We start from the raw sequence: 46,002 nt of genomic DNA, 5'->3' as shown, positions 1-46,002 counted from the left end.
CCGGAGAGCGTTCCGGCCGGCTGCTGCAGCTGCTCGCCCTGGAACAGGAACGCGCCCAGCAGGGTGCGCAGCTGCTGCTCCGGGGCGTCGGGGGCTTGCACGATCAGCTCCCGCAGGTCGAAGCGGGCGTCGTCGGTGACCAGGCAGATCCCGCGGCCCGCCGCGGCCAGCGCTTGGGCGAAGGCCGACGAGCCGGTCTCAGCGGAGCCGGTGAGGGTCAGGCCCGCGCGGGTGACGGCGTCGTCGAGGACCAGCCGGGCGGCATTGGCCCGGTTCATCAGGATCAGCGGCTCGGTGACCAGCTCGGCCAGGCTGATCGTGGTGCGCTCGGCCCACGGGTGGTCGGGAGGCACCTGCGCGGTGACCGGAGTGCGGCCCAGGAACGCCGATTCCAGCGGAGCCGGCGCGGGATTGGTCGAGATGCCGATGTCGGCGTCGCTGTGCAGCAGCGTGTCGAAGACCTTGCTCGGTTCCTCCTGGATGGCGTCGCGGAGCGCGGGTCCCGCCGTGTCACCGCCCGCCATGAACGGTGCCAGCAGGTACGCGACCGTGGCCGGAGGGGCGACCACGGTCAGCGCGGCCTCTTCACCCCGGCCCACGGCCGCCATGGTGTCGACGGCCTGCTCGGCGCGGCGCACCAAGTCCTGGGCAACGGGGCGGAAGCGCCGACCAGCGGCGTTGAGCGCCAGCGAACCGGCGCCGCGGGTGAACAGGGCGACGCCGAGGTCCTTCTCCAAGGCGGCGAGCTGGCGCGAGATGGACGGTTGAGCGATGTGCAATCGGCGTGCCGCTGCGGTGACCGACTCGGTTTCGGCGACGGCGAGGAAGTAGCGCAGCACCCGCAGTTCCACGGTGACCTCCCGGATGGCATGCCTGCGAGGCATGAGGATCGTAGGAATCAAGTATTAGACGGCATCGGTGGCCGAATTCAAACTGTTGGCTGTCCGTCCTGGTTCCTCCGGCGCAGATCCGGAGGAACCGCGTCCCCGGAGGCTCCATGACTGTTCCACGCCCCGCCGGGCTCGCCGGTGCGTCGGGCCAAGCCCGTCGCGCGGGCCTCGCCTCGTTCGTCGGCACCACCATCGAGTGGTACGACTTCTACATCTACGGGACGGCGTCCGCGTTGGTCTTCGGGAAGCTGTTCTTCCCGGACGCCTCACCCGCCGCCGGTGTTCTCGCCTCCTTCGCGACGTTCTGGGTCGGTTTCCTGGCCCGTCCGCTCGGCGGCATCGTGTTCGGCCACTTCGGCGACCGGATGGGCCGCAAGGGCACCTTGGTCACCACGCTGCTGATGATGGGCGCGGCCACGTTCCTCATCGGGGTGCTGCCCACCCACGCCCAGATCGGGGTGGCGGCACCGTTCCTGCTGGCACTGCTGCGCGCCGTCCAGGGCATCGCCGTGGGCGGCGAATGGGGCGGGGCGGTGCTGATGGCGTCCGAGAGCGCGCCGAAGGGGCGCGGGTCGCTGTTCGCGATGCTGGTGCAGCAGGGCTCCCCGGCGGGGGCGATCCTGGCGACCCTGGTCTTCCTGGCCGCCGGGACCATGGACGACGCGGCCTTCGCCGCGTGGGGCTGGCGGGTGCCGTTCCTGCTGTCCGGTGTGCTCGTCGTGGTCGGGCTCGTGATCCGCATGAAGGTCGCGGAGTCGAACGAGTTCGAGCAGGTCAGGGAAAGCGGTGAGGTGGTGAGGCTGCCGATCGCCGAAGTGCTGCGCACCGCCTGGCGGACCGTGCTGCTGGGCATCGGCGCCTCGATCATGGGCATCTCGTCCGCGTACTTCACCAACACCTTCGTGCTGTCCTGGACCACCAACGAGCTGCACATGAACCGGCAGACGATGCTCTACGTCCTGCTCGGGGTCTCCGTCGTGCAGTTCCTGTGGCAGCCGCTGGCGGCGCTGATCTCCGAGCGGGTCGGCGAGGCCCGGTTCATGGTGTGGTCGCTGCTGGCCAACGTCGTCCTCGCCGGGCCGATGTTCCTGCTGGTCAGCACGGCGCAACCGGTCCTGGTCCTGGTCGGCATCGCGCTCGCCACGATCGCCGGCTCCGGGTACTACGCCGTGCTGGCCGGATTCCTCGCCCGCGCGTTCACCTCCCGGGTCCGCTACACCGGCATCTCGCTGTCGTACCAGCTGTGCTCGACGCTCATCGGCGGTACGACGCCGTTCGCGGCCCAGGCGCTGCTGACCGCCGGCGGCTCGATCTGGCCGGTGGTCGGGTTCTACGCGGCCCTGCTGCTGATCACCACGGGCTGCGTCGCCGCGCTCGCCAGGGCCACCGCGCGGCGCACGAGCCGGGTTCAAGCTCCGGCAGCCCTCTGACGACTCCCGAACGACAAGGAGATGACGACCTTGCGCCTCGACGCGGTGTTCCACAATGGACGATTCAGCACCCTCGACCCGGCTCGCCCCGCGGCTCGCGCCGTGGGTGTGCTGGGCGGTCGAATCGTCGCGCTCGACGAGGAGCTGGACGGCTGCACCGGGGATGTGGTCGTCGATCTCGACGGCGCGCACGCGGTGCCCGGCTTCAACGATGCCCACCACCACCTCAGCCTCGTCGGCAAGGGGCTGCGCGAGCTGGACGTGTCCTACACCGCCGCGCCCAGCCTCGACGCGCTGTACCAGGCGGTGGCCGAGCGGGCGGCGACGCTGCCCGCCGATGCCTGGGTGCTGGGCGCGGGCTACGACCAGAACAAGATCGGCGCCCATCCGACGGCCGCGGAACTGGACCGGGTGGCTCAAGGCCGTCCGGTCTGGCTGATGCACACCTCGCACCACATGGCAGTGGCCAGCACCGAAGCGTTCGCCCGGGCGGGGTTCGCCGACCTCGCAGCACTGCCAGACGTGCCAGGCGGTCACGTCGTGCGCGACGCCGACGGGCGGGCTGAGGGGCTGCTGCAGGAAACCGCGATGCAGCTGGTCGAACGCGCACTCCGCCCGGAGCCGACCGAGGAGTGGACCGCGAACATCGCAGCCGGGGCGCAGGCCGCCCTCGCAGTCGGCCTGACCAGCGCGACCGAACCGGGCATCGGCGTCGTCGACGGCATCGGCAACGGGCCGGCAGACCTGGACGCCTACCTGCGGGCGCGCGAGCGCGGCCTGCTCGGGGTCCGGATGACGGTCATGCCCTACATCACCGCACTGCACGATTGCGGCGCGTTGGAGCCGGGCACCACCTGGTACGGCCTCGACCTCGGGATGCGCACCGGCTTCGGCGACGAGTGGCTGCGGATCGGGCCGACGAAGATCCTCTCGGACGGTTCGCTGATCGGCCGCTCCGCGGCGATGTGCTGCGACTACCACGATTCCCCCGGGAACAGCGGGTTGCTGCAGTACGAGGCCGAGCAGATCCGCCGGTACGTCGTCGAGGCGCACCGCTGCGGCTGGCAGGTCGCCACGCACGCCATCGGCGACGCCGCGTTGGACGTCGTCCTCGACTCCTACGCGGAGGCGCAGCGGCTGCACCCGCGCGCGGACGTGCGCCACCGGATCGAGCACGCGGCGGTCACCAGCGATGCGCAGGTCGCCCGCATCGCGGAGCTCGGCCTGATCCCGGTGCCGCAGGGCCGGTTCCTGTCGGAGATCGGTGACGGATTGCTGTCGGCCCTCGGCCCGGTTCGGGGGCAACTGGCCTACCGGATGCGCTCGTTCCTGGATGCGGGGGTGGAGCTCCCGGGTTCCACGGACGCCCCGGTCGTCGCCGGTGACCCGCTGCTGAGCATCCACGACATGGTCAACCGGCGGACCGCCTCGGGAGCGCCGATCGGTCCGCACGAAGCCGTGACGGTGCGAGAAGCGTTGCGCGCTTACACGATCGGCTCCGCCTACGCCGTCCACGAAGAGCGCATCAAGGGGACCTTGGCCCGCGGCATGCTCGCCGACTTCGTCGTCCTCAGCGACGACTTGCTGGGGGTGGCGCCGGAACGCATCGGGGAGCTGACCGTCGGCGCCACCGTCGTCGGCGGCCGGATCGGCCATGACGCGGGGGCGTTGAAAGTCTCCTGAGACTGAACCCCCGATCACTTCAGGTAGATACGCAAGGGCTACGTAGTACCACCGATGTTCGCGCATTCGGGACTAAAGACACTGGTGTCAATCCGACGAAGCAGATCCGTTCAAGGCGAGACCATGCATCTCCTGTCCCCTCCCGACCGAACCGAGCCGCGGCCCCGACGCTCGTCGCGTCCCTCCCGACCGAGCGCCGCGGAGGTACTGCGGTACGGAGAGCGCTACGCGGACCTCCGTGACCGGCACCTCGCGGACACCTTGATCCTCGAGGATGCGGTGGAGGAGCGCGAGGAGATTTCGGCTCACGAGCGCATCACCTGCCACGTTCACCGTCGCTGGACACATGAATGCATCGCTTCGCCGATGCACGTCATCCCCGTCACCGGGCACCGCTGGTGCCGCCGCTGCGAGGCCGAGGCGTCCGTCGCGGTCGACGAGTTGACCGGATCGGTGACCGTGGTGTGCACGCGGTGCCGCCAGGTCCTCGAGACCGCGGCGAACCGGCAGGTCGTCCGGACCTGCCGAGCCAGCCTGGCCGCTGCGCACGAAAGCCGCCGTGCTCGCGCGCAGGCGCAGAGCTCCGCCTCGGCAGCGGCCTGACCGGTCAGCAAGAGCCGGCACGAGCGACGGTCGCACCTGTCATTGATCATCGTTGAACGGCACGTCGACCGGACCTACCGCGCGAGACGTGACTTCCGCGCCGGACCAGGATGATCACTTGCCGTCGTGGTCGCACCGATCCGGTTCGGCACCGGAACGGGCGGCCGGCGGGTGGCGGTGGTCGTTGCCAGGTCGCAGCATCTTTGGACGTGTCCCGAAGGGCGCGGTCGGGAGCGGGAGGACCTGGGTGATGCAGGCGGATCTGGTGCTCGAGGGCGGCGGGGTCAAGGGGATCGGCACGATGGGTGCCGTCCTCGGGCTGATGGAGCGCGGCTACGCGTTTCCGCGGATCGCCGGTACCTCCGTCGGGGCGGTGGTGGCGGCGCTGGTGGCCGCCGGGGCCGACACCAGGCAGCTCCGCGGAGCCATGGGTCGGCTCGAACTGTCCCAGGTGCCGGACCGGATGCCGCCGCACGTGCCGCTGATCAGCGAAGCGCTCGCGCTGTTCACCCGGAACGGTGCCTACGAGGGCGATTACCTGAAGGATTGGTTGGACCGCGAGCTGCAGGCGCTCGGCGTCACCACGTTCGGCGATCTGCGCCGCGAGCCCGACGGTGACGACGGCAACCTGCACGACGACCAGCGCTACAAGCTGGTCGTGCTGGCCACGGACATCACCCGTGGTCGGCTGCTGCGGTTGCCGTGGGACTACCACCGGTTCCACCTCGATCCCGACCGGCAGTCCGTCGCCGACGCGGTGCGGATGTCGATGTCCATCCCGCTGTTCTTCGAGCCCCAGCAGCTCACCGATCCGGTCACCGGGGAGACCTCGGTGGTCGTCGATGGTGCGGTGCTGTCGAACTTCGCAGTCGAGATCTTCGACCGCACCGACGGGCGGCAGGCGCGCTGGCCCACCTACGGGGTCCGGATCATGCCCGACCTGCCCACGGGGATGGACCACGTCTTCCCCACGCTCGGGCTGCCGCTGCCGCCGCCGTTCGAACTGCTCAAGAAGGTCGTCGTCACGGCGTTCGTGGGCAACGACCAGACCCACCTCGACCGCCCCGACGTCCGCGACCGCACGATCACCATCGACACGGCGGAGGTGGGCATCACCGAGTTCGACGTGGACCCCGAGATGGTGCAGGCCTTGATCCACCACGGGAGGGAAGCGGTCGACGCCTTCTTCGCCGACCGGCCGGGTTGAACCCGCCAGCCGGTTCACGGCCTATTGCTACGGCGAGGCGCACCTGCGATCATCCATTTGGGTGGTCTCGCCGCGTGCATTTGGTGTATGCCGACCGGGGGTGTTCGGTGGCTCGCATCCCAGAGCGCTGGGGCAGCGGGCGGAGGGGACTGCCGTGAACCCAGCAAGCGCTGGCTCGTCGACTTTGGTGCGTCTTGGTCGCCGCTGCGGAAAGTCGGCGGCGCAACGCCACCATGACGGGAGGGCCCGTGATGACTACCGGCAGCGAGTCACCGATCTACGACACGTTGATCGGTGAGCTGTTGTGCGACCCCGAGAAGACGTGGAGCGTGCCGCCACCGCCCAGCTTTGCCGAACTCCTCGACGGCCAGTCGGCCGATGGTGCCCATTTCGATACCGCTGCCCCCGAATGGCCGGTCTCCGCTGAGTGAGTCGGCGCGCGGCGACCGCGTCGCTCCAACTGTTCTCGTGAAACCCGCCCGGCGATCATCGGGGCAGGGGCCAGCCGTCCTCGGCGCCGCGGATCGTGGCCGGGCAGTGCTTGCGCTGACGGCCGGAGCGGGTCGACCCCGGCTTCCCGCAGAGCAGTGCGAGGCCGAAGAACCAGCCCGCTCCCACCAGGGATACGAGCAGTGCCTGCGTGTACCAGTTCTCGCTCGTGGACTCGGTTGTGATTTCGCCGGTCCACACCAGACCGATCAGGCGGACGTTGCACCACATGGCAGAGCTGAACAGTGCGATGAATGCGATCCAGAGCGGAAGGCGTAGCAGCCAACCTCTCCGGTGTGATTGTGATTGTTCCATGTCGCGTGATCCTGGCACTGCTCCGACCGGCCACAAGTTGCTCGACCCTTTGAGGTGACGCTCGCCTGATCGACAGTTCAGCAGTGCAGGTCGTCAAGATCGCGCCCGGTTATGTGATTTTGTTGTGCAACAAGTCTTTTGAATTATGGCGTCCGAGAATTTTCTTGCGCAGTCAAGGATGTATCGGCCACGAGCGGGTTGAATCCGATCGTCTCAACAGGACAGTCAGCACGTACCGTCGTAAGGTCGCTTGCAGGATGTTCGCGATAACCCCGAACTGTCGCGAGCACCTCAGAGAGCGATCTCCGGCGGTTCCCCGGCTCCGGCTTCTCCGCTATCGAAGTTGATCCGCTCTCTAGCGGCGGTGGCGCGCGGCGTTTCTTTCCCTCGGATGACCGGGCGTCGCCGCCGCGCTCCGCCTCCTCGATTTGTCCGAGTTCGCCGGCCAACCGCTATCGGGGTACGGCGGGGCCTCCGCCATTCACGCGGTGCGTGAGCTGCGGCTCGGCCCCATAACTCCTGATGAGGCCGAGCCGCGAGATCGTGCATTGAACACTGTGGACACTTGCGCTTGTTGCTGTGCGGCTCGTGGGCTAGTGCCGATCAGCCGCAGCCTGCTGGTTGAATTCGGTCGCGGTTGGTGAGCCTGGCGTGGTGGCCATCTCCGGCAGCAGGAGTCCGAGTGCGCGGGCGGCGTTGGGCAGTCCGGCACCGGAGCGGGTGGGGTCCGCCGGGGCGACCAGTTGGCTGCTGGTGCAGATGGTGTGGAACAGGTATCCGACGCGTGCGGCGTTGCGGACCCGGAACCAGTCGCGGAAGCCGTCGTGGTGGGCCAGCACCAGTGCGGTGAGGCCGGTGATGTGCGCCGCTGCGATCGCGGTGCCGTCGCGGAGCGTGTAGCCGTCCGCAGGCGCGGCTACCGGGATCGCCACGCCCGGCGCGCACACGTCGACCTCGCGGCCGAAGCAGTTGAAGGCAGGAGAGAAGTAGCCGTCAGCGCTCGTGCGCCGGCCGCTGGCCTGCAGGTGGTGCTGGCTGTCGACGGGGAACTCGCCGACTTTGCCCAGGGCGGCGACGGTGAGCACCGAGGGCAGGGTGCCGGGGAAGGTGACCATTCCGCCGTTGTTGCCCGCGGGAGCGATGCAGGCGATGCCGGCGTTGCAGGCGTCGAGGACCTTGAGGGCGACCAGCTCGGAGGCGTGCGTGCTGCCCAGGCTGAGGTGCGCGATGTCGATCTCGTGATCGATGCAGTAGTCGAGCGCCTTGATCAGATGGCTGAACCGGCCGTTCGGGAAGATCTTGCACGCGTGCACTTCGGCGTCCAGGGCGATGCCGGAGATGCCCGTCGTGTCGTCGGTGCCGGTGATGATGCCGGCGCAGGCCGTGCCGTGACCGATCTCGTCTGCGGTCCAGGTGTCGGCGTCGTCCGCGGTGAAGTCGTGGCCGGCCACGATGCGGCCAGCCAGATCCGGGTGCTCGACGTCCACGCCGGAGTCCAGGATCGCGATCCGCACGCCGTCGGCGCGGTGGGTCGGGGGGACGAGGTCCAATCCGAGCGCTTCGTGGCCCCATCCGGTGATCTGGCGCTGGGGGAACTGCTCGAAGGTCTCCGACATCCTCTTGAGCACCACGACGTTCTCGTCCGCCGAAAGCGCCGGACGTTCGACCCGCCGGCTCCAGTGGTCCTGAGCCGATTGCACGCGCAGTTCGCGGACGGTCTCCAGCGTGTCGTCGGGTAGTTCGAGCACGACCCGACCGTCCGCGCCGGTGCGACCCCGCGCCGGCCAGGTGGCGCCGAGCAGGATCACGTCGATCCCTTCGAGCGGGACGTGCTTGCTGTCGGTGACCAGCACCGGCACGCGGGTTGGTTCGCGGAGCCCGACGATGACGTCGGGGTCGGGCAGGGCGAGCGGGTTGACCACCGGATTGGGGTCGCCGTAGCTGAGCGGCATGTCGGGTTCGACCAGGAGTTGGACCGAGCCGCGCAGGGAGGCGGCGCGCTCGGGCGGCATCTCGACCACGGCGATCTCCGGGCAGGCCGGCTCGATCGCCGTCCTCGAGCCCTGCCGTCGGGGCAACCGGGCGAGCAGCCGGGTGTCCGGCTGTTCGGACAGCCACTGGAACAGGGCGTCGGGATCGGCCGCCGCTGGCTGCACGCCCGGCGGTAGCAGGTGCGGTGGGCGCACCGCGACCAGGTACTGCTCAGGACGCTGGTGGATCGTGCCCGCTGCATCCGCATCCGACTGCGGGCGCCGGCCATTGCCGGAACTGCTCCCGGCGGCCCCGCCGTGCTCGTTGATCTTGTTGTTGTTCTTCTTGTCTGACATCGCCCATCAGCCCTTTTCACATCCGAACCGGGTGTCGCGCCAATGCGCACGACACCCGGTCGACATTTCGCAAATCATGTCCGGCGGCCCATCGGCGGCGCCGTCGAATCGAAGATCACCAGCGGGAGATCACCAGCCGAACGGGTTCTGCTCGAATTGCGGCCCGAACGGCAGCTGCTGCTGGCCGAACTGCTCCTGCGTCCAGGACGGCGGCTGGCTCCAGAGCTGCGAGCTCCACGGCTGCTGCTGGCTCCACGGCTGCTGGCCGAAGGGCTGCTGTTGGCTCCAGGCCTGCTGGCTCCAGGGCTGCTGGTTCCAGGACTGTTGCCCGAAGGGCTGCTGCTGGCTCCACGGCTGCTGTTGGCTCCACGGCTGCTGCTGGCTCCAGGGCTGCTGGCCGAACGACTGCTGGCTGCCGCAGATCGATTTGACGGTTTCGAGCACGATCGGTGCCACGCGTCGTGCCGCCTCCATCGTGACGTTGGCTTGTGCCTGCGGTGTGAGCTGCCCCTGAACCGCGAGGAACTGGCGCGCTGCTGGATCCCGCTGCAGGTGGTCCAACACCGCGGTCAACGCCGCCGAGGAAATGCTGAAGATCCCTTCCTGGATTCCGCGCTGACCGAACTGCTGCCCGTACTGCACCTGGCCGGGCTGCTGCGGAACGGGCGGCATCTGCTGTCCGAATCCGCCGTACGGAGTTTGCTGCACGCCCTGCCCCATACCGGACATCTGGGTGGGAACCTGAACTTGCGGGGAAATCTGCTGTGTCGCCATGCCAGCAGTCATCATTTTCACCTTTCACATTCGGTTATTCCGGCGAATCGAAGCTATGACCGAGCTGGAAAGATCGCACGGCGGGGCCAGGTCGGATCACCGAGGCGTGTAGTACCGGCAGGTACATGTTTCTTGCAGGGATTGAGTTTTAGCGACCATGTGTACAAGCGTTCAGTTCTTCCTCAGGTGAACTCGGCGGTATGAGCCGGAAAAGTGTCCACCTTCGGTGGCAATAAGTCTATTGTGGACTGTCTAGATCTCGTGTGGCTGCGATGTTTTCCGGGCCTTCGAGGAAGGGGGGCGAGAGTCCGGCGCGGATCAGGGGTCAGTGGTCAGAGCGCCATGCAGGCCTAGGCGGAGCAGTCGGATGTCGAGCGATCCGACTTGCTGGAGCAACGTCGCACGAAATACCTGTGATGCGTGAAACCTGCCATCGGCTGAACCCCGGACGGTGGAATTCGCCGCGAACCGGTGGAGCCCGCCACGTTGGCTATGTGCTTAGCGGTCTCTCCGGCGGATATTCACCAACTGCTTTCCCTTTCGGTTAATGTCTCCATTGTCGGCGAGGGTGACGGCGGTGAGTCGTCTGGTTGTGGGCGAGCGCGGGCTCCGCAGTGCAGCGCGTCTTCTTCTGTCCTGCACCGTGCGCGTCTACTGTGGAACATGCATGCCATCGCCACGCGGCCGGCCCTGTCGTCGACGGCGAGGACGGCGGTGTGACCACTTCTCGTTGCTGATTTTCGCTTCGCGAACCGTTCTCGTCGGCTGGTCGATACATGATCAACCAGTCGCCCTCTTGCCCGTCAGGAGGTGTTATGCAGACTCCAGCCGGCATGCCGAGTTCAGGGTCGACGGAGGAGCCGCAGGGAGTTGCCCGGCCTTCTGCGGAGATCCCCGAGTCGGTGAGCATCCCACGTCCTGCTCGTGAACCCGGTGCGCATGTGCGGCGGCCGCAACTGATCTACACCCGCGGTCCTGATGCGGGGACGGGGTTCGAGGTGGAGCCGCCTTGCGTGCTGGGGCGCGATCGGGGGTGCGATGCGGTGCTCGATGATCCCACGGTGTCCCGCTTCCACGCCCAGTTGCTGCTGATCGGCGACCGCTACGTGCTGGCCGATGTGGGCTCGCTGAACGGAACCTTCGTCAACGGCAGGCCCGTCGATCGGGCCGAGCTCGCCGACGGGGACGCGGTGTGGATCGGGAAGTTCCACCTCCGCTTCCACCTGCCCTCCCCGGATCAACCTTGAAGATCACGTTCCCAGGATCCGGGTTCCCCGTGAGCCGGCGTCTGGTGTCCTCCTTGCTGGACGCCGTGCTCGCGGGTCGGGTGGTCGCCGGCGGGATCATTCCGGGTCGTCGAGCGGCTGCCGGGTCGTGGCCGGTTCGTCCGTCGAGCGTTGGTCGTCGTGGGGTGCGGTGACCCACCACGTTGCTCGTCGCGTGTCGGCCACCCGGTGCAGACGGACGTGAGGGCGGTCGAGCATGCGGGCCGCCCAGGGTTGGACCCCGTCGCGGGTGGCGCGTTGTGCGGGTTCGTCCTCGCTGGGGGTGGCGGGCATGGTGACGGACTCGTGCCACGTCCCGTCCACGTCGACGAATCCGAGCACCCAGCGGGGCGGATCCAGCTCCAGCTGGACCACGATGTTGTGGTGCGGGGGTGTGGGCGCGGCCCGCCGCGGCTTGTGCGTCACTTGCGTCCTCGCAGCGGTGTGGGTGGGGGACAGTGGTCGGCGCGGGGGATCGCGTCGCTGAGCTTCATCCCGGGCAGCGGCACGTTGATGATCACGGCGCACGTGAATCGAACGGTACGATCCGACCGACTAGCCGAACATGGTGCAGAGCACCAGTTCTCGGAAGATCTGAACAGATGGTAGCCATCCTGGGTGCGGCGGTGCGAAGTCGACTTTCGTGCTGCGGGCGGTGCCCCGGACCGAGCACAGCACGAGTCCGGGACACGCCTCTTTCAGAGCTGGCTGCGTTGAGAGCTCATCATGCGCCATGAAGGTGCTGTTCCTCAGCGTCGGCTTCGGAAACCGCGCTGAGGTCGTAGCCCCTGTGCCCCACTTGCTCGCTGCGGGGCTCGCCGCGCACGGCATCCGGCAGGCTCAGGCCTCGCAACTCGGTCGACTGCTTGACGACCTCGTGCAGCAGTGACTCCAAAGCCGCGCCCGCCTCCCGTCTCTGCCGTTCCGCTTGCTCGCAGATCCGGCGACTGCGTTCCTCGCTCTCGGCGTTTCGCCGCTCGCATCGCTGCCGTGTTCGGTCGAGCAGACCTTCGGCGTCGTGCTGCGCTATCGAGGTGATCCGCTTGTATTCCCGCCGAACGTTCCGCCGGAGACGGTGCTCGCGCTCGTGGTGCTCCCTCTTCAGCTGGGCCGCTTCTCGATCCAGGGCAGCCTGGCGCCGCGCCAAGCGGCGGGCGAGGTCGCAGGCCTGGGTCCTGATCTGCTCAGCCGCCTGCTCGGCCTCGGCCAAGACGACCTCGGCCTGCGCCTGCGCCTGCTCGATGATCGTGGTCGCCCGCTTCTCCGCGAACTCGACGATCTCCGAGTCAGGCGTTGGGCCGGAATCCTTGGCCGAAAGCTCGTCCCGGAGCCGGCGTACTTCGGCTTCGAGCAGGGCGACGTGCTCGATGACCTGCGCCCGATCGAACCCGCGCCATCGCCCGGCAAAATCAGGTCGAGCCGGAACAACATCATTCATTGCGCCTCCAACCCCCCAACTGGAGCGCGATATCTGAACGCCGCGAACCCGGTGAACGGCCTCCCCAGCCACGATCTTCGCAGGTAGGCCGACTCGGTGACGGCGAAACCATCATGGGTGCCGCACCACGGCGCAGCGAGGTCAACTCACCGCTGTCACCCGGGGTAGCGATATGCCGGGCATCGTGCTGCGCGTCTTCGGGCCCGGGAATGGTGGTCCAGCTCCGCCCGGCCCGCTCTCATCGTTAGAACAGGGATTCGAGTCGACGGTGCAGCGTCGGCTGCGGATCCGACAGGACAGGCGTTCGCATGCGGTCCTTCAACGCCGTCGGTCGACGCGTTCGACCACGGCTGAGGTGCTGGGGCTGGTTGTCAGCAGAGCCCGCATGGTGGCCAGAACGGCCCGGACTTGAGGATCTTGTTCGGTGCGCCAGGCGCATCGGGCGCGGGTAGGTCGCGCAGCGCTTCGAGCGTGGCGGCGAGGGTGCCCGACGATTGCCAGACGACGCCGCTGCCAGGACTTGCCACGAGCAGTCGGACACCGAGCGCCCGTTGCCGGTTGGCGACCCAGAGCGCATCGGTGTGCTCGGGCCAGCTCAGCACACCCACGAGCCACTCCGGGCGGCCGAGTGCGTCGGTCAAGATCCAGAAGGTCCACAGCGTGTGGAGGCCAACAATGATCGCGAGCTCGGGGTAGAGCTCCAGCACTTCGTTGACGCTGGTCACGACACGGCATCCTTCTGCAGTGGACAGGTCGGTCCTGCTTCGTCCGCTCAGCGCAACACCAGTCAGTACCGGACATCCACTGTGGACCGCTGAAGCGAGCTACCGCCGACTGTGATGTCTGCCCGAGCAAAGATGGCCGCCAGCTTACCGCTCCGTCCCGGATGTGCAGCTCGTAGATCACGTTCGTGTCGTTCGGCAGTCCGGGCTACCCGCCGCGCGCCGGTTGCACCTGGAACTCGTCCTGCCTGATATTCAGCTTCTCGGTTGGATTTTCGACGCGCGGGCGACCTCGATGCCCAGGCCAACGGGGCGAGTCGATCGATTTCCCGCTGTAACCCGTTAGCGGTAACATGGTCTCGTTCCCGTCGCACGTGCCGTGCCGCTGGGGGTGGCGATGTCCACGGTGGACGAGTCCGCGCGGGCCCGGCAGGTGGCCGAGGAGGCCCGCGAGTCCCGCTGGGATCGGCCGAGTTTCGGCCGGGAGTTGTTCCTCGGGCGGTTGCGGGTCGACTTGATCGATCCGTTGCCCGAGCAAGAACCCGCGACCGGTGGTGCGGAGTTCCTCGAACGGCTGCGCGAGTTCTGCGCGAACGAGGTGGACGGGCAGCAGATCGAACGCGACTCCTGGATCCCGGACGAGGTGATCAACGGCCTCAAGGCGCTCGGGGCCTTCGGCATCAGGATTCCCGAGGAGTACGGCGGGCTGGGCTTGTCGGCGGTGGACTACCACCGCGCGCTGATGCTCGTCGCCACGGTTCACCCGTCGATCGGGGCGTTGCTCTCGGCGCACCAGTCGGTGGGTGTGCCGCAGCCGGTCCAGTTGTTCGGTACCCCGGCGCAGAAGCGGGAGTTCCTGCCGCGTTGCGTCCGCGAGATCACCGCGTTCCTGCTCACCGAACCGGACGTGGGCAGCGACCCGGCACGGCTGGCGGCCACGGCGGTGCCCGGCGAGGACGGGCAGAGCTACACCCTCAACGGGGTGAAGCTGTGGACCACCAATGGTGTGCTGGCCGACTTGCTCGTGGTGCTGGCCAGGGTGCCCGCCTCGGAAGGGCACCGCGGTGGCATCACCGCGTTCGTCGTCGAAGGCGACGCTCCCGGTATCACCGTGGAGAACCGCAATGCGTTCCTCGGCCTGCGCGGGATCGAGAACGGCGTGACCCGGCTGCACGACGTGGTGGTCCCCGCGGGCAATCGGATCGGCCGGGAGGGGGAGGGGCTCAAGATCGCGCTGACCACGCTCAACGCCGGTCGGCTCGCCCTTCCCGCGATGTGCGCGGCAGCCGCGAAGTGGTGCCTGAAGATCGCACGGGAGTGGTCGGCGCGGCGGGTGCAGTGGGGCAGGCCGATCGGTGCGCACGAGGCGATCGCCGGCAAGGTCTCGTTCACCGCGGCCACCGCGTTCGCCCTGGAGGCCCTGGTCGAGGTGTCCGGTCGGCTGGCCGATGCCGACCGGCACGACATCCGCATCGAGGCGGCGCTGGCCAAGCTCTACGGTTCCGAGCTGGCCTGGCAGGTCGCGGACGATCTGGTGCAGATCCGCGGCGGGCGCGGGTACGAGACGGCCGCGTCGCTGGCAGCGCGCGGCGAACGCGGGGTACCGGTCGAGCAGCTGCTGCGCGACCTGCGCATCAACCGGATCTTCGAGGGATCCAGCGAGATCATGAGGTTGCTGATCGCGCGGGAAGCCGTGGACGTGCACCTGTCGGTGGCCGGCGACCTCATCGACCCGAAGGCGGACCTGTCGCGCAAGGCGAGCGCCGCTGCCCGCGCTGGTGGTTTCTACGCCCGCTGGTTGCCGTCGCTGGCGGTCGGGAAGGGGCAACTGCCGGCCGGTTTCGCCGGGTACGGGCAGTTGGCCGGGCACTTGCGGTTTATCGAGCGCGCCACCCGCCGGGTCGCCCGGCACACCTTCTACGGGATGTCGCGCTGGCAGGCGGAGCTGGAGCACCGCCAGCTGTTCCTGGGACGGATCGTGGACATCGGCGCCGAGTTGTACGCGATGAGCGCTGCCTGCGTGTACGCGCGGTCCGAGGGGCAGGACGAGTCGGCGGTGGAGCTGGCCGACACCTTCTGCCGACACGCCCGGTGTCGCGTCGAGCGGCTGTTCCGCGATCTGTGGCACAACACCGATGCCCACGACCGAGCCCTGGCGCGAGCGGTGCTGGAGGGCCGCTACTCCTGGCTGGAGGAGGGGATCTTCGACCCGTCCATCGACGGCCCGTGGATCGCCGAGGCAACGGCCGGACCGTCCCAGCACGAGAACCACCGGCGACGGGTGCCCCGTGCTGGAGAGGCGTACCCGTAGTCGGCGCGCGATTCCCCCTCCACCGTTCGTCCTCTCTCGTCGTGCGCTTACCCGTTGACGTACTCGTCGCTGCGGCGCCACCAGACGCCGCCGGTCTCGTTGCGGCCTCGTGGCGCCCGGTCGAGCCACTGGTACATGCCCCACAGGCCGTCCAGCCCACGCGCGTAGGCCGAATAGGTGTGGTAGACGACGCCGTCATCTAGCACGAACGCGCTCAGGCCGGGCCTATCGCGGTGGTAGTCGGCGACGTCGGTTCCGCACGTGTCGGCGAGCTGGGCTTCCGCGCTCTCGCCGCCACCTTCCTGGCCGGTGCGCCACTCGAACACCGCCTCGCGCCGGTAGTTGTACTCGATACCTCCCGCGCGCTGCTGTTCCTCGGTGAACCAGACGCTGAAGTCGGCGTTGAAGTCGCTGTGGAACGACGAGGCCCAGGGGAAGCTCCAGCCCAGCCGCTGCTTGTACGCCTGGAGCTTCGGCAGCGGAGCCCGCGAGACGGCCGACAAGGCGACGTCGTGGTTGAACAGGTGGGTGACGATGCCGTTGAAGCCGTCCGCGATCGCCGAGCAGGACGGGCACCCGGCCTCCCAGTCGGGACCGAACATGAAGTGGTAGATCAGGAGCTGCGAGCGGCCGCGGAAGAGGTCGGCCAGGGATGCGGCACCGTCGTCGGTGTCGAACCGGTACTCCTTGTCGACGGGGACCCACGGAAGTTCCTGCCGCTGTTGCGCCAGTTCGTCGCTGCGGCGCGTGAGTTCCTTCTCCGCCTCGAGCAGCTTCCTGCGGGACGCGAGCCACTCCTCACGCGTTCCGGTCCGGTGGTCGATGGTCATGTGATTCTCCCTCGTCGCGGTGGACTGTCGACCTACCGACGAGGAGTGCCGCCCGGAATCGACATCGGCGGCGCGGAAATTTTCAGAACTCCTGGATGCGGTTGGCGAGGTAGCGGCGCTCGGCTTCGGTCGGCGCCAGCTGCAGAGCCTGCTCGTACGCCTCCTTGGCCGCTGCGGAACGGCCCGCTCGGCGGAGCAGGTCGGCGCGGGTCGCGGGCAACAGGTAGTACCCGTCGAGCCGGCCCGACGCCGTCAGCTCGTCGACCAGCTCCAGACCGGCCGGGATGCCGTCCGCCATCGCGACCGCGACTGCTCGGTTGAGGTCTACGACCGGAGACGGCGCCAACCGGCCCAGCTCGGCGTAAAGCGCCGCGATCTGCGGCCAGTCCGTGCTCGCCGCGTCCGGCGCAGTGGCGTGGCAGGCCGCGATCGCGGCCTGGACCTGGTAGGGACCTGGCCGCCGCGTCGCCAGCGCCTCGTCGAGCGTCGCGACTCCCTCGGCGATCAGCGCCTGGTCCCACCGGGACCGGTCCTGGTGCTCCAGCGTGACCAGCACGCCGTCGTCCGTGCGCGTCGCACGTCGGGCCTCGTGCAGCAGCATCAGCGCGAGAAGGCCTTGCGGCTCCGGTTCGAACGGCATCAGCCGGACCAGAACGCGTGCCAGCCGGATGGCCTCGGCGGTCAGGGGCCGCCGCTCGTCGTAGCCCTCGTTGAAGATCAGGTAGAGCACGGCGAGGACGGCGGCGAGTCGCGGTGGGAGGAGCTCGGCCGGCGGGACCCGATAGGGGATGCCGGCTTCCTGGATCTTGCGCTTGGCGCGGACCAGCCGCTGCGCCATCGTGGACTCGGCTGTCAGGAAGGCCCGGGCGATTTCGGCGGTGGTCAGGCCGGCCAGCGTGCGCAGGGTGAGCGCGACCCGGGCCGGGAACGGCAGCGCCGGATGGCAGCAGGTGAAGATCAGCCGCAGCCGCTCGTCCGGGACGTCATCCGCCACCGGCTCGTCCGGGTCGCGGGCCAGCACGGCGAGCTGGCGCAGCTTGGCCGCACCGGCGGCGTCGCGGCGCAGCCGGTCGATCGCGCGGTTGCGGGCCGCCGTGGTGAGCCACGCGCCCGGCCGACGCGGAACACCGTCGCGCGGCCACCTCGCCAGCGCGGCGGCGAACGCGTCCTGCGTGCAGTCCTCCGCCAGGTCCCAGTCTCCTGTCAACCCGATCAGCGTCGCGAGGACCTGGCTCCACTCGTCCCGGTAGGCGGCTTCGACGGCCGCTCGAACCTGGTCGCCGGGCACGGTCATTCCCAGACCGGGCGGATCTCGACCCCGCCCCAGCGCGCGTACGGGTGTCCAGCGGCGATCTCGATCGCCTCGTCCAGGTCTGCGCATTCGACGATCACGAAACCGCCGACGAAGTCCTTGGTCTCGGCGAACGGTCCGTCCGAAACCAAGGTCTCGCCGTCGCGGACCCGGACCGTGGTCGCGTCCACCACCGGACGCAACCGCGCACCGACGAGCCTGGCACCACGCCGTTCCAGATCCGCCACCCACGCCTGGTGCACCGGATCCGCCTCGATTTCCTCGTTGCTCGGTGAGACGGTCTCGTCATCGCAGATCAGCAGCACGTATTTCACGAGGCCGATTCTGCCAACTCCGACCTGCCCGCGCGTCCGACCGACTTGCCTTCTGCTTCGCGGGTCGAGTTCCGTTCGTCGTGGGCGGTGGGGTGCTCATTCGGGAAGGCCGGGGCCCGGGCAGCGCAGGTCCTGGTTCGGGAGGCGGCCGTCGACCAGGTAGGCGGCTGTCGCATCGTCCACGCAGGCGATCCGCTGGCTGGCGAAGAGGCCGTGGGAGTAGCTGTCCTGAGCCGTGATCATGCGGGAACCTGGGAGTTCGGCCTGCATGCGGGTGGCGCCTTCGTACGGCGTGGTGGGGTCGTGCTCGGCTTGCGTGAGCAGGATCGGGGGCATGCCGGAGCTGCCGAATCGTGCGGTTTCCCGGGGCCTGTCCCAGAAGGCGCAGGTGGTCGCCTCGAGCCCGGTGAGGATCGGCTGCGGGTCGGTTTCGCGCAGCTCGCGGATGTCGTCGATGACCTCCGCGCGGCTCGGCCGCGTGCTGTCGTTGCACTTCACGGTGCGCAGTGCGGCTTCGTAGTTGCGTGATTCGGCGTCGGTTCCGGGCAGTGCGGGCTCCAGGCCGTCGGCGTTGCCCGAGTTCACGTACGCGGCCAACGCCTCGGCGAACGGCCGCCAGCGTTCGGTGCGCGAAAGGGTTTTGTAGACGAGGTTGTCGAACTCCGCCGCGCCGAAGGTGCCGCGGGCCGGCGTTTCGGCCAGGCTGGTGCGCGCCCGGGTGTAGGTGTCGCGGACCTGGTCGCGGGTAGCGCCCAGATCCAGTTCGGGGTGGGCGGCGATCCAGTCGAACAGCACGTCGCGCTGCCGCAGCATCGCGTGGGCCTGCTGCACGTCGAAGTCGTGCCAGTGGTCCGGGCTGACCACGCTGTCGAGCACCATCCGGCCGATCCGCTCGGGGAACTCGGCCGCGTAGGCCGCGCCCAGGTAGCTGCCGTAGGAGACCCCGAGGAAGTTCAGCTTCGGCTCACCGAGCGCCTCCCGGATGCGGTCCATGTCGCGCGCGGTGTTCATGGTGTTCATCGCCGCTGCGTCCGGGTTGTGCTGCAGGCAGTCTTGCGCCATGTCGGCTAATCGGTCCAGGTGGGCGCGTTCCTGCGCGAAGTCCGCCGGAACTGGTTGTGGCGCAGGATGATTGAACAGCCCACCGAGCTCGCCGCAGTCAAGCGGGGCGCTTCGCCCCACTCCGCGCGGGTCGAAGCCGATGATGTCGTAGGACCGACGCACCTGCTCGGGCAGCTTCTTGCCCTTGCTCACCGAGTACTCCAGCCCGGAGCCGCCCGGTCCGCCCGGATTGACCAGCAGGGCCCCGCGGTACTCCTCCCGGGTGCCGGTGGCCCGAACGCGTGAGACCGAAATCGGGATCTCCTCGCCGCCGGGTTCGCGCGCCTCCAGTGGTGCGGAGAGCTCGGCGCACTCGGCACCTTCGAACGGGCAGGGCCCGAAGACCAGCGGTTCCGCGCTCGCGGGCACGGCGCTGAGCAGGGGAACGGCGAGCACCGCGGCCGCGGCCGCAGACATCTTCTTGTTCACGTTGAGTCACATCCACCTTCACTGGATGGCGGGTTGAGCACCTTGTTGAAAACGATTATCATCACCGACCGTTGCGTGTAAACGGTGGGATTGGAGTCGTGGTGGGGCACCTGTTGTTGGTGGAGAGCTGGGTCGGCGCGATGAGCACGTTGCTTCCCAGAGCGATCCGCGAGGGCGGCCACCGGTTCAGCTTCGTGACCCGGGATTTGCAGCACTACCTGCGTTCGGCACCGGTCCCCGGGGCGCACCCGCTGCTGGGCGCCGACAACGTGCTGACCGTCGAGACCAACGATCCCGACGTGCTGCTGCCGCACCTGGAGCGGCTGCAGCCGGTGCTGAACTTCGACGGCGTCGCGACCTCGTGCGACTACTACCTGGCCACCGCCGCGAGGCTGGCCGAGCGGCTGGGCCTTCCCGGCCCGCCGCCGGAGGCGGTCGAGGCGGCCTGCGCCAAGGACCGCACCCGACGGACGCTCCGCGAGGCCGGCGTGCCCGGACCGGCGTTCGCGCTGGCCGAAACGCTGCGCGGACTCGAAGAAGGCGCCGCGGCGCTGGGCTACCCGCTGGTGGTCAAGCCGGTGGACCTGTGCGCCGGGATGTTCGTGCGCAAGGTCGGCGATGCCGACGAGCTGCGCGAGGCTTTCGAGGCCCTGCAAGGATTTCCGGTCAACGCGCGAGGCCAGCAGCGCAGTCCCGTGGTGCTGCTGGAGGAGCTTTTGACCGGTGCCGAGGTGAGCGTGGAGACGGTCACCTACGGCGGGCGGACCACGGTCGTCGGTGTGACCGACAAGAGCATCGCCGGCGCACCGTGGTTCGTCGAAACCGGCCACATGTTCCCGGCCGCGCTGGAGGCGGACACCGAGCGCGTAGTGTCCGACACGGCGGTGGCCGCGGTCGAGGCGCTGGGGCTGGACAACGCGGTGTGCCACACCGAGCTCAAGCTCACCGCCGACGGGCCGAAGATCGTCGAGGTCAACCCGCGCCCGGCAGGCAACCAGATCACCGAGCTCATCCGGCGGGTCACCGGCATCGACCTGGCCGCGGTCTACGCGCAGGTCGCGCTGGGGGAGAAGCCCGAACTGGACCCGGTGGACACCGGAGCGGCCAGTGCGGCGATCTCATTCCTGCTGCCGCCCCGGACCGGCGCGATCGAGGAGATCCGCGGTGCCGAGGCACTGCGCGACGCGGCGGTGGTCGACTACCGGCTCAAGCCCGCCGGACATCACGCGGGTGCGGCGACCAGCAACAACAACTACCTGGGCCACGTCATGGTCACCAGCGGTCGTCAGGGTGCCGCGCGTGCGCACGCCGAGTCGCTGGTCGAGCGGCTGGACGTGCGCTACGCCGAGGAGATCGGATGAGCGCGCCCCGCTCGCTGGCGGACCTGATCGAGAAAGTCCACAACGGACACTACGGCGAGGAGATCGCTGATGCCGCGGTGAGCGTGGGGTTCCTGACCCAGCAAGGCGTCCGGCACGCCTCGCGCAACACCTCTTACCGCAACCACGTGCTGAGCCTGCGGGTCGCCGACGCCGTGGGTTCGTGCGCGGTGGAACCCGGCGAGCTCGCCGAGGACGTCGTGCTGGACTGCGTCGGCACCCCGGTCGCCGAGCTGCTGCGGCACCCGTCGGCGGCGGTGCGCGTCGCCGCGCTGGACGGCTACCTGCAGTCGGTGCGGCCGCACCACCGGCACTCCGAGGAGGTCGCCGTCGGGCGCGGCAGCTCGCTGCAGAAGTCGCTGCACCGGGCCAAGCTCGTGGTCGACCTGCTGCCGCCGGTGCGGCGGGTGCTGGTGATCGGCGTGGTCAACTCGCTGCTGCACCACCTGCGCGAGCGCGGAATCGACTACCGGGCCTGCGACTACAAGGGCGGGCGGACCGAGTGGGGCGAACCGGTGCACACCGACGCCTTGGCCGAGCTGTCCGAATGCGACGCGGTGCTGGCCTCGGGGATGGTGCTGGGCAACGGCACCTTCCAGCCGCTGCTGGAGCACACCCGCGCCACCGGAAAGCCGCTGGTGTTCTTCGCCCAGACCGGCAGCGGAATCCTGCCCTGCTTCCTGGGCGCCGGAGTCACCGCCGTCTCGGCCGAGCCGTACCCGTTCTTCTGGCTCGACGGCGGCCCGAGTTCGCTCTACCGCTACCCCGGAGAGGATGCTGCATGAACCCGGACCTGCTCGACCTGGTCCGCGACACCCCGCTCGCCCGAGTATCGGCACCGCTCCCGCAACCGCATCCCGGTTTCTGGGCGAAGCTGGAATGCCTCAGCACAGGCGGCATGAAAGCCCGAGCCGCGTTGTCGATGTTGCGCGGCGCGCACCGGCGAGGTGAACTGCTGCCCGGCGCCCCGGTGGTGGAGTCCACCAGCGGAACGCTGGGCATCGGGCTGGCCTTCGCCGGCAACGCGCTGGGACATCCCGTCGTGCTGGTCGTCGACGAGGAACTCGAACCCGGCATGCGGGCACTCCTGCGCGCCCACGGCGCGCGACTGGAGATCGTCGACCAGCCGCATCCCGAAGGCGGCTGGCAGCAGGCGCGGCTGGACCGCGTGCACGAGATCTGCCGCTCGCTGCCCGGCGCCTACTGGCCGGACCAGTACAACAACCCGGACAACCCCGCCGGATACGCCGAGATGGGCGCGGAGATCTGCCGTCAGCTCGACCGGGTGGACGTGCTGGTGTGCAGCGTCGGTTCCGGCGGGCACAGCGCCGGGATGATCCGCGCGGTGCGCAAGCGCTGGCCGCAGGTGCGCCTGATCGGTGTGGACACCGTGGGTTCGACGATCTTCGGCCAGCCCGCCCGGCCCCGGCTGATGCGCGGGCTGGGCAGCAGCATCCACCCGCGCAACGTCGACTACCCGCAGTTCGACGAAGTGCACTGGGTCGGCCCCGGCGAGGCGGTGGTCACCTGTCGGGCGCTGGCCCGCAACGCGTTCGTCACCGGTGGCTGGAGCACCGGCGCGGTGGCCATGGTCGCCGCGTGGGCGGCACGCGTCGATCCCGGCGCCAACGTGGTGACCGTCTTCCCCGACGGCCCGCACCGCTACCTGGGCACGGTCTTCGACGACGACTACTGCCAGGCCCGGGGACTGCTTGACACCCCGATCGCCACCCGCCCGGTGGAAGTCGCGCACCCGGAGGTCGAGGCCACCGGGTGGACGCGCTGCCGGACGGTCGTCGATCCCCTGATGAACGTGGAGGTGCCCGCGTGAAGCTCGACTGGCGGGCGAGCGGCTTGGCGTTGCGCGAGCCGCTGCGGATCTCGCGCTCGGTGATGGCCGAACGCGACGCGGTGACCCTGACTCTCGACCACGACGGCCACCGCGGCCACGGCGAGGTCGTCACCAGCGTCTACTACGGGCTCGACGTGCCACGCATCCAAGCGGAACTGGCCGAGGCGCAGGCGGAACTGGCCGAGCTCACCCCGGAGGAGGCACTGCGCACCGACCTGCCGCAAGCCGCCCCGGGGGTGCGCGCGGCACTGGACGCGGCGCTGCACGACCTTCTCGCGCGCAAGCGCGGCGTCGCCGTCCACGAGTTGGTCGGGGCTGAACCACCGGGTTCGGTACCGACCGCGCGCACGATCGGGATCACCTCGGCAGAGCAGGCGGTGGCGGCGGCCACCGAGCTGGTCGGGCAGGGCTTCCAGGTGCTCAAGGTCAAGCTCGGTTCCGGTGCCGATGAGCTCGCGCGGGTGGCGGCCATTCGCGAAGCCGCCCCGGGTGCCCGGATCCTGCTGGACCCCAACGGCGCCTGGGAGTTCGAGGAGGCCAAGCGGATGCTTTGCGCGGCAACCGAATTCGACATCGACGCGGTGGAACAGCCCATCGCGCCGGGAACTCCGGACCTGCTTGCCGAGGTCGCCGAGGCCTCGCCGATCCCGGTGATCGCCGATGAGGACGCGCGCACCACGGAGGACGTGCGCCGATTGGGCTCGCGGGTGCACGGGATCAACATCAAGCTCCCCGAGTGCGGCGGCATCCGCGCGGCTCGCGAGATCATCGACGCCGCGGACGGTTTCGGCGTCGACGTGATGCTGGGCTGCCAGGTCGCCAGCTCGTTGGGCATCGCGCCGGCCGTGCACCTGTGCGGGATGGCGCGCTGGGTGGACCTCGACGGTCACCTGCTGCTGGCCCAGGACCCGTGGACCGGGCTGGGCGGGGAGGACGGGTTGCTGCGCATCGCCGGACGCACCGGCTTAGGGGTGCGCCCCGCGTGACCACGGTACGACTCTTCCGCAGCTACCCGCTGGCGGTGCAGGTGCTGCTGGTCAACCAACTCGGCGTGAACACGGCCTTCTACCTGCTGATCCCGTACCTCGCCGGATACCTGGGGAAGGATCTGGGCCTGTCGGCCGCCGCGGTCGGCGTCGTCCTCGGTGTGCGCAACCTCAGCCAGCAAGGCCTGTTCCTGCTGGGCGGTTCGGCCTCCGACCGGCTCGGGGCGCGCGGCGTGATCATCGCCGGTTGTGCGCTGCGTTCGGTGGGTTTCGGCCTGTTCGCCTTCGGCACTTCGTTGCCGGTGCTGCTGGCGGCCTCGGTGCTGTCCGGACTGGCCGGGGCGTTGTTCAACCCGGCGGTGCGTTCCTACCTCAGCCACGAGGCCGGTGAGCGGCGAGCGGAGATGTTCTCGCTGTTCAACGTCTTCGCCAACACCGGCATGCTGATCGGCCCGCTGCTGGGCAGCGTGCTGCTGCTGGTGGACTTCCAGGCCTCGGCCATCGGAGCCGCGCTGATCTTCGCAGTGCTGACGGTCGCGCAGGTCATGGTGCTGCCGGCCCGGGGAGTCCCGCGGCCGCGGACCTCGGTGCTCACCGACTGGCGCGAGGTGCTCACCGATCGGCGGTTCGTGCTGTTCACCGGTGCGTTGACCGGACTGTTCGCGCTGCAGAACCAGCTGTACCTGGTGCTGCCGATGCTCGCCGAGAGCTTCACCGGCACTGCGATCTCGGTGTCGGTGATCTTCTTGGTGACCACGGTGGCCAGCCTCGCGCTGCAGGTGCGGATCACGCGCTGGTGCGATGGGCGCTGGAGCCGGGGGCGTGCGATCTCCACCGGTCTGGCCGTGATGGGCGGCGGGTTCGCGGTCACCGCGATCGCCGCGACCGCGATGCCGGGCCAGCCGGCGAGCTCCCCGGGCGAGACCGCGTTGCGGCTGGCGCCGGTGCTGGTCACCGCGTTCGCGCTGTCGGTCGGCGTGATGCTGGCCCAACCGTTCGTCTACGAGCTGATCCCCGCCTTCGGCCGCGACGACCTGTCCGGCACCTACTTCGGCGTGTTCTACCTGGCCTCCGGGGTGACCGCCGCCGGTGGCAACGCGCTGATCGGGTGGGTGACCGATCTGGCCGGAACCGATCTGCCGTGGCTGCCCTCGGTGTTGTGCGTGGCCATCGGCGCGTCCTCGGCCCTGGCCGTGCTGGTGGTCCACCGGCGCAGCGGAATCGGCCCCCGACCCACAACGGATGAGGAGACCTCGTGGCACACGCCAACTTCCTGACCGACAACCCGGCCGTCTACGAGGCGTGGTTCCCCGACCCCGAGCACGTGGCGGCCCGGTTCGCCGACGACGTGGTCCGCCGGTTCGGTGGCGGCGACGACCTGCTCGACGTGGGCTGCGGAACCGGGCGCGACGCGCGGTGGTGGTGCGAGCAGGGCTACCGGGTCACCGGGCTGGACAGCTCACCGGCGATGGTCGCCCACGCCGCCGAGCACTGCCCGCGTGCCGAGTTCGTCGTGGACGACATGCGCTCGTTCGACCTGCGGCGCGAATTCGACGTGATCACCTGCCTGGACAGCGCGCTGCTGTACTGCCACGACAACTCCGAGCTCGAGGGGTTCCTGACCCGCTGCCACGACCACCTGCGACCCGGCGGACTGCTCATCGCCGAGGCCCGCAACGGGGCGTTCTTCCTGGGCAACACCGAGCTGCTCGACGGCGTCGCCGAGCGCGCGCTGAGCTACGACGGCCAGCAGTACAGCTCCCGAACCCGGCTGTGGATCGACCACGCCGCGCAGCTGCTGCGCCGGGAGCGCTGCTGGCGGCTGCCCGGTGATGACGAGCTCGTGCAGCGCTCGGCCTGGCGGCTGCTGTTCCCGCAGGAACTGCGCTACTTCGCCGCGCGCACCGGTTTCGAGGTGCTCGCGCTCTTCGACGAGCCCGGACCGCGCACCGACACCCCGTGGAGCGCCGACGCCGAGTTGTCCGAGCGCATGTCCGGTGACCGGCTCCACCTGGTAGCCCGCCGCATCGACTGACCGACCCCAACAGCTAGGAGACCGAACATGTTCAACCTCGACAGACGACGCTTCCTCGGCCTGGCCGCGGCGGGGGCTGTCTCGACCGGCACCCTGCTGGCGGGCTGCTCCCCGGGCGGTGCGCCCGCGGTGGGTGCGCCGCAGCGCGGTGGCCGGCTGCGCGCCGCCTTCGCCGGTGGTGGTTCCGCCGAGGTGCTCGACCCGCACGACTGCGACCTCTACGTCGAGATCGCCCGCGCCAAGGCGCTGTTCGACAAGCTCGCCGACTACGGCAACGACATGTCCCCGCAGCCGCGCCTGGCCGAACGCTGGGAGCCCTCCGCCGATCTGCTGACCTGGCGGATCACCCTGCGGCAGGCCGCTTTCCACGACGGCCGCCCGGTGCGGGCCGCCGATGTGCTCCACAGCTACGCGCGCATCACCGAGCCCGGCAGCAGCCGGCGGGCCAAGTCCAGCCTGTCGGTGATCGACTTACCCGGCAGCCGCGCGGTCGACGACCGCACCATCGAGTTCCGGCTCAAGCGGCCTTACGCGGAGTTCCCGAACGCGCTGGCCACGCTCGGCGCCTACATCATCCCGGAGGGCACCACCGACTTCGCCCGGCCGGTCGGCTCGGGGCCGTTCAAGCTGAAGTCCTTCGAGCCGGGACGGGCCTTCCTCGGCGAGCGCAACCCGGACTACTTCGACGGCGCGCCGCTGCTCGACGAGCTGGAGATCGTGGTCACCAACGACGAGGCGGCGCGGGTCAACGCCCTGCTGGGCAAGCAGGTCGAGTACGCCAACGACCTCACGCTCACCAGTGCCCGCACTTACGAGGCAGGCGGCCAGATCCGGGTGCTGCGGCTGCCGCGGAGCAACTTCCACGGCCTGGCGATGAAGGTGGACCGGCCGCCGTTCGACCGGCCGGAGCTGCGCGAGGCGATGTTCCACCTCGTCGACCGCGAGGAACTGGTCCGCTCGGTGCTGCAGGGATCCGGCCAGGTCGGCAACGACGTCTACGGCCAGGGCTACCGCTACTACGCCGAGATGCCGCAGCGCAAGCAGGACCTGAACCGGGCCCGGGACCTGGTGCGCAAGGCCGGTGCCGAGGGCATGACCATCGACTTCGACACCTCCGATGCCTCCACCGGGCTCAAGGAGGCCGCGCTGGCCATCAGCGACCAGGCCCGCCAGATCGGGCTCAACCTCAACGTGCGCCTGGGCAACAAGGACACGTACTGGTCCGACATCGCCAAGAACAGCGTGCTCGCGAGCTACCGCTCGGGCGGGATGCCGCTGGACTCGCACTTCTCGCAGCGGCTGCTGACCACCTCCACCACCAACAACACGGCGTGGCGGCGGCCGGAGTTCGACGCGCTCTACAACACCGCCCAGTCCACTCTGGACGAACGTGGGCGTGCCGAGATCTACGCGCGGATGCAGCGCCAGTTGTTCGAGGAGGGGGGTTTCGTCTGGTGGGGCGTGTCGGACTGGATCGTCGGCTCGGCCCCCAACGTGGGCGGCATCGACGACGCGTCGCCGGCCAACACGCTCAACTGGGCCCGCTTCGACAAGGTGTGGTTGGCGTGATCGGTTACGTGGCGCGCCGACTGCTGCTCGGCGTGTTGCAGGTGCTGCTGGTCGCGGTCGGGGTGTTCGCGCTCACCGAAGCGTTGCCGGGTGATGCGGCGGTGACCATCGCGGGCGACTACCCCGACCCGGCCGTCATCGCCGGCCTGCGCGAGCAGCTCGGACTGGACCGGCCGGTGTGGGAACGCTTCGCCGACTGGCTGGTCGCCGCATCGCAGGGCGATCTCGGCACCTCGCTGGTGGGGCCGCGGTCGGTGGTCGAGGTGATCGGCGCCGCCATCGGGCCGAGCTCGCTGCTGGCCGGTCTGGCGCTGGCGCTGCTGGTGCCGCTGTCGACCGGTCTGGGCATGCTGGCCGCGCACCGCGAGGGTGGCCGGGTGGACCGGGCGATCACCAGCACCACGCTGGGGCTCTACGCCGCACCGGAGTTCGCGATGGCGATCTTGTTGGTTACCGTGTTCGCGGTGCAGCTGGGCTGGTTCCCGCCGACGGCCATCGGCGGCTCCCTGATCGCCGACCCCGCACTGCTGGTGCTGCCGGTGCTGGTCCTGCTGCTGCGGCCGATCTGCTCGCTGAGCAGGCTCGTCCGGGCCGGCGTGATCGATGCCCAGCGTTCGCCCCACGTCCAGCACGTCCGTCGGCTCGGGCTCTCGCCGGCGCGCATCCGCTTCTGCCACGTGCTGCCCAACGCGGCCGTTCCGGCGGTGCAGCAGCTGGCGCGCACCGCCGACTGGCTGCTCGGCGGGGTGATCGTGGTCGAAGCGATCTTCGTCGTGCCGGGGTTGGGCACCGCGTTGCTGGACGCGGTCTCGGCCCGCGATCTGCCGGTGGTGCAGGGGCTGGCCCTGGTGTTCGCCTGCACGACGGTGCTGGTCAACCTCGGCGCGGACATCGCTGCCCGCGTCCTGTCCCCGGCTTCGGAGGTCGGCCGGTGATCAAGTACCTGCTTCCGGGGGCGCTGGTGGCGGTGCCGGTCGTGCTGGCGCTGCTCGGGCCGCTGCTGGCATCCGAGGACACCACCAAGGACGTGGCCTTCCTGCTCGGCGGTGGTCACCTGTTCGGCACCGACTTCCTCGGCCGCGACGTGGCCAACGAGGTGCTGCTCGGCGGCCGGTCCCTGGTGATCACAGCCCTGACCGCCACCGCCTGCACGTACCTGCTGGCCGTGCCGATGGGCCTGGTGGCGGGCATGACCCGCAGCCGGCTGCTCGACGAGGTGCTGATGCGGCCGCTCGACGTGCTGCTGGCCCTGCCCTCGATGCTGATGTTGCTGCTGCTGGCCGCCCTGGCACCGGGGAACATGTGGGTGCTGGTCGGGGTCGTGGTGCTGATCAACCTGCCGGACGTGGTGCGCATCAGCCGCGCCGCCGCGCTGTCGTTGTCGACCAGGCCCGCGGTGGAGGCGATGCGCCTGCAGGGCGAGCACCGCGCGCGGATCGCGGTGAGCTACGTGGCGCGGGCGATGCGCCGCACTCTCGCCGCCGACCTGGGGACCCGGCTGACCGGGGCGATCTACCTGGCCGCTTCGGCGAGCTTCCTCGGCGTCGGGGTCGCCCCCGGCGCCAGCGACTGGGCGGCGATGGTCGACCGCAACCGTTCCGGGCTGTTCCTGCAGCCCTGGGCGGTGGTGGTGCCCGCAGTGCTGGTCGTGGTGCTGTCGGTCGGCGTGAACCTGCTGTTCGACCGCTGGTTGCGCAATCGCGACGTGAACTTCTTGGAGGCCCGGTGACCGCAGTCGTCGCACACGACGTGACCATCACCGCAGGAGATCGGACGCTGCTCTCGAAGGTGTCGTTCACCCTGCAGGCCGGGCAGATCACCGCGCTGGTCGGCGAGTCCGGCAGCGGCAAGACCACGCTGGCCCGCGTGCTGCTCGGCGAAACCTCCGGCGGAATCGCGGTTTCGGGCAGCGTGCGGATCGAGGGATCCACTGTGGATTCATCGTTCGGCCCCGGAACCGTCGGCTACATCCCGCAGCAGCCCTCAGCGGCCCTGAACCCGGTGCGCCGCGTGGGGTCGGTGCTCGTCGAGATCGCGCGGCTGCACGTGCCGAAGGCGCAGGTGCGGGAGCGGGTGCTGGAGGCGTTGCGGCAGGCCCAGATGCCCGACGGGCAGCGGTACCTGCGGCGCTTCCCGCACCAGCTCTCCGGCGGGCAGCAACAGCGGGTGGTGCTCGCCCAAGCCCTGATCGGACGGCCCGGGGTGCTCATCGCCGACGAGCCGACCACCGGTCAGGACCCGGTGATCCGCGCTCAGCTGGCCACCGAGCTGCGTGCGGTGGCGGAGCAGGGCATCGCGATCCTGCTGCTCACCCACGACCTCGACCTGGTTCGCGAGATCGCCGACCGGGTGCTGGTCATCGAGGAAGGCCGGTTAGCGGAGTCCGATGTGGACTCGCCCATCCGGCCGGAACCGGTGGCACCGCAGGAACGGCAGGCCGCCGACCCGGTGCTGCGGGTGCGCGGGCTGCGCGCCGGACACCGCGACGGCGACACCTTGCACGACGTCGACCTCGAAGTCGCTCCAGGGGAGCGGGTGGCGGTGCTGGGACGTTCCGGTAGCGGCAAGACGACCCTGGCGCGGTGCATCGCAGGGCTGCACCGCTTCCGCAGCGGAGAGATCCTGCTCGACGGCTGGCCGCTGTCACCGGTGCTGCGGCGCCGGTCAAGAGAGCAGCTGGCGCGGGTGCAATACGTCTTCCAGGATGCCCGCGCGTCGTTCAGCGAGTTCACCCCAGTGCTGCACCAGGTCGCGCGCACGGCAGAGCGGCTGCGCGGGCTCGACCGGACCGAGGCGCGCGCCCGCGCGGCCGACGAGCTCGCCGCGCTGGGGCTGCCCGAGTCCAGCGCCATGCGGCGGGCCTCGGGGTTGTCCGGCGGTGAGTTGCAGAGGGCAGCTCTGGTGCGGGCCATGCTCGCCGGGCCGGACGTGCTGATCTGCGACGAGATCACCTCGGGCCTCGACGCACGCCGCCGCGACGACCTGCTGGGGAACCTCGCCGAGCTGCAGAGCAACACCGGCTGCGCGCTGCTGATGATCACCCACGACCTGCCCGCGGTGGCCGCCCTGTCGCACCGGGTGCTCGTCTTCGACGAGGGGCGGGTGGTGGAGCACGGCCGCGCCGGCGAGGTGCTCGACTCGCCGAACCACCCGGCCACCCGCGCGCTGGTTCAGGCCTCCTCCCCGAAAACTGCAGGTCAGGAAATATAGCCGCAGACTAATTGAATATGATTTTCAACAACGATTCCGACGAGGGAGGTAACCGTGGCGAAACTCGAAGAGCGCAGGGTCGGTCAGTACGTGATCCGCGAAGCCGGACCAGCCGATGCCGACGGCGCGCGGTCGGTCATCCTCGACACCTTCTACCACGTCTTCGGCCACGGTTACCGGCCCCAATGGCACGCAGACGTCATCGACATGGACGGCGTCTACTTCTCCCACCCCCGCCAGGCGCTGTTCGTGGCCGCGCTGGACGACGAGATCGTGGGCACCACCGCGGTGCGAGCGGACGGGCCGAAGAGCCCGCCGCACGCCCCCTGGCTGGCCGAGCGCTACCCCTCGGACACGACGGCCCAGATCTTCCGCGTCTACATCCGCGCTGAGCACCGCCGCAACGGCCTGGCCCGCGAGCTGGTGGACATGGCCTGCCGCTTCGTCGCGGCGACCCCGGGCTACGACACGATCTACCTGCACACCAACGCCGACATCGCCGGCGCCGAACCGTTCTGGAACAGCGTCGCGAAGCAAATCCACGACGGCCGAACCGACCCCGGCCACAGCCCCGCGGTCCACTACGAAATCCCCATCCCCTGACCCCTGCGCCCGTGGGAGGTGTGGGGGCTCGGATCAGCGGGCCGTCGCGGTGCTTTCGCCGGTCATCGGGCTCCCGCAGCCCGATCTGGGTGAGCAGTACTGGGAACCAGGCGCTACGGCTCGACGCGATAGGCGGCCGTTGAAGCCGCGAGGCGTTCCGCGCTCGGTCACTCCGCGGTCGGCATGAGGGTGTACTCCTCCGGGGCGAGGTCGGCGGCGAGTTCGCGGAGCAGGGCGCCGATCTCGGCGAGGCGATCGGTGGTCATGCGCTCGGCGGGGCCGGTAACGCTGATCGCGACGTCCTGCGAGGTCGTGGACGTGAGGGCGATGCTGACGCAGGCGATCCCGGCTTCGTTCTCCTGGTTCTCGATCGCCCATCCTCGCCTGCGCGCGGTGTTCACCGCGTCGCGGAACCGGTCGCCGAGCGCGGGGTGCGCGTGGTCGGGGTCGGCTTCCTCGGCGTAGCTGGTCAGGAGCGAGTCGTTCGGGGGAGCCGCGGCGATGAGCGCGCGTCCGAGCGCCGTGCTCGCGATGTGCGCGCGTCGACCGACACGCGACCACACGCGGACGGAGCGCTCCGGCTCGATCTTGTCGAGGTAGACGACGCGGCGTCCGTCGAGCACTCCGAGGTGGACGAGTTCCTCCGTCCGGCGCGACAGTTCGAGCAGCAGCGGCCGGAACAGCAGCGGCAGGTTGTCGTCCGCACCGAAGGTCCGCACGATCCGCCTCAGCGCCTCGCCGAGGACGTAGTTGCGGTCTTCGCCGTCGCGCGCCACGTATTCGCGGTGCGCGAGGCCGCGGAGCAGCCGGTGGACCGACCCCTTGTTGATCCCCGTGCGTGCCGCGATCTCGCCGAGCGCGAGTCCCTCGGGGCCCGCTGTCGCAACCGTCTCGAGCACGACGAGTGCGCGGTCGAGGCTCGTGACGGGCGGCGTCTCCGATGTGGGTTCGGTCTCCATGGCTCCATTGTCGTCCCGGTCGATATTGCATCTCGCTCAACGCGAGTCTAGCTTATGGTCCAACATACAAAACGGTCGGTTCGCAATGTGAAACGCAATGCGCGGCAGCGCTGGACCACAGCCCGTACGTCGTGGAAGGACGAAGACGTCATGACACAGCCACTGGGCCGGAAGAGCGTGCCCGCGGGATCGCTCCTCGGAGCGTCCGCCCCGGACCGGACGGGAATCGTCCACCTCGGCCTCGGCAACTTCCACCGCGCGCACGGCGCGGTCTACACCGCGCAGGCGATGGCCGCCGCCGGTGGCGACTGGGGCATCCGCGGCTTCGCGCACTCGTCGGAGCGGGTCGTAGCTCCGATGCGAGCCCAGGACAACGTCTACTCGATCCTCCAGCTCTCCGAACACGGCGTCGAGGCGGGCGTGGTCGACGTCCACCGCAACACCGGCGTAGCCGCCCAGGACCCCGCCGCGGTCGTGGACGCGATCGCGGATCCGGCGCACCGCATCGTCACGCTCACCGTCTCCGAGGTCGGCTACACGCGCGACCCCGCGACCGGCAAGCTGGCGCTCGACGACCCCGACGTCGCCGCGGACCTCCCGGCAGGCTCGACGCCGCGCACCGCGGTGGGCATGATCGCCCGCGGTCTCGAGAAGCGCGCCGCCTCGGGTGAGCCGTTCGCCGTCCTGTCCTGCGACAACCTCCAGTCCTCCGGCGATGTCACGCGCGCCGTGGTCGAGGAGTTCCTGCAGGCGGCAGGCGTGAGCGAGGACGTGCTGTCCTTCGTGTCCTCGTCGGTGTCGTTCCCGAACGCGATGGTCGACCGCATCGTGCCGAAGACGACCGACGAGCACTCACGTCTCGTCGCGGATCTGCTCGGCGTCGAAGACCTGTGTCCCGTCCCCGCCGAGGACTTCACCATGTGGGTTCTCGAGGACGACTTCGCGGGCGGCCGTCCCGCCTGGGATCTGGCCGGCGCGACGTTCTCGAACGAGCTCGAGGCGTACGAGATGGTCAAGCTGCGCCTGCTCAACGGATCGCACTCGCTCATCGCCTACCTCGGAATCCTCTCCGGCGCGCCGACGATCGACGTCGCGTGGGGACAGGACTTCGTGCGCGAGGCGGTCCTGAACGGGATCACCGACGACTACCTTCCGACGTTCACCCCGCCCACCGGATTCGACGCCGGCGCGTACGTGTCCGAATTGGACGCCCGGTGGCGCAACCCGCGCATCGGGCACGCGACCACCCAGGTGGGCACCGACGGATCCGTCAAGCTCCTCCAGCGCATCCCCGACGCGGCGCTGCTCCACCTCCGGCGCGGCGACATGCCGCACCACCTCGCGCTGTGCACCGCCGCGTGGATCGCGTGCGTCGCCCCGCCGACGGGCTTCACCCCGGATCCGCTCGCCGAGCGCATCGTCGAACCCGCCCGCGACCGGCTCGCCGCCGCCGTCGACGGCGCTGTGACCGTTCCCGACCACGCGCGCCGGATCATGAACGGCGGATTCTTCCCGGACGCCCTCGCCGAGCAGGATGCCTTCACCGCCAGGGTCGCCGACCTGCTCACCCTCATCATCCGCGGCGGTGTGCGCGCCGCGGCCGCCGACGTCGCCGCCTCCCGCTGAGCATCCCCCGCCGACCTCCTGGAGCTGATCATCGATGAAAGGCCTGTTCATCCACGGCGCCGAGGACATGCGCCTCGAGGACGTCGCCGTCCCCGAACCCGCCGACGGCGAGGTGCTGCTGCGCGTGCGGTACGTCGGCATTTGCGGTTCGGACCTGCACTACTACTTCCACGGCAAGAACGGGGAGAACCTGGTCCGCGAGCCCTTCGCACCCGGTCACGAGTTCTCCGCGATCGTCGAAGCCGATCCGAGTGGCGAGTGGGCGAAGGGCACGCCGGTGACCGTGCACCCCGCGCGGTACGGCACCCCGGTGGACGGCATCGCGGACCGGCCGCACCTGTGGCCCGGCGGCGATTACCTCGGCAGCGCCGCGGACTTCCCGCACCGGCAGGGCGCCGCCGCGGAGTACGTGCTCGTCGAGAAGCCCATGCTCCGCAGGCTGCCCGAAGGCCTGTCGCTGCGGGACGCCGCGCTCGCCGAGCCTCTCGGCGTCGCGCTGCACGCGCTCACGATCGCCAACGGCGACGTCGGTGCTCGCGCGCTCGTGCTCGGCGCCGGTCCCGTCGGCCTGCTGATCGTCGCGGCGCTCGCCGCGCGAGGCGTCGAGCACGTGGCCGTCGGGGACATCCAGGAATCCGCCCTCGAACGAGCCCGCGCGCTCGGTGCCCACGAGACGTTCCTCATCGGACGCGACGACGTCCCGACGACTTCCTATCCCGTCGTGTTCGAGTGCTCGGGTGCGCCCGCGTCGCTGACGCAAGCGGTTGCGTCGGCGGCCCGCGCAGGCGTCGTCGTCCAGGTCGGCATGCTCGCCGACACCGCGATCGGGGTGAACCTCGCGCCGCTGGTGTCGAAGGAAGTCCAGCTGCGCGGCACGTTCCGCTTCTCGACGGAGATCGACGAGGCCGTCGACATGCTCGCGGCCCACCCCTCGATCTCCCAGGTCATCACGCACGTGCTCCCCGCGACCGAGGCGGTGGAGGCATTCGCGACGGCGAAGGACTCCGCTGCTTCCGGCAAGGTCCTCATCGAGTTCTGACCTTCCCCCTCCACCCGTCCCCTCCCCGCGCGAAACCGAAGAAGGAACAACGATGTCCACTTCAGCACCACCGCCCGGCACGGGCACCGCAAAGGACGGTACGGCCGAACGCAGCACCGGCGATCTCGCACGCGCCGCGATGTCCGGATGGCTCGGCACCGCGCTCGAGTTCATGGACTTCCAGCTGTACTCGCTCGCGGCCGGGCTCGTCTTCGGCCAGCTGTTCTTCGCCGGCGAGAGCCCTGCGCTCGCGGTCGTGTCCGCGATGGCGACGTACGCGGTCGGCTACATCGCCCGCCCCGTGGGTGCGTGGTACTTCGGACGGCTCGGTGACCGGGTGGGCCGCACCAAAGTCCTGTTCATCACGATCGCCCTCATGGGCGGTGCGACGACGCTCATCGGCGCCCTGCCGACCGTCCACCAGATCGGCGTCCTCGCGCCCATCCTCCTCGCGGTGCTGCGCCTCGTGCAGGGCTTCGGCGCCGGTGCGGAGATCTCCGGCGCGGGTGTGATGCTCGCCGAGTACGCGCCGACCAAGCGTCGCGGCATCATCGCGTCGCTCGTCGCGCTGGGCACGAACTGCGGCACCCTCGGTGCGTCGGCGATCTGGGGCGTCCTCGTCGCCGTTCTCTCCGAGGAGCAGCTCCTCGCGTGGGGCTGGCGCATCCCGTTCCTCGGCAGCGCCGTGATCCTGCTGTTCGCCGTGTGGATCCGGTTCCGGCTCAAGGAGAGCCCGGTGTTCGAGGACAGCTCTCACGTCAACGACGGCGTGGCGCTCACGACGGACGAGATCCGGGCGAAGGCCGAGCAGGAGAACGACATCCCGATGCTCGAGGCGCTCGAGCAGAAGAAGTGGCGGGCGCTCGTACCCGCGTTCCTGCTGCGATTCGGACAGGCGGGCAACTCGGGAATCCTGCAGACCTACATGGTCTCGTTCATCACCGTCACGCTCGCGATGTCGGCCGCGGTGGGCACGAGCGTCGTGATCGTCTCCTCGCTGTGCGCGTTCGTCACGGTGCCGATCGTCGGCGCGCTCGGCGACAAGTTCGGCCGTCGCCGGATGTACCAGGTGATGAGCGTGATCTCGCTGATCCTCATCGTGCCGACGATGATGGCGATCGCGGGAGCGGACGTCCCGCAGTTGTTCGTCGGCTACATCGTCATGCACAACGTGTCGGTCATGGCGCTCGCCTCGCTGGAGAACCTCACGCTGCCGGAGATCTTCGGCGCCCGTCACCGGTACGCCGCGACCGGTGTCATCAGGGAGGTCGCCGCGATGATCGCCACCGGTATCGGCCCCGTCGTCGTGGCGGCCTGGGTGGCCGGGACGACCGGATCGTGGATCCCGATCGCGATCATGCTCGGCATCTTCACGGCCTGCCCGCTCATCGGGACGTTCCTCATGCCCGAGGTCGCAGGACGCGACCTGAGGGATCCGCGCAACGCCGTCTGAGCACCCGCCTCGGGTGCGGCGGCGAGCCGCATCCGAGGCGGTTCCCACACCGTCCACTTTCGACGTACACCACTGATCAAGCTGGAAGCGAGCACCGTGAGCATCTCGACCGTCGACGTCATCGTCACGAGCCCCGGACGCAACTTCGTCACCCTCAAGATCGTCACGTCCGACGGGGTCGTCGGGTGGGGCGACGCGACGCTCAACGGGCGGGAGCTCTCCGTCGCGGCCTACCTGCGGGACCACCTCGCGAGCACGCTCATCGGCCGGGACGAGGACCGCATCGAGGACACGTGGCAGTACCTGTACCGCGGCGCGTACTGGCGACGCGGGCCCGTGACGATGGCGTCGATCGCCGCCGTCGACATGGCGCTGTGGGACATCAAGGCGAAGAAGGCGGGCGTTCCGCTGTACCAGCTGCTCGGTGGAGCGAGCCGCGACAAGCTCCGCGTGTACGCGCACGCCTCCGGCAACGACTACGAGGCGCTGGCCCAGGCGATCCGCGGCTACGTGGACGAGGGCTACACCGCGGTGCGCATCCAGACGGGCGTTCCCGGTCTCGGCCGGGTGTACGGCGTCTCGGATACGGCGAAGCCGGGGGAGAGGTACGACTACGAGCCCGCGCATCGCGCGGCCGACGGCAGCGCCGCGACGCGTCCCGAGGAGGAGGACTGGGACACGCCCGCGTACCTGCGGCACGTTCCGTCGATCTTCGAGAAGGTGCGCGAGGAGTTCGGGCCGGAGCTGCGGTTGCTCCACGACGGACACCACCGCATGTCACCGATCGAGGCCGCCCGGCTGGCGAAGTCGCTCGAACCGTACGACCTGTTCTGGCTCGAGGACGCGACGCCCGGTGAGGACCAGGAGGCGTTCCGGCTCGTCCGGCAGCACAGCACGACCCCGCTGGCCACCGGTGAGGTCTTCAACTCGGTGTACGACTACCAGACGCTCATCACCGAGCGGCTCATCGACTACGTGCGGTCGGCGCCCACGCACACCGGCGGCGTCACGGGTATGAAGAAGCTCCTCGACTTCGCAGGCATCTACGGAGTCCGCTCCGGCATCCACGGTCCGACCGACGTCTCGCCGATCGGCATGGCGGCCGCGCTCCACATCGACCTGGCGATCCACAACTTCGGCATCCAGGAGTACATGCCGCACAGCGAGCTGACGCTGGAGACGTTCCGCACGTCGTACACGTTCGACCGCGGCTTCCTCCACCCCGGCGACAACCCCGGTCTCGGCGTGGAACTCGACGAGGAGCTCGCCGCGCGCCATCCGTACACCACCGCCTACCTCCCGGTGAACCGCCTGCTCGACGGCACCGTGCACGACTGGTGAGTCGAGAAAGGACGGACGTCATGAGCGAGCGCCAGACCCTGCCTCGGAGGACCGCCGCCTCGCGGCTCGTGGTGGTGATCCGCGGCGAGCGCGCCGAGGACTACGTGCCGGTCATCGACACGATGGTCGAGGCGGGGGTGCGGAGTTTCGAGCTCACGCTCACGACTCCGGGGACGTTCGCCGCGCTGCCCGGGCTCGTCGAACGGTACGCGGAGACGGCCGACATCGGTATCGGCACCGTGACGCGGCCCGACGACGTGGACACTGCCGCCGATGGGGGAGCGCACTACCTCGTCACGCCGGTCTCCGATCTCGCCACCGTCGACCGGGCCCTCGAACGCGACATCGCGATCGTCCCGGGCGGCCTCACTCCCACGGAACTGTTCTCCACTTGGGACCGCGGCGTCTCCGCGGTGAAGGTGTTCCCCGCGGGCCAGGTGGGTCCCGGATACCTGAAGGATCTGCGCGGTCCGTTCCCGGATCTGTCCGCCGTCCCGTCCGGTGGGGTGGACCTCGAATCGGCGCGGGCGTGGCTCGCGGCCGGTGCGGCGGCGGTGAGCGTCGGTGGCCCGCTGCTCGGGGACGCGTTGAAGGGCGGCGAACTCGGTGCGCTCGCGGAACGGGCGCGGCGGTTCGTCGAGGTGTGCGCGGGGAGTGGAACCGAATGACGGTCTCCCGGATTCTGACGCTGGGCGAGACGATGGGCCTGCTCACCGGCAGCCGCATCGGTTCGCTCGCGCACGTGTCCGAAGCGCACGTGGGGATCGGTGGCGCGGAGACGAACGTCGCCGTCGGCCTGAGCAGGCTCGGAGTTCCGGTCACGTGGATCGGCCGGGTCGGAGACGACTCGCTGGGCAGACGGGTCGTGCGCGAGGTCCGCGGCGAGGGCGTCGACGTGCGGGCACAGCTCGACCCAGCGGCGGCGACCGGGCTCATGGTCAAGGAGCGCACGGGACCGGGGACGTCGCGGGTGTACTACTACCGCGCGGGTTCCGCCGGTTCGCGGCTGGCAGCCGCGGACGTGCCCGCGGGTCTCGTCGAGAGCGTCGGGCTCGTGCACCTCACCGGCATCACTCCGTTGCTGTCGGACTCCGCGCGCGAGGCGTGTCTTTCCGTCGTGCGGCGGGCTCGGGCCGCCGGGGTGCGCGTGAGCGTCGACGTGAACTACCGGTCGACGCTCGCTCCCGCGGACGTCGCTGCGAAGGTGCTCGGCGAGCTCGTCGGGGAGGCGGACCTCGTGTTCGGCTCCCCCGAGGAGCTGGCGTACGGGGTTCCCGGTGGCGTGGCGGATGATTCTTCGGCGATCGACGAGCTGGCCCGCGCCCTCGACCCCACGGGCGCGCGCGAGATCGTCGTCAAGCGGGGCGCCGACGGTGCGTCGACGTACACCGGGGGCACCGTGGTCCACGCTCCTGGCCATCGCGTCGATGTCGTCGACACGGTGGGAGCGGGGGATGCGTTCGTGGCCGGCTACCTCAGCGGCGACGTGCAAGGCTGGAGCGTCGAGGAGAAGCTCGCCCGGGCGAACGCCTGCGGCGCCGTGATGTGCACGACCCCCGGCGACTGGGAGGCCGCCCCGACCCCCGCCGAACTCGAGGCCTTCCTGGGCGCCGACGTCGACCCGGTCCAGCGCTGAGGACGGAGATCAGGGCAAGACCTCCAGTGAGGACAGTTGCTCGTCGGGCCCACGGCTTGAGGGTGCGGGCGTAGGTCGCGGTCATCGACGACGTCGCCGATGACCGCGGGGATTCACGGCTCCGTCGTGCCGCGTGCTTCGGCGCGGAAGGCCAGCGGCGTTCGACCGTCGTGCTTGCGGAAGAACTTGTTGAAGTCGCCGGGGTTTTCGAAGCCGAGGTGGCGGGCGACGTCGGCCGAGGTGGCGTCGGTGTGCACCAGGAGGCGTTTGGCCTCCAGGATGATGCGGGCATCGAGGTAGGCCTTGGCGGTGGTGCCGGAGGCGGCCAGTGCGGCGCGGGTGAGGGTTCGGGTGCTGTAGCCGAGGGCGGCGGCGTAGTCGGCGACGCGGTGGGTGCGGGTGAAGTCGCGCTCGACAGCCGCGCGGAACCGCGCGAACGGCCCGTCCGGCAGTGCCGCGGCAGGAGGTTCCGGGCTGGCGCGGGCAAGGCGCAGCAGGAGGACCGCCAACAGCATGCGCAGTGCCCGGTTGTGGTCCTCCAGCGTCAGGGTGCCCAGCTCCTCGTACTCGGCGAACAGGTGCTGGCGAGCGAGATCGACCAGGCGGGCGGTCGAGCGGGTCGGCAGCACCGGGGCCTCGCTGAGCGGCGGATCGATGGTCACGAAACCCGGGCGCCAGATCACGATGGCGCCGCGGGATCGGGTCAGCGCACCGCCCGGCTCGGCCGCGTACTGGTGGACCTGGCCCGGGCGCACCCACAGCCAACCGCCCGGCTCGATGAGGTGGGTGGCGAAGTCCACCACGTGCGGCAGCGGTTCGGCGTCCCCGGCGACGTGGATGAGGTGGTGGAAGTCGGGCCGTTGCGGGGCGGCCAGGTCGATCTCCCGCCGCTTGCCCCGTTCGCGCAGCTCGGCGAAATCCACCACGTCCATCCCGATCGGTGTGCTCAGCCACGGCCGGTAGGCGACATCGGTGATCTCGGGCATCCGTGCAACCGTTCTTGTCCGATTATTCCCATGGTTTGTCGCCAGCGTACCTGCTCACCTGCGATATCGGCTCCTAGTGTGGAGGTGTCGGAGCTGGAGTGACCGAAAAGGAGAAGCATGCGACTCGTCGTTGGCATGACCGGGGCGACCGGGGCTCCGCTCGGCCTCCGGCTGCTGGAACGGCTGGCCGAGCTGCCGGAGGTGGAGACCCACCTGGTGATCAGCCGGTGGGCCCGGGCGACTGTCGAGTTGGAGACCGGGCTGTCCGCCAAGGAGATCGGCAAGCTCGCCGACGTCGTCCACAACCCCGACGATCAAGGCGCGAGCATCTCCTCCGGGTCCTTCCGCACCGGCGGCATGCGGCTCGGCTGCGCAACCGCGCAGCGTCCTGAAACTTTCCCTTGCCGCACAGTTCTTTTGAGGAGGAGCACATGGCCTACGACGACCTCCGGTCGTTCCTGAACACCCTGGAGCAGCAGGGGCAGCTGCTGCGGATTCCCGACGAGGTGCTGCCCGAACCCGACCTTGCCGCCGCTGCCAACGCCGCCGGGTGCATCGGGGAGGGCGCGCCCGCGCTGTGGTTCGACCAGGTCAAGGGCTTCACCAACGCGCGGATCGCGATGAACGTGCACGGCTCGTGGCGCAACCACGCGCTGGCCCTGGGCCTGCCCAAGGAGACCTCCACCCGCGAGCAGGTCGAGGAGTTCGCGCGGCGCTGGGACGACTTCCCCGTCGCGCCGGAGCGCCGGGAGGACGCGCCGTGGCGGGAGAACAGCGTCAGCGGCGCGGACATCGACCTGTTCGACGTGCTTCCGCTGTTCCGGCTCAACGACGGTGACGGCGGGTTCTACCTGGACAAGGCCGCCGTGGTCTCCCGCGACCCGGACGCGCCGGAGGACTTCGACCGGCAGAACCTGGGCATCTACCGCATCGAGGTCATCGACCGGGATCGCCTTGCGCTGCAGCCTGTTCCGATGCACGACATCGCCCAGCACCTGCGCAAGGCCGAGGAGAGGGGAGAGGATCTGCCGGTGGCCATCACGCTGGGCAACGACCCGGTGGTGCCCATCGTGGCGGGCATGCCGATGGCCTACGACCAGTCCGAGTACGAGATGGCCGGCGCGCTGCGCGGCGCCCCCATGCCCATCGCCACCGCGCCGCTGACCGGCCTCGACGTGCCGTGGGGTGCGGAAGTGGTGATCGAGGGCCGCATCGAGTCGCGGGTGCGGCAGCTCGAGGGCCCGTTCGGGGAGTTCACCGGGCACTACTCGGGCGGCCGGCGGATGCCGGTGGTGCGCATCGAGCGGATCTCCTTCCGCAGCAACCCGATCTTCGAGTCGCTGTACCTGGGCATGCCGTGGACCGAGTGCGATTACCTGGTGGGTCCGAACACCTGCGTGCCGCTGCTCAAGCAGCTGCGCGCGGAGTTCCCCGAGGTGCGCGCCGTGAACGCGATGTACACGCACGGACTGCTGGTGATCATCTCCACGGCGAAGCGCTACGGCGGGTTCGCCAAGGCAGTGGGCATGCGCGCGATGACCACCCCGCACGGGCTCGGCTACGTCAGCCAGGTGATCCTGGTCGACGAGGACGTGGACCCGTTCGACCTGCCGCAGGTGATGTGGGCGCAGTCGGCGAAGGTCAACCCCGCCGAGGACGTGGTGGTCGTCCCGAACCTGTCGGTGGTGGAACTGGCTCCGGCCTCCCAACCCGCGGGCATCACGAGCAAGATGATCATCGACGCGACGACCCCGGTGCAGCCCGACGTGCGGGGCAACTTCAGCACCCCCACCAAGGACCTGCCCGAGACCGCGACGTGGGCCGATCGCCTGCGTTCACTGCTCGCCACGCGCTGAAACCCCGCTTCCAGGAAGGAAAGTTCGATGAGCGCCGAAGAAACCGCGTGCCCGCGCTGTGCCGCCGCCGAGATCCGCAGCGTGACGACCTCCCCGGTGCCCGGGGTGTGGGAAGTGCTGCAATGCCCGCAGTGCCTTTACATGTGGCGCACCTGCGAACCTGACCGCCGTACCCGGCGTGACAGCTATCCCGACAGCTTCAAGCTGACCGCCGAGGACATCGCCAACGCCACCGAAGTCCCCGCCATCCCAGCCCTGCGCTAGCCGGTCCTGACCGCCTCACCTCCGCCGAACACGAGCTCCAGGGCGGTTCTCCGGGCGGGCCATTGGTCGGCGAATGACCAGTGCGCCCAGGTCGGGAACCGGTCAACGACGCTGAGCAACCCGTCACCCATCAGCGCGGTGGTCGGTGGCGGTGGTTGGCGGAACTCGAGCACCGCTCGGGCCATTCCGAGGTGTTGTTGTGGTGCCTTCCGAGGCCCGCCCGCAGACTGAATCCGGATGTGGACGCTTCGCCGTTCGCTGGGCGGCGGGATTTCCAGGAGGACCGCGTGACTGCTTCGTCGCCCGCTGCCGATGCACCGCCCGCCCGGTACGACGATCTGCGGGCCCTGGTGATCAACTGCACCTTGAAGCGCTCACCGAAGACGAGCAACACGCAGGGTCTGATCGACCACAGCACCACCATCATGAACGCAGGAGGAGTGCACGTCGACGTCATACGGGCGGTGGACCACGACATCGCCACCGGCGTGTGGCCCGATATCACCGAGCACGGCTGGGAGGCAGACGCGTGGCCGGACCTGTACCAGCAGGTCCTGGCGGCCGACATCCTCGTGCTGGCGGGTCCCATCTGGCTGGGGGACAACAGCTCCGTGATGAAGCAGGTGATCGAACGCCTCTACTCCTGCTCCGCCCTGCTCAACGACGCCGGGCAGTACGCCTATTACGGCCGTGTCGGCGGTTGTCTGATCACCGGCAACGAGGCCGGTGTCAAGCACTGCGCCATGAACGTCCTCTACAGCCTGCAGCACCTGGGCTACACCATCCCCCCTCAGGCGGACGCCGGATGGATCGGCGAGGCAGGCCCCGCCCCCTCCTACCTCGACCCCGGCTCGGGCGGCCCGCAGAACGACTTCACCAACCGCAACACCACCTTCATGACCTGGAATCTGCTGCACCTGGCCCGCATGCTCAAAGACTTCGGCGGCATCCCGGCCTACGGCAACCAGCGCACCGCCTGGGACGCCGGCTGCCGCCACGACTACGAAAACCCCGAACACCGCTAGCCAGTTCGACTTGGAGGGGTCTTCCACGGTTGGAGGGCCGCCCGGTGCCGGTGGTCATGGTGGGGTGTCCTCGCCTGGTGCGGCGTGCTTCTGCTCGAAGCGTGCGGCGCGGCGGAGTTTGATGGCGAAGGCCAGTGCGGAGGCGCCGAAGAGCACCGCCGTGATGGCCAGCCATCGGCCGAGGTAGACGTTTTCAGGCAGCCGGGCAGCGCTCGGGTAGAGCTCGGAGAGATCGAGGATGAGGGGGAACCAGACGATCAGGAGCACACCGGAGAGGAAAGTGGGCACGCGCAGGTAGTTGATCCACGGGACCCGTGGTGGACGGGTGGGGCGATGCCGCAGTACAGCGCGGGCCGACAGGTCTGCCAGCGAGTACAGCGGAAGCAGGATGAGGTCGTGGAGGATCGCTGCGCCGACGAGCCAGATCGCTACCTCGACCGGGCGGACGGCGAACAGCCGTACCAGGGCGTAGGCGGCGAGGGCGAACGAGCAGATCAGGACGAGAAGGTGCAACGGACCGGAGCCGTACCAGCGCAGGAAGCGTGTCATGGTCATTCTCTGAACGTGAGCCGGTGGACCCATTTGGTGTTGTTCACGCCGGGGTTGGCGGGAACGATGATGCGTGCCGGGAAACCGTGGTCGACGGAGAGGTCTGCGCCGTTGACGTGCAGGGCCAGCAGGGAGCTGGGGTCCGCGACCTGGTTTCCCCGCAGTGCCACCGTGCTGAAGGGGCCGGAGGGCTGGACGGACTCCACCAGAACGCTTCCGGCGTGGGGCAGTCCGGCCGCGGCGGCGAGGTCGGCCAGTCGAAGGCCGCTCCAGCGCTGATTTCCGGTGGACCATCCTTCCACGCATGCGATGGGCAGGTCGGCGGTGTGCTGGCGCATGGCCAGGAGCTGTTCGCGAGTGAAGATCAGCGGCGGCCCGTGGCCGTGGATTTCAAGTCGCCAGTTCGGGCCGATGAGCGCCGGCGTGACGCCGACCGAAGCGGCGGTCTTGTTGATCTGGAAGCCGTTCGGGCCGTTGCCCGGATCGCGGTCGTGCGGTGCGAGAAGGGCGGTGTTGCGCAGCCAGCCGCCGATGCTTTGTCCCGCGGTGACCACGAGCAGCAGCAGTGATCCCGCTCCGACCAGTCCCAGCGCGCCGCGACGGGTCATCGTCGGCGCCGCTGGGGCGGTGGGCGCCAGGTGGTCGGGGTCGGGTGGCTCGGAGCGGGTGTGGGCGAGGTCGGTGCGCAGTTCAGCGGCGAGGCTGCGGGAGCGCAGGGCACGCGTCATCCGGCTGAATCGGAGGCAGACGTGGAGGACGAAGGCGGCGATGAACACCCAGGCGCCGTAGAAGTGCAGGGTGTAGAAGGAGCCCGGGAAGACGTAGTAGAGCTGGATGTTGAGGATGCCCGTGGCGAATTGGAAGATGGCCCCGCCGACCAGCATCAGCAGGGACAGCCGCTCCAGGGCGTGGGCGGGGCTGCGGGTCGGTGGCCACTCGAACAGCTTCGGGATCACCGACCACAACTTGCCCAGCAGGACGGGCACGAGGACCACGCCGAGCGTGACGTGCACGCCCTGGGTCAGCCGGTATAGCCAGTACGGATTCGTGGGCCAGTCGAAGAGGTAGAAACCCAGCAGGCCCTTGTCCGGAGTTTGGTCGTTGACCGGGTCGAGTCCGGGGTTGTAGGCGGCGTAGGACAGCACCCCGGTGACGAACAGCAGCGGGATGCCGATCAGCAGAACCAGACCGAATACTGAGGTCAGCCAGGTTCCGCGGATCGGACTGCGCCAGAATCCGGGACGAAACGGGCCCGGCGGCGGGGGTATCTGCCCGATCCGCCGCCCCACGGCCCGGGCACGAGCGGCAATCCTGGTCGCAAGAACCGCCACCATGGCGGCCACGCGCACCGCGGCGGCGCGAGTGTGCGCGGCAGCCCGGGCCGCCGGAAGCCAAAACGCGGCACCCACGCGCTTGAGGCGGCCTCGGTCGCCTCCGTCGTCCGAGCTCGGGTGTTTCGAGCCGCTGGATGACATCAGCTCCCCCCGTCTCTTCGGCCGCTTCACGGCGGGTGGATCCTCAGGGCGTGGCATGTGGACGCCTCGAATTTGGCACAGTTCCCATCGGCTGTCCGTGTCCGGTGCGCATCCAGGTGGCTCTCGCCAGCCGAAAGGATGGAACCTCCGGTCAGCTTCCAGTGCGGTCGGGTTGGTTCGGTGGGACCGTGGCGTCATCCCGCACTGCTGGGGGCGGACCGTGCATCTTGATCCCGAATTGGCGGCAGCCGTATCTGCTCTGCCCGACCTGCACATCGACGACCTCGACGGGGCTCGCGCGCGGATGGCGGAGCTCGCCTCGAACGCCGGGCAGGTGGTGACCGGCGAGGTCACCACGACCGATCACGAGGTTCCGGGTGTCGAGGGTGTGCCGGTGCCGGTCCGGGTCTTCCGGCCGTCTGACGCTGCCGCTCCGATGCCCGCCGTGCTCCTGCTGCACGGCGGCGGGTTCGTGATGGGAGGCCTGGAGTCCCTCACCGCGCAGGCCGTGGACCTGTGCGCGCACGTGCCTGCGGTCGTTTGCGCCGTCGACTACCGCCTGGCCCCCGAACATCCGTATCCGGCGGCGTTGCGGGACTGCGAGTCCGCGCTCCGCTGGATCGCTTCGGAGGCTGAGCTGCTCGGCGTGGACGCTGCGCGCATCGGTGTGTACGGCATGAGCGCGGGTGGTGGGCTCGCCGCGGCTCTGACGCTGCTGG

The 46,002-nt window shown here is 69.6% G+C and carries 44 protein-coding genes; 29 read left to right on the top strand and 15 right to left on the bottom strand.

Annotated elements, in window-relative coordinates; genetic code table 11:
- Nucleotides 1–884 (bottom strand): LysR family transcriptional regulator (locus tag ABTZ89_RS03530; protein ID WP_351039625.1); only part of this gene is annotated, 884 nt, incomplete at its 3' end.
- Nucleotides 885–997: 113 nt separating this feature from the next.
- On the opposite strand from ABTZ89_RS03530, the gene ABTZ89_RS03525 reads away from it, so the two are divergent.
- The 5 genes from ABTZ89_RS03525 (at nucleotide 998) to ABTZ89_RS03505 (ending at nucleotide 6,244) form a co-directional block, all read left to right on the top strand.
- Entirely contained in the window at nucleotides 998–2,320 is a 1,323-nt protein-coding gene (locus ABTZ89_RS03525) for an MFS transporter (RefSeq protein ID WP_351039622.1), read from the top strand.
- A 21-nt stretch (nucleotides 2,321–2,341) separates the two neighbouring features.
- Nucleotides 2,342–4,003, top strand: a complete 1,662-nt coding sequence (locus ABTZ89_RS03520) for an amidohydrolase (protein ID WP_351039619.1) — start codon at nucleotides 2,342–2,344, stop codon at nucleotides 4,001–4,003.
- Nucleotides 4,004–4,369: 366 nt separating this feature from the next.
- Nucleotides 4,370–4,606 (top strand): hypothetical protein, encoded by a 237-nt coding sequence (locus ABTZ89_RS03515; RefSeq protein WP_270946431.1) that lies wholly within the window; start codon nucleotides 4,370–4,372, stop codon nucleotides 4,604–4,606.
- A 250-nt stretch (nucleotides 4,607–4,856) separates the two neighbouring features.
- Nucleotides 4,857–5,813, top strand: coding sequence for a patatin-like phospholipase family protein (locus ABTZ89_RS03510; protein WP_351039627.1), 957 nt, complete (start codon nucleotides 4,857–4,859; stop codon nucleotides 5,811–5,813).
- A gap of 251 nt (nucleotides 5,814–6,064) precedes the next feature.
- Nucleotides 6,065–6,244 (top strand): hypothetical protein, encoded by a 180-nt coding sequence (locus tag ABTZ89_RS03505; protein ID WP_351039616.1) that lies wholly within the window; start codon nucleotides 6,065–6,067, stop codon nucleotides 6,242–6,244.
- Nucleotides 6,245–6,299: 55 nt separating this feature from the next.
- On the opposite strand, the gene ABTZ89_RS03500 is transcribed toward ABTZ89_RS03505, so the two are convergent.
- The 3 genes from ABTZ89_RS03500 to ABTZ89_RS03490 form a co-directional block, all read right to left on the bottom strand.
- Nucleotides 6,300–6,533, bottom strand: coding sequence for a hypothetical protein (locus ABTZ89_RS03500; RefSeq protein ID WP_351039613.1), 234 nt, complete (start codon nucleotides 6,531–6,533; stop codon nucleotides 6,300–6,302).
- Between the two features lie 677 nt (nucleotides 6,534–7,210).
- A complete protein-coding gene (locus tag ABTZ89_RS03495) occupies nucleotides 7,211–8,944 on the bottom strand; it encodes a S8 family serine peptidase (protein ID WP_351039610.1) in 1,734 nt (577 codons plus the stop codon).
- A gap of 129 nt (nucleotides 8,945–9,073) precedes the next feature.
- The gene (locus ABTZ89_RS03490) at nucleotides 9,074–9,730 is read right to left on the bottom strand and encodes a hypothetical protein (RefSeq protein ID WP_351039607.1); all 657 of its coding nucleotides are present in this window, start codon (nucleotides 9,728–9,730) and stop codon (nucleotides 9,074–9,076) included.
- 764 nt (nucleotides 9,731–10,494) lie between these two features.
- Here ABTZ89_RS03490 and ABTZ89_RS03485 point away from each other — a divergent pair.
- Complete coding sequence (locus ABTZ89_RS03485; RefSeq protein WP_351039604.1) at nucleotides 10,495–10,965, top strand: FHA domain-containing protein; 471 nt, start codon at nucleotides 10,495–10,497, stop codon at nucleotides 10,963–10,965.
- Between the two features lie 96 nt (nucleotides 10,966–11,061).
- Here ABTZ89_RS03485 and ABTZ89_RS03480 read toward each other — a convergent pair whose 3' ends face one another.
- From ABTZ89_RS03480 to ABTZ89_RS03470, 3 genes are all read right to left on the bottom strand, one after another.
- On the bottom strand, nucleotides 11,062–11,409 hold the full coding sequence (locus ABTZ89_RS03480) for a hypothetical protein (protein WP_351039602.1): 348 nt from the start codon (nucleotides 11,407–11,409) through the stop codon (nucleotides 11,062–11,064).
- Nucleotides 11,410–11,707: 298 nt separating this feature from the next.
- Nucleotides 11,708–12,421, bottom strand: a complete 714-nt coding sequence (locus ABTZ89_RS03475) for a hypothetical protein (RefSeq protein ID WP_351039599.1) — start codon at nucleotides 12,419–12,421, stop codon at nucleotides 11,708–11,710.
- A gap of 371 nt (nucleotides 12,422–12,792) precedes the next feature.
- Nucleotides 12,793–13,146 (bottom strand): hypothetical protein, encoded by a 354-nt coding sequence (locus tag ABTZ89_RS03470; protein ID WP_270946423.1) that lies wholly within the window; start codon nucleotides 13,144–13,146, stop codon nucleotides 12,793–12,795.
- 394 nt (nucleotides 13,147–13,540) lie between these two features.
- On the opposite strand from ABTZ89_RS03470, the gene ABTZ89_RS03465 reads away from it, so the two are divergent.
- The gene (locus tag ABTZ89_RS03465; RefSeq protein ID WP_351039596.1) at nucleotides 13,541–15,454 is read left to right on the top strand and encodes an acyl-CoA dehydrogenase family protein; all 1,914 of its coding nucleotides are present in this window, start codon (nucleotides 13,541–13,543) and stop codon (nucleotides 15,452–15,454) included.
- A 47-nt stretch (nucleotides 15,455–15,501) separates the two neighbouring features.
- Here ABTZ89_RS03465 and ABTZ89_RS03460 read toward each other — a convergent pair whose 3' ends face one another.
- The 4 genes from ABTZ89_RS03460 to ABTZ89_RS03445 form a co-directional block, all read right to left on the bottom strand.
- On the bottom strand, nucleotides 15,502–16,284 hold the full coding sequence (locus tag ABTZ89_RS03460; RefSeq protein ID WP_351039593.1) for a DUF899 domain-containing protein: 783 nt from the start codon (nucleotides 16,282–16,284) through the stop codon (nucleotides 15,502–15,504).
- An 82-nt stretch (nucleotides 16,285–16,366) separates the two neighbouring features.
- Nucleotides 16,367–17,578 carry an RNA polymerase sigma factor gene (locus tag ABTZ89_RS03455; protein ID WP_351039591.1) on the bottom strand — a complete coding sequence of 404 codons (1,212 nt, stop codon included), beginning with the start codon at nucleotides 17,576–17,578 and terminating at the stop codon, nucleotides 16,367–16,369.
- A complete protein-coding gene (locus ABTZ89_RS03450) occupies nucleotides 17,575–17,910 on the bottom strand; it encodes a YciI family protein (RefSeq protein WP_270946419.1) in 336 nt (111 codons plus the stop codon). The genes ABTZ89_RS03455 and ABTZ89_RS03450 overlap by 4 nt, the downstream gene beginning before the upstream one ends.
- Nucleotides 17,911–18,006: 96 nt before the next feature.
- Nucleotides 18,007–19,440: an alpha/beta hydrolase gene (locus ABTZ89_RS03445; protein WP_351039587.1), complete on the bottom strand. Its 1,434-nt coding sequence runs from the start codon at nucleotides 19,438–19,440 to the stop codon at nucleotides 18,007–18,009.
- Between the two features lie 101 nt (nucleotides 19,441–19,541).
- Here ABTZ89_RS03445 and ABTZ89_RS03440 point away from each other — a divergent pair, with 101 nt between their 5' ends.
- The 11 genes from ABTZ89_RS03440 to ABTZ89_RS03390 are packed head-to-tail and all read left to right on the top strand — an operon-like array spanning nucleotide 19,542 to nucleotide 31,074.
- On the top strand, nucleotides 19,542–20,801 hold the full coding sequence (locus ABTZ89_RS03440) for an ATP-grasp domain-containing protein (protein WP_351039584.1): 1,260 nt from the start codon (nucleotides 19,542–19,544) through the stop codon (nucleotides 20,799–20,801).
- Nucleotides 20,798–21,604: a Rossmann-like domain-containing protein gene (locus tag ABTZ89_RS03435; protein WP_351039582.1), complete on the top strand. Its 807-nt coding sequence runs from the start codon at nucleotides 20,798–20,800 to the stop codon at nucleotides 21,602–21,604. Before ABTZ89_RS03440 ends, ABTZ89_RS03435 begins: the two co-directional genes overlap by 4 nt.
- Nucleotides 21,601–22,650, top strand: coding sequence for a PLP-dependent cysteine synthase family protein (locus ABTZ89_RS03430; protein WP_270946415.1), 1,050 nt, complete (start codon nucleotides 21,601–21,603; stop codon nucleotides 22,648–22,650). The genes ABTZ89_RS03435 and ABTZ89_RS03430 overlap by 4 nt, the downstream gene beginning before the upstream one ends.
- Complete coding sequence (locus ABTZ89_RS03425) at nucleotides 22,647–23,657, top strand: dipeptide epimerase (RefSeq protein WP_351039578.1); 1,011 nt, start codon at nucleotides 22,647–22,649, stop codon at nucleotides 23,655–23,657. The genes ABTZ89_RS03430 and ABTZ89_RS03425 overlap by 4 nt, the downstream gene beginning before the upstream one ends.
- Nucleotides 23,654–24,934: an MFS transporter gene (locus ABTZ89_RS03420; protein WP_351039575.1), complete on the top strand. Its 1,281-nt coding sequence runs from the start codon at nucleotides 23,654–23,656 to the stop codon at nucleotides 24,932–24,934. The genes ABTZ89_RS03425 and ABTZ89_RS03420 overlap by 4 nt, the downstream gene beginning before the upstream one ends.
- Entirely contained in the window at nucleotides 24,913–25,692 is a 780-nt protein-coding gene (locus ABTZ89_RS03415; RefSeq protein ID WP_270946411.1) for a class I SAM-dependent methyltransferase, read from the top strand. The genes ABTZ89_RS03420 and ABTZ89_RS03415 overlap by 22 nt, the downstream gene beginning before the upstream one ends.
- A gap of 27 nt (nucleotides 25,693–25,719) precedes the next feature.
- Nucleotides 25,720–27,261: an ABC transporter substrate-binding protein gene (locus ABTZ89_RS03410; protein WP_351039572.1), complete on the top strand. Its 1,542-nt coding sequence runs from the start codon at nucleotides 25,720–25,722 to the stop codon at nucleotides 27,259–27,261.
- Nucleotides 27,258–28,196, top strand: coding sequence for an ABC transporter permease (locus ABTZ89_RS03405; protein WP_270946409.1), 939 nt, complete (start codon nucleotides 27,258–27,260; stop codon nucleotides 28,194–28,196). Before ABTZ89_RS03410 ends, ABTZ89_RS03405 begins: the two co-directional genes overlap by 4 nt.
- Complete coding sequence (locus tag ABTZ89_RS03400; RefSeq protein ID WP_270946408.1) at nucleotides 28,193–28,990, top strand: ABC transporter permease; 798 nt, start codon at nucleotides 28,193–28,195, stop codon at nucleotides 28,988–28,990. Before ABTZ89_RS03405 ends, ABTZ89_RS03400 begins: the two co-directional genes overlap by 4 nt.
- Nucleotides 28,987–30,471: an ABC transporter ATP-binding protein gene (locus ABTZ89_RS03395; RefSeq protein ID WP_351039567.1), complete on the top strand. Its 1,485-nt coding sequence runs from the start codon at nucleotides 28,987–28,989 to the stop codon at nucleotides 30,469–30,471. The genes ABTZ89_RS03400 and ABTZ89_RS03395 overlap by 4 nt, the downstream gene beginning before the upstream one ends.
- 54 nt (nucleotides 30,472–30,525) lie before the next feature.
- Nucleotides 30,526–31,074: a GNAT family N-acetyltransferase gene (locus ABTZ89_RS03390; RefSeq protein ID WP_351039564.1), complete on the top strand. Its 549-nt coding sequence runs from the start codon at nucleotides 30,526–30,528 to the stop codon at nucleotides 31,072–31,074.
- Between the two features lie 167 nt (nucleotides 31,075–31,241).
- Here ABTZ89_RS03390 and ABTZ89_RS03385 read toward each other — a convergent pair whose 3' ends face one another.
- Nucleotides 31,242–32,033 (bottom strand): IclR family transcriptional regulator, encoded by a 792-nt coding sequence (locus tag ABTZ89_RS03385; RefSeq protein WP_351039561.1) that lies wholly within the window; start codon nucleotides 32,031–32,033, stop codon nucleotides 31,242–31,244.
- 150 nt (nucleotides 32,034–32,183) lie between these two features.
- On the opposite strand from ABTZ89_RS03385, the gene ABTZ89_RS03380 reads away from it, so the two are divergent.
- The 6 genes from ABTZ89_RS03380 to ABTZ89_RS03355 all read left to right on the top strand — a co-directional run bounded on the left by ABTZ89_RS03380 (nucleotide 32,184) and on the right by ABTZ89_RS03355 (nucleotide 39,128).
- A complete protein-coding gene (locus ABTZ89_RS03380) occupies nucleotides 32,184–33,659 on the top strand; it encodes a mannitol dehydrogenase family protein (RefSeq protein ID WP_351039558.1) in 1,476 nt (491 codons plus the stop codon).
- A 34-nt stretch (nucleotides 33,660–33,693) separates the two neighbouring features.
- Nucleotides 33,694–34,698 carry an L-idonate 5-dehydrogenase gene (locus ABTZ89_RS03375; RefSeq protein WP_270946403.1) on the top strand — a complete coding sequence of 335 codons (1,005 nt, stop codon included), beginning with the start codon at nucleotides 33,694–33,696 and terminating at the stop codon, nucleotides 34,696–34,698.
- Nucleotides 34,699–34,750: 52 nt separating this feature from the next.
- A complete protein-coding gene (locus ABTZ89_RS03370) occupies nucleotides 34,751–36,151 on the top strand; it encodes an MFS transporter (RefSeq protein ID WP_351039554.1) in 1,401 nt (466 codons plus the stop codon).
- A gap of 96 nt (nucleotides 36,152–36,247) precedes the next feature.
- Nucleotides 36,248–37,492: a D-mannonate dehydratase ManD gene (manD, locus tag ABTZ89_RS03365; protein WP_270946401.1), complete on the top strand. Its 1,245-nt coding sequence runs from the start codon at nucleotides 36,248–36,250 to the stop codon at nucleotides 37,490–37,492.
- A 20-nt stretch (nucleotides 37,493–37,512) separates the two neighbouring features.
- A complete protein-coding gene (locus ABTZ89_RS03360; protein ID WP_351039550.1) occupies nucleotides 37,513–38,160 on the top strand; it encodes a bifunctional 4-hydroxy-2-oxoglutarate aldolase/2-dehydro-3-deoxy-phosphogluconate aldolase in 648 nt (215 codons plus the stop codon).
- Nucleotides 38,157–39,128, top strand: a complete 972-nt coding sequence (locus ABTZ89_RS03355; RefSeq protein ID WP_351039547.1) for a sugar kinase — start codon at nucleotides 38,157–38,159, stop codon at nucleotides 39,126–39,128. Before ABTZ89_RS03360 ends, ABTZ89_RS03355 begins: the two co-directional genes overlap by 4 nt.
- 113 nt (nucleotides 39,129–39,241) lie before the next feature.
- Here the strand turns inward: ABTZ89_RS03355 and ABTZ89_RS03350 are convergent, their stop codons facing one another.
- Nucleotides 39,242–40,114 (bottom strand): AraC family transcriptional regulator, encoded by an 873-nt coding sequence (locus tag ABTZ89_RS03350; RefSeq protein ID WP_351039545.1) that lies wholly within the window; start codon nucleotides 40,112–40,114, stop codon nucleotides 39,242–39,244.
- A gap of 117 nt (nucleotides 40,115–40,231) precedes the next feature.
- Here ABTZ89_RS03350 and ABTZ89_RS03345 point away from each other — a divergent pair, with 117 nt between their 5' ends.
- The 4 genes from ABTZ89_RS03345 to ABTZ89_RS03330 all read left to right on the top strand — a co-directional run bounded on the left by ABTZ89_RS03345 (nucleotide 40,232) and on the right by ABTZ89_RS03330 (nucleotide 43,259).
- Nucleotides 40,232–40,576 (top strand): HFCD family protein, encoded by a 345-nt coding sequence (locus ABTZ89_RS03345; protein WP_351039542.1) that lies wholly within the window; start codon nucleotides 40,232–40,234, stop codon nucleotides 40,574–40,576.
- Nucleotides 40,546–41,970 carry a non-oxidative hydroxyarylic acid decarboxylases subunit C gene (locus ABTZ89_RS03340; RefSeq protein WP_351039539.1) on the top strand — a complete coding sequence of 475 codons (1,425 nt, stop codon included), beginning with the start codon at nucleotides 40,546–40,548 and terminating at the stop codon, nucleotides 41,968–41,970. Before ABTZ89_RS03345 ends, ABTZ89_RS03340 begins: the two co-directional genes overlap by 31 nt.
- Before the next feature lie 27 nt (nucleotides 41,971–41,997).
- Nucleotides 41,998–42,234: a non-oxidative hydroxyarylic acid decarboxylases subunit D gene (locus tag ABTZ89_RS03335; protein WP_351039536.1), complete on the top strand. Its 237-nt coding sequence runs from the start codon at nucleotides 41,998–42,000 to the stop codon at nucleotides 42,232–42,234.
- A gap of 287 nt (nucleotides 42,235–42,521) precedes the next feature.
- Complete coding sequence (locus ABTZ89_RS03330; RefSeq protein ID WP_351039533.1) at nucleotides 42,522–43,259, top strand: flavodoxin family protein; 738 nt, start codon at nucleotides 42,522–42,524, stop codon at nucleotides 43,257–43,259.
- 54 nt (nucleotides 43,260–43,313) lie between these two features.
- On the opposite strand, the gene ABTZ89_RS03325 is transcribed toward ABTZ89_RS03330, so the two are convergent.
- Together ABTZ89_RS03325 and ABTZ89_RS03320 are read right to left on the bottom strand one after the other, a co-directional pair.
- On the bottom strand, nucleotides 43,314–43,814 hold the full coding sequence (locus ABTZ89_RS03325) for a hypothetical protein (protein ID WP_351039530.1): 501 nt from the start codon (nucleotides 43,812–43,814) through the stop codon (nucleotides 43,314–43,316).
- Complete coding sequence (locus ABTZ89_RS03320; protein ID WP_351039527.1) at nucleotides 43,811–45,217, bottom strand: molybdopterin-dependent oxidoreductase; 1,407 nt, start codon at nucleotides 45,215–45,217, stop codon at nucleotides 43,811–43,813. The genes ABTZ89_RS03325 and ABTZ89_RS03320 overlap by 4 nt, the downstream gene beginning before the upstream one ends.
- A gap of 304 nt (nucleotides 45,218–45,521) precedes the next feature.
- On the opposite strand from ABTZ89_RS03320, the gene ABTZ89_RS03315 reads away from it, so the two are divergent.
- Nucleotides 45,522–46,002: alpha/beta hydrolase (locus ABTZ89_RS03315; RefSeq protein ID WP_351039524.1), on the top strand; the 481-nt coding region annotated here is incomplete at its 3' end.

Source organism: Saccharopolyspora sp. NPDC002686, assembly GCF_040295745.1.
In the GTDB taxonomy this organism is placed as follows: domain Bacteria; phylum Actinomycetota; class Actinomycetes; order Mycobacteriales; family Pseudonocardiaceae; genus Saccharopolyspora; species Saccharopolyspora oryzae.
Note: the sequence above shows the minus strand (reverse complement) of the source record. Positions and strands in the feature narration are given on the sequence as shown.

What these genes read in the sequence shown, in the direction of transcription:
- ABTZ89_RS03515 (WP_270946431.1), top strand. Translation starts at nt 4,370, where the DNA reads ATGCACGTCATCCCCGTCACCGGGCACCGCTGGTGCCGCCGCTGCGAG.
- ABTZ89_RS03475 (WP_351039599.1), bottom strand. Translation starts at nt 12,421, where the DNA reads ATGAATGATGTTGTTCCGGCTCGACCTGATTTTGCCGGGCGATGGCGC.
- ABTZ89_RS03340 (WP_351039539.1), top strand. Translation starts at nt 40,546, where the DNA reads ATGGCCTACGACGACCTCCGGTCGTTCCTGAACACCCTGGAGCAGCAG.
- ABTZ89_RS03525 (WP_351039622.1), top strand. Translation starts at nt 998, where the DNA reads ATGACTGTTCCACGCCCCGCCGGGCTCGCCGGTGCGTCGGGCCAAGCC.
- ABTZ89_RS03460 (WP_351039593.1), bottom strand. Translation starts at nt 16,284, where the DNA reads ATGACCATCGACCACCGGACCGGAACGCGTGAGGAGTGGCTCGCGTCC.
- ABTZ89_RS03465 (WP_351039596.1), top strand. Translation starts at nt 13,541, where the DNA reads ATGTCCACGGTGGACGAGTCCGCGCGGGCCCGGCAGGTGGCCGAGGAG.
- ABTZ89_RS03430 (WP_270946415.1), top strand. Translation starts at nt 21,601, where the DNA reads ATGAACCCGGACCTGCTCGACCTGGTCCGCGACACCCCGCTCGCCCGA.
- ABTZ89_RS03325 (WP_351039530.1), bottom strand. Translation starts at nt 43,814, where the DNA reads ATGACCATGACACGCTTCCTGCGCTGGTACGGCTCCGGTCCGTTGCAC.
- ABTZ89_RS03375 (WP_270946403.1), top strand. Translation starts at nt 33,694, where the DNA reads ATGAAAGGCCTGTTCATCCACGGCGCCGAGGACATGCGCCTCGAGGAC.
- ABTZ89_RS03345 (WP_351039542.1), top strand. Translation starts at nt 40,232, where the DNA reads ATGCGACTCGTCGTTGGCATGACCGGGGCGACCGGGGCTCCGCTCGGC.
- ABTZ89_RS03510 (WP_351039627.1), top strand. Translation starts at nt 4,857, where the DNA reads ATGCAGGCGGATCTGGTGCTCGAGGGCGGCGGGGTCAAGGGGATCGGC.
- ABTZ89_RS03370 (WP_351039554.1), top strand. Translation starts at nt 34,751, where the DNA reads ATGTCCACTTCAGCACCACCGCCCGGCACGGGCACCGCAAAGGACGGT.
- ABTZ89_RS03485 (WP_351039604.1), top strand. Translation starts at nt 10,495, where the DNA reads ATGATCAACCAGTCGCCCTCTTGCCCGTCAGGAGGTGTTATGCAGACT.
- ABTZ89_RS03435 (WP_351039582.1), top strand. Translation starts at nt 20,798, where the DNA reads ATGAGCGCGCCCCGCTCGCTGGCGGACCTGATCGAGAAAGTCCACAAC.
- ABTZ89_RS03350 (WP_351039545.1), bottom strand. Translation starts at nt 40,114, where the DNA reads ATGCCCGAGATCACCGATGTCGCCTACCGGCCGTGGCTGAGCACACCG.
- ABTZ89_RS03505 (WP_351039616.1), top strand. Translation starts at nt 6,065, where the DNA reads ATGACTACCGGCAGCGAGTCACCGATCTACGACACGTTGATCGGTGAG.
- ABTZ89_RS03355 (WP_351039547.1), top strand. Translation starts at nt 38,157, where the DNA reads ATGACGGTCTCCCGGATTCTGACGCTGGGCGAGACGATGGGCCTGCTC.
- ABTZ89_RS03495 (WP_351039610.1), bottom strand. Translation starts at nt 8,944, where the DNA reads ATGTCAGACAAGAAGAACAACAACAAGATCAACGAGCACGGCGGGGCC.
- ABTZ89_RS03385 (WP_351039561.1), bottom strand. Translation starts at nt 32,033, where the DNA reads ATGGAGACCGAACCCACATCGGAGACGCCGCCCGTCACGAGCCTCGAC.
- ABTZ89_RS03520 (WP_351039619.1), top strand. Translation starts at nt 2,342, where the DNA reads ATGACGACCTTGCGCCTCGACGCGGTGTTCCACAATGGACGATTCAGC.
- ABTZ89_RS03500 (WP_351039613.1), bottom strand. Translation starts at nt 6,533, where the DNA reads ATGTGGTGCAACGTCCGCCTGATCGGTCTGGTGTGGACCGGCGAAATC.
- ABTZ89_RS03335 (WP_351039536.1), top strand. Translation starts at nt 41,998, where the DNA reads ATGAGCGCCGAAGAAACCGCGTGCCCGCGCTGTGCCGCCGCCGAGATC.
- ABTZ89_RS03455 (WP_351039591.1), bottom strand. Translation starts at nt 17,578, where the DNA reads ATGACCGTGCCCGGCGACCAGGTTCGAGCGGCCGTCGAAGCCGCCTAC.
- ABTZ89_RS03360 (WP_351039550.1), top strand. Translation starts at nt 37,513, where the DNA reads ATGAGCGAGCGCCAGACCCTGCCTCGGAGGACCGCCGCCTCGCGGCTC.
- ABTZ89_RS03410 (WP_351039572.1), top strand. Translation starts at nt 25,720, where the DNA reads ATGTTCAACCTCGACAGACGACGCTTCCTCGGCCTGGCCGCGGCGGGG.
- ABTZ89_RS03380 (WP_351039558.1), top strand. Translation starts at nt 32,184, where the DNA reads ATGACACAGCCACTGGGCCGGAAGAGCGTGCCCGCGGGATCGCTCCTC.
- ABTZ89_RS03490 (WP_351039607.1), bottom strand. Translation starts at nt 9,730, where the DNA reads ATGACTGCTGGCATGGCGACACAGCAGATTTCCCCGCAAGTTCAGGTT.